We start from the raw sequence: 57409 nt of genomic DNA on the forward strand, positions 1-57409 counted from the left end.
GCGGGCTTTTTTATTAGCTAAAATAAAAGGAAACCATTATGAAATACATTGAAAAACAACTTGAAGACAATCGCACAGGTGCAAGCGTGAACTATCACGAAGTAACAGGATTACAAGTGGATTATTTGAATAACTCTACTTACATCACAATGGCATCTTATGTCTCCAAAGCGATGAAAGATGCTGGCAAAGAGTTACTATCAGTAAGCACCTTTACCATTCCAAGCGTGCCTGATTGGTCGCAAATCCCGTACGAATGGGCTTTGAAAGAACTCATCAAAGCTCAGCCAGAAGACTATGTGCCGGAAGAATATGAGGGCTATGTTAATCCTTATCTCTTTGCAGGTGGTAAGGTTAAAGACAATTAATAATCAAGATGGCCGCACAAAAGTGCGGTCATTTTTTTTGGAGAGTTTATGAGCAAGAAACATTACTGCACAGGGTGGAAATCTGCACCTACTGATGTCAATGATTGCTGTCATCAGCACGATCGGGATTATGGTATTAATGGCACGGTATCGCGAAAAGAAGCAGACAAGCGATTTTTGCAATGTATGCTCAAAAATAAACGCCCGATTTTAGGGCATATTTTATACGGATTAGTAAGAGTTTTTGGGGGAATTTGGTTTAAGAAGAAGTAAATTTAGTTATACGATTGGTTATACGAAATGACAATCTAGTATGAAGAGGTAATAAAATCAATACGCTAGACAACTATACTAATCCCCCTCTCACCGCCATTCTATACTTTAAAATTCCCTTTTCTTTTCAATTAAGTAAACGTATTTTTATCGTAAAAAAGGATTTATTCCTTAAAATAAATCCCTTAAGCCATTTGTCGTCAATAATGCTTAACCTTCAATTCCTTCAAACAACGCGGTGCTTAAATAACGCTCTGCGGCGGAAGGGAGAATGGCGACAATCAGTTTATCGGCAAATTCAGGTAATTTAGCAAGGCGATCGGCGGCGGCTACTGTTGCGCCTGATGAAATGCCGGCTAGAATCCCTTCTTCCGCCATTAAACGGCGCGCGGTGGCAATGGCGGTTTCGCTATCCACGCGTTCTACGCGATCAATTAAGGAAAGATCGAGATTTTTCGGGATAAATCCTGCGCCGATGCCTTGAATTTTATGCGGGCCGGGTTTCACTTCTTCGCCATTTAGGGTTTGCGTGATCACCGGGCTTTCTTCAGGCTCAACGGCAACAGAAAGAATTTGTTTGCCTTGATCAAGTTTGATCGCACGAGAAATCCCTGTGATGGTGCCGCCTGTGCCTATGCCTGCGACCAACACATCAATTTTGCCGTCCGTATCATTCCAAATTTCTACCCCAGTGGTTTGGCGGTGAATCTCTGGGTTGGCGGGATTTTCAAATTGTTTCAGCATTACATAACGGTTTGGATCGCTTGCCACAATTTCTTCCGCTTTTGCAATAGCACCTTTCATTCCTTTTGCGCCTTCGGTTAGCACAAGATTAACGCCCAAGCCTCTTAATAGGCGTTTGCGCTCAGAACTCATTGTTTCTGGCATTGTGAGCGTTAATTTATAACCGCGAGCGGCCGCCACATAGGCTAAGGCGATCCCTGTGTTACCGCTAGTGGCATCAACAATTTCTTTGTCTTTGGTGAGAATACCATCTTTTTCCGCTTGCCAGATCATATTCGCCCCAATACGGCATTTCACGCTAAAACTTGGGTTGCGCCCTTCGATTTTCACCACAAGATTGTCATTGTTGCCAAAATGTTTAAGGCGGACTAAAGGCGTGCGTCCGATGGAATAAGAATTATCGCTATAAATTGTCATTGTGTTCACCTATTTAATTTGAATTAAAAGTGCGGTCATTTGTAGCATAGTTTTTCAGCAATAAAAAATAGCCGTTTGCTATATTTTATAACTAACGGCTATTTAGGCTTTAATTTCAACTAGTTAATAAAGCGATCTGAGTGATTTTTTAACGCATCTCGCTGATTATTGACAATTTTCGCGCGACTATTTTGTGTTGATTTGTGATGTGGTTTAAATTCAAATAAGGCATTATCGCGATATTTTTCCACCCACATTGCCGTTGCTCCGCATACTGCCACTGGGATAATCACCAAATTGATGATTGGCACAAAGGTACAAAAAGTAATTAAGCTGCCAAAGGTTAAACTTAGCGTGCGTGTTTCGCCCAATTCATTACGCATAATATGGAAAGGAATTTTGTGGTTATCAAAAGGGTAATCGCAATATTGAATTGCCATCATCCACGCGGTAAATAAAAAGGTTAGCACAGGGACGATAGATTGCCCTAATACAGGGATAAAACTTAGTAAAAACAAGGCAATAAGTTTTGGTAAGCTATACCATAATTTTTGCCATTCACGGCCTAGCATTCGTGGAATATCTTTGATGAAATCCATTGTACTCATTTCAATGAGATTTTCGCCCGTGAGCATTTGCTCCACTTTTTCTGCAAGCAAGCCGTTGAAAGGGGCGGCAATAAAGCCTGAAAGAGTGGTAAAAGCAAAATAAAATAGGGTTAAAAGCATAAAAATGGATAACGCAAGCAAAATGCCACTTAACCACGCCAACCAATCGGGAACATAGCTAATCAGGCTATCAATTAGCCCACCAATGTTACTCATAAACAGCCAAAACAGCCCCGAAAGCAATAAAATATTGAGCAAAATTGGCATAATCACAAAACGTCTTAAGCCTTTTTGTGTAATCAAATGCCAGCCCATCACAAAATAGTGAAAACCTTGTGTAAGTTCCTTTGCTTGCAACATCACTTTTCCTAATAAATCTCTCTGATCAAATAAAAATGCGGTTTAGCATACAAAGTGCGGTGAAAAAAATCAATTTTTGCATATCACCGAATTTGCAAAATATGGTAAGCTATCAACCAATTTGTGCCGCCCTTTGGTTTAAAGTTGGGAGAAAACAAGTAATGGATTTGAATACTATTTTGATTATTTTAGGCGTCATCGCCTTGATCGCTTTAGTGGTTCACGGAATATGGTCGAACCGCCGTGAAAAATCGCAAATTTTTGAAAATGGCAAAACATTTAGCAAAGATTATCGCGTTCGCCAACCTCAAGAAAATCTTGATCAGCAGGTTCAAAATGAAAATGCCACACAAGCTGTGCCAGAAAGCCTTCAGCCAGCTCAACAGCATTTAGATTTTGGTACGGAACAACATACATTTTCTACACCTTCTACGACTCAAAGAGAAGAACCCCAAAATGTGGAGCAGGCGGTTAATCAAATTAAAATTAGTTTGCCAAATGAGCCAGAACCTATTCAAGCCAATGTTGAACCCGTTGCGAATTATCAAACACCACAAAATTTGGCAACGGCAACTATCTCTGAAATTGAAGCGACAATTAACGCAGATGAAGGCATTCACGCAGAACACAAATTATCTGAAGTGCTAGCCAGTGCGCCAGAAACGCAGATTCAAATTGAACGTGAACGCCCAACCGTAGAATTTGAGGAAGTGGCAGAAAACACACCAGCTCAACAGGCAGAAGAACAGCAAACGAGCCAAGCTCAAGATTTCTTGATGCTTTATGTAGTATCACCAGAAAATCGTGATTTTAACGGCGCTGATTTAGCCAGAGTGCTTGATGATCTTGGTTTTATTTTTGGTCATCAACAAATTTACCACCGCCACTTGGATCTCAGTGTAGCAAGTCCTGTGTTATTCAGTGCAGCGAATATTCAACAGCCCGGCACCTTCGATCCAAACAATATGGTCGATTTCTACACCGTGGGCATCGCATTATTTATGCAACTGCCGTCCCACGGTAACGATCTCGTCAATTTACGAATGATGATCCGTGCCGCTAAAACCCTTGCCGAAGAACTGGGTGGCTTTGTGCTAACGGATCAACAAGAAATTTTTGATGACAATGCGGAAAAAGCCTATTTGGCTAAAGTGAGTGCTTAAAAAGACAGAAAAAAGCACCGCACTTTCTTTTATCGCAACTGGCGGGCCACTGTGTCCGCCTTAATTATTTGTACAAGCGCCAATTTTTAACGAAAAAGTGCGGTGATTTTTTAGAAGGAATTTAATAATGACAGAACAAACCCTTGCCCAGCAAATTGAACAATTACGCCAAACCTTGCGCTATCACGAATATCAGTATCACGTTTTAGATGATCCTAAAATTCCTGACGCGGAATATGATCGCCTATTTCATCAATTAAAAGCCTTAGAGCAAGCCCACCCCGAGTTTGCCGATCCTCATTCACCGACACAACGGGTCGGGGCAAAACCCCTTGCAGGCTTTGCGCAGGTAACCCACGAAATTCCAATGCTTTCATTGGATAATGCCTTTTCTGATGAAGAATTTAATGCTTTCGTGAAACGTATCCAAGATCGCTTAGGCGTGTTGCCTGAGCCATTAACTTTCTGTTGTGAACCGAAATTAGACGGTTTAGCGGTGAGTATTTTGTATGAAAATGGCGTGCTAACCCAAGCGGCAACCCGTGGTGATGGCACAACAGGCGAGGACATCACTGCCAATATTCGCACCATTCGCAATATTCCGTTACAGCTTTTAACCGACAATCCGCCAGCACGTTTAGAGGTGCGCGGAGAAGTGTTTATGCCACAAGCTGGCTTTGAAAAGCTCAATGAAATGGCGCTCGCCAAAGGGGAAAAAACCTTTGCCAACCCACGCAATGCAGCGGCAGGATCGTTGCGTCAGCTTGATCCGAAAATTACCCGCCAACGCCCATTAATGCTTAATGCCTATGGTATTGGTGTGGCAGAGGGCGTCCAGTTACCCGATACCCATTTTGCCCGCTTGCAATGGCTGAAATCCATCGGTATTCCGGTTAATAAAGAAATTGAGCTATGTAATGGCGTGGAAAATGTGCTGAAATTCTACCGCACTATGGCAGAAAAACGTCCGCATTTAGGTTACGACATTGACGGCACGGTGCTGAAAATTAACGACATTGCCTTACAGGAACAACTGGGTTTTATTTCCAAAGCACCACGCTGGGCGATTGCCTATAAATTCCCTGCGCAAGAAGAACTCACCGTGCTAAATGATGTGGAATTTCAGGTGGGCAGGACAGGCGCAATTACTCCTGTGGCAAAACTTGAGCCTGTGTTTGTGGCAGGCGTAACCGTAAGTAACGCCACCTTGCATAACGGCGATGAAATCGAACGTTTGAATATCGCCATTGGTGATACGGTAATCATTCGTCGTGCTGGGGACGTTATCCCACAAATTATTGGCGTAGTGGCAGATCGCCGTCCAGCCAATGCAAAACCGATTATTTTCCCAACTCATTGTCCTGTGTGTGGCTCGGTGATTGTGCGTATTGAGGGCGAAGCCGTTGCGCGTTGTACCGGTGGCTTGTTCTGCGAAGCGCAACGCAAAGAAGCGCTTAAACATTTTGTTTCCCGCAAGGCAATGGATATTGATGGCGTGGGGGCAAAACTTATTGAGCAACTGGTAGATCGCGAACTCATTCACACCCCTGCGGATCTGTTTAAATTAGACGAAGTAACCCTTATGCGTTTAGAGCGAATGGGGCCAAAATCTGCCGAAAATGCGTTAAACAGCTTAGAAAAAGCAAAGAAAACCACCCTTGCACGTTTTATCTTTGCGCTTGGCATTCGCGATGTGGGCGAAGCCACGGCGCTCAATTTAGCCAATCATTTTAAAAATTTAGATACTGTGAAAAATGCGACTATTGAGCAGCTGCAAGAAGTGCCTGATGTGGGTGAAGTGGTGGCAAATCGCATTTTCGTATTTTGGCGTGAACCGCATAATGTGGACGTGGTAAACGATCTGATCAGCCAAGGTGTACATTGGGACGATGTGCAAGTGCAGGAAGTAGGTGAAAATCCACTAAAAGGTAAAACCGTGGTACTCACCGGCACGCTGACCCAAATGGCACGCAACGATGCCAAAGCCTTATTGCAACAGCTCGGCAGTAAAGTTACCGGCAGCGTTTCCGCCAAAACCGATTATTTAATCGCGGGCGATAACGCAGGCTCGAAACTCAACAAAGCCCTTGAATTAGGCGTGAAAATTTTAACCGAAGAAGAATTTCTGGCAATCGCCAATTCTATGTAATTATGTTGCAAATAAAAGAGCGGTGAAAAATCTTGAAATTTTCCACCGCTCTTTTTATTTATAACATCAATGTCTTACAGAATAAAACGACTTAAATCTTCGTTTTCTACCACTTCGCCGAGGGCATCTGCAACGTAAGCGCCATCAATGGTAACTTGTTCGCCGTTCATATCGCTGGCGTTGAAGGAAATTTTATCCATTAAACGCTCCATTACCGTATGCAAACGGCGCGCGCCGATGTTTTCAGTTTTCTCATTGACACGGAAAGCGGCTTCAGCAATTTTCTTAATTGCATCTTGGGTGAAAGTAATATTCACGCCTTCTGTTGCCATTAAGGCTTTGTACTGCTCGGTTAAAGAGGCGTTTGGCTCAGTAAGGATTCTCTCAAAATCTTCCGCGGTGAGAGCGGAAAGTTCAACGCGAATTGGCAAACGCCCTTGTAATTCAGGAATTAAATCAGAAGGACGCGCCACTTGGAATGCACCTGAGGCAATAAACAAGATATGATCGGTTTTCACCATTCCGTGTTTAGTACTAACGGTTGAACCTTCCACTAATGGCAATAAATCACGTTGCACGCCCTCGCGTGAAACATCAGCACCACTGTATTCGCCTTTTTTACAGATTTTGTCAATCTCATCAATAAAGACAATGCCGTTTTGCTCTACTGCATCAATAGCTTTTTGTTTAAGTTCTTCAGGATTAATTAATTTCGCTGCTTCATCATCAACAAGGGCTTTGAACGCGTCCTTAATTTTCATTTTGCGGGTTTTGGTTTTGCCACTCGAAAGATTTTGGAACATTGACTGCAACTGGCTCGTCATTTCTTCCATTCCTGGTGGTGCCATAATTTCCACGCCCATTGATGGTGCAGCAACATCAATATCAATTTCACGATCATCAAGCTGTCCTTCACGCAATTTTTTGCGGAACACTTGACGAGTGCTGCTATTGGTATCGTGATTTTCCACTTCACCCCATTGATTTTTAGCTGGTGGCAATAAGGCATCTAAAATGCGATCTTCCGCGGCTTCCTCCGCACGGAAACGATTTTTTTCGATTTCTGTTTGACGCACGAGTTTCATTGCGCTGTCGGTGAGATCGCGAATAATGGAATCCACCTCTTTACCCACATAACCCACTTCGGTAAATTTGGTGGCTTCCACTTTAATGAAAGGTGCATTGGCTAATTTCGCTAAACGGCGTGCAATTTCTGTTTTACCCACCCCAGTCGGCCCAATCATTAAGATATTTTTTGGCGTAACTTCGTGGCGCAACGGCTCTTGTAATTGCATTCTACGCCAGCGGTTACGCAGGGCGATAGCCACTGCTCTTTTTGCATCGGCTTGACCGATAATATGTTGATCTAATTCAGAAACAATTTCACGAGGTGTCATTTCAGACATAATGTAATCCTTTTTTCTAAACCATTTATACAAAACAAATGGAATTAATGTGATGTTAATTTTAACACGATAACACCACCTACAATCATCATTGCCCCTAATGCTCGCCAAAATGTGAGTGCATCATCATAAAACAGCACACCAACAATAAAAGCACCAGCAGCCCCAATTCCTGTCCATACGGCATAGGCTGTACCCATTGGTATGGTTCGCTGTGCAAGGTAAAGCAATGCGCCACTGCCGATCATAAAAATAATCGCAAGCAGTGATCCCAATAGTGCTTTGTTAGGCTGAGTGGCAATCTTCAAACCAATTGGCCAGCCAATTTCAAGCAAACCTGCACAAACTAAATAAATCCACGCCATTTTAAATCTACGCGTTAAGGCAATTCTTCAATGGTGAAATTTGTGTTGGTATAAACGCAAATATCCCCTGCAATCTTGAGTGATTTTTCTACAATTTCACGGGCTGAAAGATCGGTATTTTGCACTAATGCGCGTGCTGCAGACATTGCATAGTTGCCGCCCGAACCAATGGCCAAAATTTGATCTTCTTCTGGCTGTACCACATCACCAATTCCGCTAATGATCAGGCTTTCTTTCTCGTCTGCCACGATCAACATCGCTTCAAGTTTACGCAATGCGCGGTCGGTACGCCAATCTTTAGCTAATTCCACCGCACTTTTAAGTAAATGCCCTTGGTGCATTTCCAGCTTACGTTCAAATAATTCAAACAGGGTGAATGCATCTGCGGTGCCGCCAGCAAAACCTGCCAACACTTTATTGTTATATAAGCGGCGCACCTTGCGCGCGTTACCTTTCATTACTGTGTTGCCAAGGGAAACCTGACCGTCTCCGCCCACAACCACCTTGCCATTACGGCGTACACTTACGATCGTTGTCATAGAAGTTCCTTTTATTTTGGATAAAAATTTATCAGAGATATGGGGATAAAAAAGACAATTTCAAGTAGAAATAAGCAGATTATTTTTTGATAACCAAATTGTGCCGATCATTTAGAGTAAAAACAGCGGAAAAAATTGCATTTTATGGCTTGATTTTACTCCAAATTAGGCAAAAAAGATGCCTGCAAGAAAAGCGATAAACACGCCCATTCCCACATAATTATTATTTAAAAAGGCTTTGAAACAGTCCTCACGGCGGCGATGGCGAGTGAGTTTACATTGATAAACAAAAAGCAATGCCGTGAGCGCAAGTAAAATAAAATAACTATAATGCAAATGGGATTGGTAGCCGATGAGAACGAGCAATCCTAAGGCAATAAATTGCAACAAGGCGATGATTTTATTGTCATATTGCGCAAACAAAATAGCGGTGGATTTCACCCCAATGCGCAAATCATCATCACGATCCACCATCGCATATTGCGTGTCATAAGCCACCGTCCAGGCTAAATTCGCCATAAACAGTAGCCAACATTCTAAGGGCAGTTGTGCGATTAACGCTCCATAGGCCATAGGAATAGACCAACCAAAAGCCGCCCCTAAGAAAAATTGCGGAAGGTGGGTATAGCGTTTCATAAAGGGATAAATAAAGGCTAACAGCACCGCAATAAAAGACAAGCCAATGGCGTAATAATTCAGAAATAGCACCAAAATAAAGGCGCAGAATATCAGCCCTGCAAAAAGTAATTTAGCTTCTTTTTCGCTGATTTTTCCCGTTGCTAAAGGACGCTGTGAAGTGCGTTTTACTTTGCCGTCAATATGACGATCCGCATAATCATTAATCACGCAACCTGCGGCGCGCATAATGATTACGCCAAGTACAAACACCATTAGCACCGAAACGGGCGGAAAATTTTTCTCTGCCAAAAACAATGCCCAAAGCGTTGGCCACAATAACAATAATGTGCCAATGGGTTTGTCAAAACGCATTAATTGTGCGTAAGCAGTGAGTTTTTCCGAAATTTGAGGCATAGTCCTAAATCAGCTAAATCAAAAGTGCGGTTATTTTACTTGAAAAAATCGCAAAGGTCTTGAACAAATTGATCTATATCAATAAGATAGCGCATTATTTCACGCATAAATAAAAATAAGGAAAAAAATGACCGCACTTAAAGAAATCACGCCACAGCAGGCTTGGCAAATGATGAACGAAGAAAATGCCACGCTGGTGGACATTCGCGATTTCCCCCGTTTTACTCATAGCCACCCAAAGGGTGCGTTTCACCTAACCAACCAAAGCTATGGCGAATTTCAGCAAAAAGTGGATTATGATGATCCCATTATCGTGAGCTGTTATCACGGTATCAGCAGCCGCAACGTAGGCGCATTTCTTATCGAGCAAGGCTACGATAATGTGTATAGTATGCAAGGCGGTTTTATGGGCTGGGAGCAAGCAGACTTACCGCTCGAAGGTGACGCAGTGAAAGAGAGCTAGACAAAAAGTGCGGGTGAAAATTCACCCGCTTTTTTATGGCTAAAAATACGGAAAAAAAACACCGCACTTTAAAATAAAAAAGGATTGAACATTAGGCTCAATCCTTTTCTTTGGGATAAATTATTTTACTTTGCTTTCTTGAATAATCGACAAAATACCTTGTCGCTTACGCCAGTGCAGTAAATAGCCTGCCACCAAGCCCACCAAGGCGAAAGGCAGCCATTCGATGGAATAAGGCTTAAGCGGAAGCTGTTCGAGAAAATCCATTTTGCCTGAACCCAGCACGGATAAAATCGACACCAAGGTTACCAAACCAATGGCTAAACGGTGAGCCAAGATCGGCATTGGCAAAAATAAATTAATTAATAGCAACAGAATGACCGTAATGGTAATGGGATATAAAATCATCAACACTGGCAAAGAAAGCCCAATCACTTCTTTTAGCCCTAAATTGGCGATCACAAAGCTAATCAAACAAAATAGGATCGCATAAGTGCGGTAAGAAAATCGCGGAAATTGCTGATGAAAATAGCTGCTAATCGAAGCACACAGCCCCACCGCCGTGGTTAAACAAGCCAGCGACACAATGATATTCAGCACCAATCGCCCTAGCTCACCAAAGGCCATTGCGGTAACGTGGTTTAAAATATAAGTGCCAAGATCCTGTTTATTTTGATGTAACTGCGCCAGCACATCAGGGGAAATGATCAAATGATTGCCCACCCAACCAAGGGAAATATAAATAAATGCCAAGGCAACCCCTGCGATCATTGCGGCAAAAATGGTTTGTTTTTGTAATGAAACCGCTTTTACTGCGCTGGATTTGATCGCTCCTAGCACCATTGTGGAAAAGGCGATGGAAGCCAATGCGTCCATCGTTAAATAGCCATTAATCGCCCCATTGAAAAAATAAGTATGGCTTGCCGCAGGCATTGGTAAAGGTGTTTTTCCCACCAACATTAGCCCGGCTTTGACCACCAACGCAATAATCGCCAGCAATAACACAGGGGTGAGAATAGAGCCTATGCGTTCCACCATTTTAGAGGGATTTAGGCTCAGCCATAAAGTGAGTGCGAAATAAGCCAGCGTGAACAACAGTTGGGAAAGGCTATCTGCTTCTTTAAGAAAAGGGATCATCACCATTTCATAAGACATCGCGCCTGTTCTTGGGCCAGCAAAAAAAGGCCCGACCGCAAGGGAAATAGACACCAAAAATAGCACAGAAAACCACGGGTGAATTTGGCGTAACGCGGCCATATAACCACCGCGGTAAAACGCGCCAACAATAATGCCAAGCAGTGGCAAGCCCACGCCAGTTAGCACAAAGCCTGAGATAGACGGCAAAAATTCCGTGCCTGTTTCAAAGCCTAATTTGGGCGGAAAAATCAAATTTCCCGCACCAAAAAAAATAGCAAACAGCATAAAGCCAATAATAAAGGTATTTTTTGTCATTCAATTTTCCCTTTATTTTTTCCAATTCTTCAACGCATCAGCAAAGGCATTGCCCATTGCGCTGTTATTTTGTGGCTTACGCGCTGCTTGTGCGTTACGCTGATTTTTCGCCGTCAAAGTGACGTGATTTTTTTCGCCATTTTGTGATTTATCCACAGGCTGTTCGTCTAAACGCATTGTCAGCGCGATACGCTTACGCGCCACGTCCACTTCCAACACTTTGACTTTCACAATATCCCCTGTTTTCACCACATCGTGCGGATCTTCCACAAATTTATTGGAAAGGGAAGAAATATGTACCAGCCCGTCCTGATGAACGCCAATATCCACAAACGCACCAAAGTTGGTTACGTTGGTTACCGTTCCCTCAAGGATCATTCCTGCTTTCAAATCACTGATTTCTTCCACACCGTCCATAAAGGTGGCAGTTTTAAATTCTCCACGCGGATCACGCCCCGGTTTTTCTAGCTCTTTGAAAATATCCTGCACCGTTGGCAAACCAAATTGTTCATCAATAAATTGTTTTGGATCGAGCTGACGAATGGCACTGGCGTTGCCCATTAAATCTTGGATAGATTGCTGCGTGGCTTGCAATATTTTTTCCACCACAGGATAGGTTTCAGGGTGAACGCCTGACGCATCAAGAGGATTTTGTCCCGCAGAAATACGCATAAAGCCCGCACATTGTTCAAAGGCTTTTGGCCCTAAACGGGACACTTTTTTCAGCTCTTCACGATTTTCAAAACGGCCATTTTCATCGCGGAATTGTACGATATTTTGCGCGAGCGTTTTGGTCATTCCTGCCACGCGAGCAAGTAACGGTACAGAAGCAGTATTAAGATCCACGCCCACCGCATTCACACAATCCTCCACCACCGCATCTAATTTGCGCGCTAATTGAGTTTGGTTCACATCGTGCTGATATTGCCCCACTCCAATGGCTTTTGGCTCAATTTTTACTAATTCCGCGAGCGGATCTTGCAAACGGCGCGCAATGGACACCGCACCACGCAAAGATACATCAAGCTGTGGAAATTCTTGTGCGGCTAATTCGGAAGCAGAATAAACAGACGCGCCCGCTTCGCTCACCACCACGGTTTGTGGTTTTTGTCCTGAGATTTGCTTCAATACCTCTTTGGCAAAGCGTTCTGTTTCTCTTGATGCCGTGCCATTTCCAATAGCGATCAGTTCCACATTATGGCGTTCGATTAATTGATAAAGGCTCGCCATCGCCGCTGCTGCTTGTCCTGTATGTGGATAAATCGTATCCGTAGCCAATAATTTTCCTGTATTATCCACAACGGCAACTTTCACGCCTGTACGCAACCCCGGATCTAACCCCATTGTGGTTTTAGCGCCAGCTGGGGCAGCCATTAAAAGTGCGGTAAGATTTCGCGCAAAAACATTGATGGCTTCTTCTTCCGCTTTTTCACGCAGCTGGCTCATTAATTCTGTTTCTAAATGCAATGAAACCTTAATCCGCCACGTCCAGCTGATTACCTGTTCACGCCATTTGTCCGCTGGCTGTTGGTTGAAATGCACGCCCAAATGTTGGCGAATAATTTCTTCACAATAACTCTGACGCGCCCCTTCTTCCTGTTCTGGATCAGCATTTAAGCTCAACTGCAAAATGCCCTCATTACGTCCACGGAACATTGCTAAAGCACGGTGCGAAGGCACATTATGCCAAAGCTCTTGGTGATCAAAATAATCTTGGAATTTTTCCCCTTCCTGTTCTTTACCTTCTAAAACTTTAGAAATTAACACCGCACTTTGTTGTAGATACTGACGCACTTTCGCCAATAATTGTGCATCTTCCGCAAAGCGTTCCATTAAAATATAACGCGCGCCGTCTAACACGGCCTTGCTATCGGCAAAACCTTTCTCTGCGTCAATATAAGCGTTTGCGGCAGCTTCAGGATCTTGGCTTGGATCATTCCAAAGGCTTTCCGCCAACGGCTCAAGCCCTGCTTCAATGGCGATTTGCCCTTTGGTACGGCGTTTCGGTTTGTACGGCAAATACAAATCTTCCAGCTCAGTTTTGCTTTGGGTTTGTTGGATTTGGTTGCGTAATTCCTCCGTCAATTTGCCCTGTTCTTCAATGGATTTCAAAATGGTTTGACGGCGATCTTCTAACTCGCGCAAATAAATCAAGCGGGTTTCAAAATGACGTAATTGGGTGTCATCTAAGCCACCCGTTACTTCTTTACGATAACGCGCAATAAAAGGAATGGTGTTGCCTTCGTCCAATAATTGAATGGCAGCTAAAATCTGCTGCGGACGCACCGCAAGCTCTGCGGCAATAATTTGGGAAATTTGTTGATTTAGCATTGGCTCTTATTTTGATTAGTAAAAATTGCCATAGGATACTGGTTTTACGGGCTTTGCTCAAATGTTTATTTGCCACAAATTTAACCTACAATTTTTTCTTGTTATTTTTTTCTTTTGCACTACATTGTAGAAACATCACTACAAGGAGCTCAAAATGACGATTATGACCAGCCGAGAATTTAATCAACATCTCAATCAGGCACAAAAAGCGGCACAAATCGCACCGGTTATTGTAACTAATCGAGGTGAACCAACTTATGTGTTAATGAGCTATACCGATTATCAGAAAACGTTACGCTCTCTTTCACCTCGTAATGCGTTAGAGGCATTAATGCCACAAGATGAAGCTGATATTGAATTAGAAATTCAACCTCGTTCAACAAAGCAACGTGCCCCCATTGAACTTGATGATTAGAGGACAAAATGTATTTTATTGATACTAATGTATTAAGTGAAATTCGTAAAATTAAAAGTGGGAAAGCAAACCAAGGAGTTATTCGTTGGTTATCTGAAATTAATGAACAGCAAATTTATACGAATATTGTCGTAATGATGGAATTAGAACGTGGCATTTTAGCTAAAGAACGTAAAGATCCTTGGCAAGGAAAAATACTCCGTCAATGGTTTGAAAACACCATAAAAATAGGCTTTGCAAATCGTATTCTTCATCTTGATGCTAAAACAGCACAGATCTGTGCAACATTACATATTCCCGATCACTGTCCCGAAAATGATGCTTGGATTGCTGCTAGTGCTATTCAATATGGTCTTACTCTTGTTACAAGAAACACCGCTGATTTCTCACGTATGGGGATAAAATTATTCAATCCGTTTGATGAATAGTTTTTATAAATTCAAAAGTAAAGGTATAGCACAATGTCAAAATCAAATTACATTACGCGTAGTGGCTGGAATGCGCTGGATCAAGAATTGAAATTTTTGTGGAAGGAAGAGCGTCCTAAGGTTACGCAAGCGGTGTCTGATGCGGCGGCATTAGGGGATCGCAGTGAAAATGCCGAATATATTTATGGTAAGCGCCGTTTGCGTGAAATTGATCGCCGTGTCCGCTTTTTGACAAAACGTTTAGAAGTGTTGCAGATTGTGGATTATCACCCTAGACAGGAAGGGAAGATCTTTTTTGGTGCTTGGGTAAGCCTTGAAAATGAAAATGGCGAGGAAAATCAATACCGTATCGTGGGCTGTGATGAGTTTGATCCCACTAAAAATTGGATCTCCATTGACAGCCCTGTGGCGCGCGCCTTAATTGGGAAAGAAGTAGATGATGAAGTGAAAGTCCATACACCATCTGGCTTAGTGACGTTATTTGTGAATAAAATTTGGTACGAGAAATAGTCTCAAATACCATCATCTTCTGCGCGTGCCGTTCTTTTTGCTGTTTGTTGTGCTGAAAGTGTGGTGATGCCTTGATTTGCGCTAGCTAGGGCTTGTGTAACTAACTCAAAAAACTCAAGCTCATCTTTCGCCATTATGGTTTCAATCAGCATTTGTAAATTCGTGCCAACAATTACCTCTGCGCACTCAAACTGTTGTGCAATCATCGCACATTGGCGAAATGGCGTGCCACCTAAAATATCGCAGCAAAAAAGCACCGCACTTTCCTGTTCCGCCTTGAGATATTGTTCGATATTTTGGCGTAATTGTTCTGGCGTGGTTTGCTTGTCATCAAAATCAAAAAAGGCCACCTTTGGATATTGCCCAATAATTTGCTCCAGCGCACTTTGTAGCCCTGTGGCGAAATGTCCGTGTCCGCTCACGATCAAGGTTGTCATCTTTTTCTCCTTATTGATCTAAAATAGATAAAAAATGCCGAGCAAACACTCGGCACTCATCACAATAATATTTATAGGATACCCGCAAAACGTCCGCCGATACCAATCACTACGGTGAGAATGATTAAGCGTAATGGCGACCAGTTGCGTTTCACTAAATAGTACATCAATAAGGTGTACACCAATGGTAAAAAGGCTGGCATTAGCTTGTCTAACACATCAGCTTGCACTTTCACCACGGCATCACCAGCGGTGATTTCTGCGGTGGTTTGGAAACGAATGTAAGTGGCAACTAATGCGCCAATCACGGTCATACCGATCATTGATGCGGCGTGTGACACTTTTTTCGTGTTAGCCTTAATGGTTGGAATAGCTGCTACCCCCATTTTGTAGGCATAATGGGCTAGACCAAAACGTAAACCAAAATGCACGATATTGAATACTACAAAGAAGAAAATCGCCCCAAGGATCGATCCTTGTAACGCCAAACTTGCGCCAATACCACCACAAATTGGCAATAAGGTGAACCAGAATAAGGCATCACCAATGCCCCCTAATGGCGCACCCACGGCGATTTTTGTACTTTGAATGGCGTTCACTTCTTGTTTGGAACGTTCCATTGCCAGCACAATACCCATTACGAATGTAACAAGGAATGGGTGGGTGTTGAAAAAGCCCAAATGTCCTTTCATTGCCTTGCTTAAATCCGCTTTGTTGGTGTGAATTTTTTTCAATGCGGGGCTAATTCCATATAACCAACCGGCCGCTTGCATACGCTCATAGTTAAAAGAAGCTTGTAGTAATAAAGAACGCCACGCCATCGTATTAATATCAGATTTAGTGAGTTCTGTACCCATTGTTTGATCTTCGTACACATTGTCATTTTGTACGCTTTGACGTGCTTTAGATTCCATCTTGAAACTCCTCTTTTTGCGTTGCTTTTGTTTCAGTATTGCCTTTACGCATATAATCAATCAATGCCATTGCCACTGCCGCGGCAGCAATTGCTAACACTGGCAGATTAAGCCAAGCAGCACCCACAAAACCTAGGATAAAATAAGGGATATAGGCATTTTTCATCATAATTTTCATTAATACCGCAAACCCGATAGCTGGCATAATGCCCCCTGCCACGCCTAAACCATCAATCACTTCTTTTGGCAACATTGCAATGATTTTACCTGCATATTCCGCGCCAAAGTAAGTTGGCAAGAACGCACAGAAGAAATAGAACGTACCCAGCACTAATAAACCAAGATAGTTCACATAATCAATGCCTTTGAGATTGGCTTCTTCCGCCATTTGATCACAACGGGACATAACCGCTGACATTACGGAGAATAAGAAAGTGATCCCCATTTGCACTGCAATGGCAAACGGCACAGCAACCCCAACGGCGACTTTTGGATCGGTTTTGGTGGTGATGGCAAATGCCGTTCCCACGATCGTACCGATAATCACATTCGGAGGCTGTGCGCCTGCTAATGGTGCAAGCCCCATCCAGACTAATTCAAGGGTACCGCCAACTAAAATCCCTGTTTGTAAATCCCCTAAAATCGCTCCCACAATAGGCCCTAATACAACTGGTCTATGAAAATGCGTTAAACCATTATAGAGGTCAAGACCTGCAAAGAATGCAAGTACACCCAATAAGAGTGCCTGTAAAAGTCCAATTTCCATAGTTTCCTCGCTTCTTTCTTACAATAATTTAAACAAATCTATTGCATCTTCGGTTGGCACACCTTGAATAAAGCACTGCACGCCAAGCTGGCGTAGCTGTTCAAATGCCGCTCTGTCTTTATCATTTACGGATACGGTTTTATGGATCTGTGTTTTGCCCTCCTCATAATGCATATTGCCTACGTTAATTTTTTCAATTGGCACGCCACCTTGCACTAAGGTTAAAAAATCACTCGGTGTTTTGCACACAAGCAAGATTTTTTGTCGATCCGCCGCACGATGGATATTGTCAATCACCTTTTGCAAAGGCCAAAAACGCACATCAATGCCCTCAGCAAGCACCATTTCCATCAAATTTTGTTGCATTGGATCTTCTGCCACTTCATCATTGGCCACTAATACCAAATTCGCGCCAGCAAAGCCAACCCACTGCACGCCCACTTGACCGTGGATCAAACGCTCATCAATGCGGTTTAAAACAATATTTGGCATAACACTCTCCTTTCTAACCTGTTTTATGTATCTTCTTTTTACGCCTAAAAAATAAGGAAAGCAAAGAGTAAAATAAAGAAGTGTGACAGAGATCTAAAAATATTTTTTGGAGTGTAATTTACAAATTACGGAGAAAAGTCATATAGCACAATTTGCTAGAAAATTAGGCGATAAAAAAGCCACTTAAAGAAAGTGGCTTGATGAGGTAATTACTGAACCGCTTTAATCCGTAACTCTTTCGGTACTTCAAACACGGTGTTTTCTTCGCAGCCTTGTAGCTCTTCCACTTGGGTTACGCCTAATTCTCTTAAGCGATTAACCACCGATTGCACTAATACTTCAGGGGCGGAAGCGCCTGCGGTAATACCGATGGTGGAAACCTCTTTGAGCCACGCGATGTCAATATCATTGGCATCATCAATCAGTTTCGCAGTTACGCCCATTCTGGTGGCAAGCTCTGCTAAGCGGTTGGAATTGGAAGAGTTTTTTGAACCAACAACAATCACCAAATCAGCAATTTTGGCTAATTCTCTCACCGCTTGTTGGCGGTTGGTGGTGGCATAGCAAATATCGTTTTTGCGTGGGCCTTGAATGGCGGGATATTTTTCTTTTAACGCAGCAATCACTTCACTAGTATCATCAATGGAAAGGGTGGTTTGCGTCATAAAGGTAATATCATCTTCTTTCGTCAGCGCAAGTTTGGCGATGTCTTCTACATCTTCCACTAAATAAATACCGCCTTGTGCATTATCATATTGCCCCATTGTGCCTTCTACTTCAGGGTGGCCTTCGTGTCCAATCAACACCGCTTTTGTGCCTTTTCGGCTAGCACGTGCCACTTGCATATGCACTTTGGTTACTAACGGACAGGTGGCATCAAACACTTTCAGCTCGCGTCTTTTGGCTTCTTGACGCACCGCTTGGGAAACACCGTGAGCGGAAAAAATCACGATCGCGCCATCTGGCACTTCATCTAATTCTTCCACAAACACCGCACCACGTTCACGCAATCCATTCACCACAAAACGGTTATGCACCACTTCGTGGCGGACATAAATCGGTGCGCCGTGAATTTCTAAAGCTAATTCGACAATGCTAATGGCACGATCTACCCCTGCACAAAAGCCACGCGGGTTGGCTAAGATAATTTTCACTGGGCTTTCTCCGTTTTTTTCTCGTTATTTTTGATGGCATCAATAGCAAGCAACGCGGCACCAATACAAATGGCAATGTCCGCCACGTTAAAGACTGGATAATGCCATTGTTGCCAGTAGAAATCGAAAAAATCCACCACAAAACCGTGATACGCACGATCCGCCATATTCGCCAGCGCTCCGCCAATAATTAGCGCATAAGCGGTGTTTTTTAACCTCTGGCTCGCTTTATTTTTGGCTAAGAAAATTACGAGCATTACGGAAATTCCAATGGCAAGTAGGATAAAAAAGCTTTTCTGCCAGCCTGAGTGATCCGCTAGAAAACTAAATGCTGCACCATAATTTCGCACATAGGTGAGATTAAAAATAGGCAAGACTTGGACACTTTCGTACAGCTCAAAATGGTTTACCACTAAATATTTGGTAAACAAATCTAAGCAAAATACCACCGCACTTAGCCAGAGAAATGATAAACCTGATTTAGATTTTGACATCTATTTGTTCCAAAATGTAGGTTGTTTCCAAATGTAAGGACAGGCAGCCCTACAAATTCAATTACACCAAACAAAAAATTCGTGAAAAAAGCACCGCACTTTGTGATTTCGCTAAATCAAAGTGCGGTGGAATTTTTTCATATTTTATGCAAAGCGTCTTACTTCACCTTCGCCGTCCACATTTTCAACACAGCGTGAACACAGGGTTGGGTGTGCTGGATTTGTGCCGATGGTATCAGAATAATGCCAGCAACGCGGACATTTTTCATTGGCGGAACGAACTACTTTCACTTTAAAGCCTTCTATTTCACCTGCTTCCACATCCGCTTCGGCTAATGGTTTCACTTGCGCTTTTGACGTGATCAGCACAAAGCGTAATTCATTTTCCAGCTGCGATAAAATCTTCGCGTATTCATCGTTCGCATAAAGGGTAACCTCTGCTTCCAATGCGGCGCCAATGGTTTTATCTGCACGGGCTTGCTCTAACACACGGTTTACTTCATCACGCAGTTTCAACACTTGTTGCCAGTAAGCATCATTCATTGTTTCTTTTGCGCTTAATGGGAATAAGCCGTCATAAAACTCTTCGGTAAATACAAATTCCGCGCGTTCACCGGGGATATATTGCCAAATTTCATCAGCAGTGAAAGATAAAATCGGCGCAATCCAACGCACCAAGGCTTCGGCAATATGCCATAAGGCTGTTTGGCAGCTACGGCGCGCAAGGCTATCCGCTTTGGTGGTGTATTGGCGGTCTTTGATAATATCTAAATAGAATGATCCCATTTCGATTGAACAGAATTTCATTAAACGCTGAACAACGGCGTGGAACTGATAATTATCATAAGCTTCTTGGATCTCTTTTTGTGCATTCAAGGCACAATCCACCGCCCAGCGATCGAGTACGATCATTTCTTCTGGTTTAACTAAATCGCGTTTTGGATCAAAACCATTTAGGTTCGCCAAAAGGAAACGCGCCGTGTTACGAATGCGGCGATAGCTATCGGCTGCACGTTTTAAGATTTCATCTGAAACAGACATCTCACCGGTGTAATCCGTTGAAGCTACCCATAAACGTAAAATATCGCCACCGAATTTGTCCATCACTTCTTGCGGGGTCACAATATTTCCGATGGATTTTGACATTTTGCGCCCTTTGCCATCTACGGTGAAACCGTGAGTTAGCACTTGCTTATAAGGCGCTTGGTTATCCGTTGCGGTGGAAAGCATTAGCGATGACATAAACCAACCACGGTGCTGATCCGAACCTTCAAGATACATATCCGCACTTAAGCCGTTAAACTCTGGACGCGCTTTCACCACAGAGAAATAAGTCGATCCTGAATCGAACCATACATCAAGGGTATCTGGCACTTTTCGATAATTTTCTGCATCATCACCAAGCAGATCTTTTGGATCAAGATCCCACCAAGCTTGAATACCCGATTGTTCCACCAGTTGCGCCACTTGCTCGATAAGTTCAAGGGTGCGTGGGTGTAATTCTTCGGTGGTTTTGTGGATAAATAACGCCATTGGCACGCCCCAAGTACGCTGACGGGAGATACACCAATCTGGACGATTTTCCACCATTGCTTCAATGCGCGCTTGGCCCCAATCAGGAATCCAACGCACTTTTTTGATTTCGCTTAAGGCTTGCGGACGTAAGCCATTTGTTTCCATTCCAATGAACCATTGCGGTGTGGCACGGAAAATAATTGGCGTTTTGTGTCGCCAGCAATGTGGGTAACTATGGCGAATTTTTTCTAATTTCAATAAGTTACCTGTTTCTTTCAGTTTTTCGATGACTAAATCATTGCTTTCAAACACGCCTTTGCCGGCAAAAAATGGCGTTTCTGCTTTAAATACACCAGCATCATTAATTAATGCTGCCATTTCTAAGCCATATTTTAAGCCTACCAAATAGTCGTCTTGACCGTGATCTGGCGCGGTGTGAACCAAACCTGTACCCCCATCAGTGGTAACGTGATCACCTAAAATCACTGGCACGCTGTAATCATAGAATGGGTGGTTAAAGCGAAGAAGTTCTAAATCCGCCCCTTTTGCTTCACCTAGCACTTTCACGTTCTCTTCGCCTAGTGCTTTTTGTACGCTTTCCACCAAATCTTTCGCTAAGATCAAACGCTTGTCGCCAAATTGTAATAATTGGTAAACAAGATCGGCATTCACTGCGATCGCGCGGTTTGACGGCAATGTCCAAGGGGTGGTTGTCCAGATCACCGCAGCTACTTCACCGCTGCCTGCTTCGCTTAAATTAAATTTATTTAGTACCGCACTTTCATCGGTGGCGGGGAATTTCACATAGATAGACGGGGAAGTTTTATCTTCGTATTCCACCTCGGCTTCTGCTAAAGAAGATGCACAATCCAAACACCAATGCACTGGTTTATAACCTTTGTAAAGATGACCGTTTTCGACCACTTTAGCCAAAGTGCGAATAATGTTCGCCTCGGTGTCGTAATTCATTGTTAAATAAGGATTATCCCAATCCCCTAACACTCCTAGGCGGATAAAATCTTTCTTTTGCCCTTCCACTTGCTCGCGTGCATAGTTACGACATTCTTCGCGGAATTGTGCCGCAGAAATTTTGTCCCCTGGTTTTCCCACCAAGCCTTCTACTTTCAATTCAATCGGCAAACCGTGGCAATCCCACCCCGGGATATAAGGGCTGTCAAAACCTGCCGCGGTTTTGGATTTCACAATAATGTCTTTCAGAATTTTATTTACAGCGTGTCCGATATGAATTGAACCGTTGGCATAAGGAGGGCCATCGTGCAGAATAAAGGATTTTTTCCCTTGTGCAGATTGTCTGATTTTTTCGTAAAGTTTTTTCTCATACCAATTTTTAAGCATGACTGGCTCGCGTTTCGCCAGATCGCCACGCATTGGAAACCCTGTCGCAGGCAGGTTAAGCGTGTTTTTGTAATCTACATTTTCATTCGACATTTGTTTTTTCCACGTTGTATAAAAATAAAATCTTGCATTGAATGCACAATAACCTTGGCATTATACGCATAAATAGCCCAATGTTAAAGAATGGGGGCATGGGAATTGTTATTCAATCCGGAATTATCAACAGCCCCTAAAGTGCGGTGATTTTTTCGCAAATTTTTTACCGCACTTTAAGCCATTTATCTGGTTCTTTTTGCGTGGCTAAAATAATCCTTCGCCACGTCCACATCTTTTGCAATTTGTGCTTTAAGATCGTCAAAAGACGGAAATTTGACTTCATCACGAATTTTATGACAGAGCGTCACCTGAAGAGCTTGCCCGTAAATATCGCCTTTAAAATCAAAGAGATGAACCTCTAACAGCTGTTTTACACCATTGATAGTCGGGCGGCGACCAATATTTGCTACACCTTTATATTCCGTGCCATCAGGCAATTTGGCTCGCACGGCATACACGCCTTTCACAGGGTTCACTTGGCGTTGCAGACGAATATTTGCCGTTGGAAAACCGATGGTTCGCCCTAATTTATTGCCTTGCACCACGCGCCCATAAATGCAATAAGGCTTGCCTAAAAGCTGCTCGGCAAGGGCTAAATTATCATCAGCTAAGGCTTGACGAATCGCTGTGCTGCTAATGCGTTGTTCATTTAAACGAAAACTGCAATTATCTTCCACCGCAAAACCGTATTTCTCCCCCGCTTGCTGTAACAGCGCAAAATCCCCTGTACGCCCTGCGCCAAAGCGGAAATCATCGCCAATGCTTAAAAATTTCACGTTGAGTTTCTGCACCAAGCATTGTTCAATAAATTGTTGTGCGGAAAGCTGAGCAAAAGTGCGGTCAAATTTGATGCGAATAACATAATCCACGCCCAAATCTGCCAGTGCACTTAATTTATCGCGCAGCCGCATTAAGCGCGGCGGTGCGTTGTCGCCCATAAAATATTCGCTCGGCTGGGGTTCAAAAAGCATCACAACCATGGGCAAAGAAAGCGCACTTGCTTTTTCACGCAAATGACGCAACACCGCTTGATGCCCTAAATGCACGCCATCAAAATTCCCAATGGTTAAGGCACAGCCTTGTTGCTGAAAAATAGCGGGCAGTTGTTTTAACCCTTGAATTAATTGCATTAATCTATTCCGTTACGACCTTTTTTAATCATCACACCATACACACCGTATGGCGTTTGTTTATCTCAGCCACGCGGTGGCTAGTAAGAATAAATGCGAGCTTGTCGCGTTAATGTTTATTTTGCAATGTCAATCTCATCATAAAAAATCAATAAAATGACACCGCACTTTTATTTTCTACTGATTTATTTCCCAATACAAAACGAACTAAAAATATTGCCGAGCAGATCATCAGAGGTAAATTGTCCAGTAATTTCGCTCAGGTGATTTTGCACCATTCGCAATTCTTCGGCGAGCAGTTCACCTGCGTAAAATTCTGTGAGCTGAATGAGTCCTGCTTGTAAGTGGATATCTGCTTGTTCTAAGGCTTCCAGATGGCGACGGCGTGCAAGAAATCCCCCTTCGGCACTGGTGTTATAACCCATTGCTTGCTTCAAATGTTCACGCAGTAAGTCCACGCCCACTTGGGTTTTCGCTGAAAGACTGATGGAGGTTTGTCCATTTTGTTCGCTGATGGTTTCCGCTTCACCACTTAAATCAGCTTTATTACGCACAATGGTTAAAGGGATATTGTTCGGCAATTTTGCCAAAAATTCTGACCGCACTTGTGCGAGATTTTCTTCGCTATCGGTGCTGTCTAACATCAGAATAATGCGATCTGCTTGCTCAATTTCGTCCCACGCACGGCGAATCCCAATGCGTTCTACTTCATCGGTGGCATCACGCAAACCTGCGGTATCAATAATATGCAACGGCATTCCGTCAATGTGGATATGCTCACGCAGCACATCTCGGGTTGTGCCTGCAATGTCGGTAACAATCGCCGCTTCGCGTCCTGCGAGAGCATTGAGTAGGCTAGATTTTCCTGCATTTGGTCGCCCTGCAATCACAACTTTCATTCCTTCACGCAAAATCGCCCCTTGCTTGGCTTCCGCTCGCACGGCAGCAAGTTGAGCAATAATCTCACGCAATTTGGCTTCAATTTTACCGTCCGCCAAGAAATCAATTTCTTCATCGGGAAAATCAATCGCTGCTTCCACATAGGTGCGTAGATAAATCACATCATCAACAAGCTGATTGATTTTATTAGAAAATTCCCCCTGTAAGGATTTCAATGCAGAGCGTGCTGCTTGTTCAGAGGTCGCGTCAATGAGATCGGCAATAGCTTCCGCTTGAGCGAGATCCAGTTTATCATTCAAAAACGCCTGTTCAGAAAATTCACCTGGGCGAGCCAAACGCACGCCTTTGACTTGCAAAATGCGTTTGAGTAAGAGATCTAAAATAATCTGTCCGCCGTGGCCTTGTAGCTCTAATACATCTTCACCGGTAAAAGAATTCGGGGCTTTGAAAAATAGCGCGATCCCTTGGTCTAACACCGTGCCATCGATATCTTTAAACGGTAAATAATTCGCTACACGCGGCTTAAGGTTTTTGCCTAGCACCGCTTCTGCTACTTGTTGGGCAAGCGGCCCTGATACCCGTAAAATACCGACACCGCCACGTCCAATCGGGGTAGCTTGGGCGACTATGGTTTCTTTTGACATTGCTATTTTTGAACCTTTACTTAATTTTGAATGCTGATTTGAATTCATAAAATAAAAGGTATCCTGAGATACCTTTTATTGCTTTATCCCATTTTATTTTTTACGGGAATGTAATCCTTTTTTCTCTAACCCACGGTAAATCCATTGTTGTTGAGCAATGGTGATAAGGTTGGAAACTAGCCAGTAAAGTACCAAACCTGCTGGGAAGAATAGGAAGAATACCATAAAGATCAACGGCATAAATGTCATAATTTTTTGTTGCATTGGATCAGCAACAGGTGTTGGCGACATTTTTTGTAATAAGAACATTGATCCGCCCATTAAAATTGGCAAGATGAAATACGGATCTTGTGCCGATAAATCTTGAATCCAACCGAAGAATGGCGCGTGGCGTAGTTCAACGGCTTCCATAAATGTCCAATATAAGGCGATGAAAATTGGCATTTGTAAGAGAATTGGTAAACAGCCACCTAGTGGATTCACTTTTTCTTCTTTATACAATTTCATCATTTCTTGGCTCATACGCTGACGATCTTCACCATAACGCTCACGCATTTCTTGGATTTTCGGTTGCAGCATACGCATTTTCGCCATTGAGGTATATTGTGCTTTTGTTAGTGGGTAAAGCAAGCCTTTCACCACAAGGGTTACACCAATAATCGCAAGACCCCAGTTTTTCACTAAATCGTGAATGTGGGTAAGTAGCCAGAATAACGGTTTCGCAATAAACCACGCCCAACCGTAATCCACGGTTAAATCTAAGTGGTTTGCCACTTCTGCCATTTGATTTTGTAATTTCGGCCCTGTCCATAATTTGCTGGTGATGGTTTCTGTTGCGCCTGCTGGAATATCCACTACTGGCCCACGATAACCAATTGCCCCTAAATTACGCGCTTTGTCCGTAGAAGTATATAAAAGATGCGTGCTGTCTTGATTTGGAATCCACGCAGACACGAAATAATGTTGCAATACCGCTACCCAACCTGCTTTAGTTTGGATAGAAAGATCTTTTTCTTCCATATCTTGGAAGCTATATTTTTTATAATTCGTTTCAGAAGAAGAATATGCGCCACCAGTATAAGTTGGCATCGCCATACTGCCTGAGCTTTCTACCAAAGTATGGGTTAATTTTGCATAAGGCTCAACTTCAATAGCTTGACCACTTTGGTTGGCAATTTCAAAGTTCACTGCCACATCATATTCGCCGCGTTTTAAGACGAAAATTTTGCGGTACGTTACGCCATCTTTTTCAAATACTAATGGCACAACAAGCTCATTTTGTCCATCAGCCAGTTTGAAAGTATCCCCTTCTACTTGGTAATTTGCACGGCCTGCTTTGGTGTCAATCCCGTTTTTGCCAACTAAACCACTTTGCGCAATATAAATATGCTCTGGTGTATCGTTCAATAAAACAAATGGTGTATGGGAATCTAATTCTGCATCATATTTTAATAATTCAGAACGCACTACGTCCCCACCTAATGTATTCACTTTTAAACGGAATACATCATTTTCTAAGGTAATGACTTTACCTTGAGCAAGGTTAGCAAGGTCTGAATTTGCGGTTAATTCGCCTTGAGAATTAGAAGTTTGCGCTTGTTCAGTGGCAACAGGCTTTGGTGAATGGTAATCCACTTGCCATTGCTGATAAACAAGAAAAGAAATAAAGAGTAGTGCTAGCACTAACAGGCTACGTCTTGAATCCATTATTTGTTCTCTTTGTTGTTATTGATCTTCGGCGGAACAGGATCGTATCCACCAGCGTGTAAAGGATGACATTTTAATATACGTTTTAACGTAAGCCAACCACCTTTTAACGCACCGTGCGTTTTTAATGCTTCAATGCCGTAGCAAGAACAAGTTGGCGTGAATCGGCAACGTGGGCCAATTAAAGGACTAATAACGAGCTGATAAAAGCGAATAAGCGCAATTAAGACTTTCGAGCCAAGCGAATGTGGCGCTGCCATAATTTATCCAATGAATTGAATATTTGCTGATTGTCTAAACGCCCAATCCCTTGTTTTACCACAATAACAAAATCATAATGCGGCAATTGATGTTGCAACAAACGGAAACGTTCACGACACAAACGCTTAATACGATTACGATCGTGGGCGCGTTTTAAATGCTTTTTTGCTACCGCTAAACCTAAACGTGGAACAGATTCCTGATTAGGACGGGCTAGAATGGTAATTTCGGGGGAACTCGCGCGTTGCGGATCTTGGAAAACGTATTTGAATTGAGCGGGAGTTAGCAGACGTAACTCCCTAGAAAAGTTTAGCTTAATCACAGCGAAGGGCTGGATTATGCAGATAAACTTTTACGACCTTTAGCACGACGACGAGCTAAAACTTGACGGCCGTTTTTAGTTGCCATACGAGCACGGAAACCGTGAGTACGGCTACGTTTTAATACAGATGGTTGAAATGTACGTTTCATAACTATAATCTACCTAAATCAACATTGTTTAACCATTGCCTTTGACATTTAGATAGCCAAAAACGAATTGAAACAAGGGTTACTAAAATAAGGAACGGAATTGTAATCACAAATGAGCCGTTCGTCAAATAAGAATAAGAAAAATCGCAACATAATCTGCATTTTTCTTATTTGAAAGCATAAAAGCGGGGTGAATTATACTTTTTTTGGCAGAAATCTCAAGCAGCCTTTTTCGATTTTTTTGATCCTTTTATAAAGATCTTTTCTTAACTTTATTGTAAAATTAGCCGAATTCTCACCGCACTTTTCTGCGGACGATTCAAACGTTTAACTAATAAACTAGACATAATAACAATGAAAACCACGCTCGCATCACTTTGGCAGGATTGCCTTTCACAACTGCAAGATCAAGTTTCACCAACGGATTTCAGCACTTGGTTACGCCCATTGCAAGCTGATATTGTGGGTGAAAACAATATGGTGTTATATGCCTCCAACGTTTTTGTTAAAAACTGGGTGGAAACCCATTATCTTGAATTAATCAGCCGTTTAGCCCAACAATTTTCTGGCAATGCGGATTTTAGTGTGAAAGTGCAAGAAGGTTCAAAACCTGCGATGCGTAAAACCACACCGCCACCTGCTGCCGTTCAACATAATGCACCGGCGCAGCCAAGCGAGCAAAAAACCAGCTATCGTTCTAACTTAAATACCAAGCACATTTTTGAAAACTTTGTAGAGGGGAAATCCAACCAACTGGCCCGAGCCGTGGCGCAAAAAGTGGCGATTAACCCTGGGGAGCAAAGCGCCAATCCGCTATTTCTTTACGGTGGCACAGGGCTTGGTAAAACCCACTTATTACACGCTGTGGGCAATGGGATTTTAACCACCAAGCCTGAAGCGCGCGTGATCTATATTCACGCCGAACGCTTTATGCAAGAGTATGTCCGTGCCTTGCAAGAAGACAAAATGGAAAACTTCAAAAAATTCTACCGCACTTTAGATGCTTTGCTGATTGATGATATTCAATTCTTCGCCGGCAAAGATGGTACGCAAGAAGAATTTTTCCATATTTTCAATTCCTTATTTGAAAGCAGTCGGCAAATTATCTTAACCTCAGACCGCTATCCAAAAGAGATCGAAAAGATCGAAGATCGCTTAAAATCCCGCTTTGGCTGGGGGTTAAGTGTTGCCATTGAGCCGCCAGAGCTTGAAACTCGTGTCGCCATTTTATTGAAGAAAGCGGAAGAAAAAAATATGCGCTTACCAGAAGAAGTGGCGCTGTTTATCGGTGAGAAATTACGCACCAACGTGCGTGAATTAGAAGGTGCGCTCAACCGCGTACACGCGAATGCAGAATTTACCGGCAAGCCGATTACTATTGACTTTGTGCGCGAAACCCTCAAAGATATGCTGGCATTGCAAGAAAAATTAGTAACGGTGGAAAATATTCAAAAAGTAGTGGCGGAATATTATCGCATCAAAGTAGCGGATCTTAAATCAAAAAGCCGCGCCAGATCGGTGGCTCGCCCACGCCAAATTGCAATGGCGCTGTCGCGTGAACTCACCAACCGCAGCTTCCCTGAAATTGGCAGCAGCTTTGGTGATCGCGATCATACTACCGTGTTGCACGCTTGTCGCAGTGTGGATAAACTCAAACAACAAGACCCAAGCATTCAAGAAGATTGGTCTAATTTAATCCGAACCTTATCAGTTTAAGGACGAAAACATGCAATTTACTGTATCAAGAGAAAATCTGTTAAAACCCTTACAACAAGTGTGTGGCGTGTTGAGCAGTCGCCCTAATATTCCAGTGTTAAACAATGTGTTACTACACATTGAAGGACAATCTTTAACCATTACAGGAACTGATTTAGAAGTAGAACTTTCCACTCAAGCACAACTAAACAGCGCAGAGCAAAATGGTAATTTCACAATCCCTGCCAAAAAATTTCTTGATATTTGTCGCAGTTTTCCTGATGGTTCGGATATTACCGTGAGTTTTGAAGAAGATCGTGCTTTGGTGCTTTGTGGACGCAGTAAATTTAACCTTGCCACCTTGCCTGCGGACGAATATCCAAACTTGGCGGATTGGCAAGCAGAAGTCGATTTCATTACCATACAAGCCACCTTACGCCGCTTAATTGATGCCACGCAATTTTCTATGGCAAATCAAGATGCACGTTATTTCTTAAATGGAATGAAATTTGAAACAGAAGGCAATTTGCTGCGTACTGTAGCAACGGACGGACATCGTCTTGCCGTTTGCACCATTCCGTTAGAGCAAGATCTACAGCTTCATTCTGTCATTGTGCCACGCAAAGGCGTTTTAGAACTCGCTCGCTTATTAGAAAGCAATGTTCAACCTGCTCGCGTGCAAATTGGCACAAATAATTTGCGTATTGATTTAGGACACATTATTTTCACCTCGAAACTCATTGATGGACGCTTCCCTGATTATCGCCGAGTGTTACCACGCAACGCCCAACGTATTATGACAGGTGAATGGGAAAGCCTAAAACAAGCCTTTGCCCGTGCGGCTATTTTGTCCAACGACAAAGTTCGCACCGTGCGTTTACAGCTTGCTGAAAACCAGCTCACGATCACCGCCACCAATACTGAGCAAGAGCAAGCGGAAGAAATCATTGACATCAATTACAGTGGTGAAGAAATGGAAGTCGGCTTTAACGTGAGCTATTTGCTCGATGTCCTCAATGCACTCAAATGTAAGCAAGTGCGTATGCGTTTAACAGACGCCTCATCAAGCTGTTTAATTGAAGATGTGGACGATAACAGCGCAGAATATGTGATTATGCCAATGCGTTTATAATTTATGGCAATTTCACGCTTAACTGTTGAAAACTTTCGCAATTTAACCGCCGTGGATCTGGAATTTGACCACGGCTTTAACTTTTTAGTGGGCAATAATGGCAGTGGCAAAACCAGCTTGCTTGAAGCCATTTTCTATCTTGCTCACGGTCGCTCTTTTAAAAGTGCGGTGGCAAATCGCATCATTTCTTATGAACAGCCCCACTTCACCCTGTATGGTAAAATTCAAGAGCAACAGCATCAATGGTCAGTGGGTTTGCAAAAACATCGTCAAGGTAATACACAGGTTAAAATTAACGGTGAAGAAGCGAAAAAAATCGCTGATCTTGCCCATTTATTGCCGATGCAAATGATTACCCCAGAAGGACTCACCTTGCTCAACGGCGGCCCTAGCTATCGCCGTGCTTTTTTAGATTGGGGATTGTTTCATCATCATAGCCAATTTCACCCTGTATGGAGTCAGCTCAACCGCCTGTTAAAGCAACGCAACGCCGCTTTGCAACAAGCCTTTCGCTACGAACATATTCATATTTGGGATAAAGAACTGGTCAATCTTGCCAACCAAGTGAGCCAATGGCGCGCCGATTATGCCGAAGCCTTACGCCCTGAAATTGAACGCACTTGCCAACTGTTTCTGCCTGAATTAGAAATCAGCGTGAGCTTCCACCAAGGTTGGGAGAAAAATAGCGATTACGCCGAATTGTTACGGCAAAATTTTGAGCGTGATCGTGCTATTGGCTACACCGTATCTGGCCCGCAAAAAGCCGATTTTCGCTTTAAAGCCAACGGGTTACCTGTAGAAGATGTGCTTTCTCGCGGACAATTAAAACTGCTAATGTGCGCCTTACGCTTGGCTCAGGGGGAACACCTAACCCAACAAAAAGATCGCCATTGCATTTTCTTAATTGACGATTTTGCTTCTGAATTAGATAAAACCAAACGCGCTCTACTTGCCGAACGCTTACAACAAAGCGGCTCGCAAGTATTTGTGAGCGCAATCACCCACAATCAGCTTAAAGAAATGCAACCGGAAAAACACCGCACTTTTAGCGTGAATAACGGCAAACTCAGTGAAAGCTAGTTTTGTTTTCACCCTTTCCTCTATCCAATAAAAAATTTATAAAAAACCACCGCACTTTATATTAGATAACTTTTTCTACTTATTTTCGTGAAATAAACAGATATATTCCTTGAAATATCAACAAAAATACGTATTATCTGCTTTCCTTTGTACAGCCCTTATACCAAGTAAGTGGCTGTTCGCAGATATATTAAATTTTTCCATTAATTTGGGTTCCCTCACCCCAATGTTTTCAACAAAAAGGTATAAAAGATGAAAGTAACTTCTCCGATCTTTAATCATCAACAAAAACGCAAGGCATTAATTCTTTTAAGTTTTTTCCACATTTTTATTATTGCCGCCAGTAACTATTTAGTCCAAATTCCCTTTGAAATCCGATTGCCACTTCATCTGTTTGGACTAGAAGATTTTTCATTCCACAGCACCTGGGGAACACTCACTTTCCCATTTATTTTTCTTACCACGGATTTAACCGTGCGAATTTTTGGTGCGAAAGAAGCAAGGTGGATTATCTTCGTTGTGATGTTCCCTGCGCTGATTATCAGTTATGTGATTTCCACACTTTTTTTAGATACGCAATATCAAGGCATTGAGGCCTTACTTGACTTCAACTTATTTGTCTTCCGTATTGCGATTGCCAGTTTTGTTGCCTATGTTTTTGGGCAACTGTTAGATGTATTAGTCTTTAACCGCTTACGCCAACTCAAAACTTGGTGGATTGCACCGAGTAGCTCAATGATTTTTGGCTCAATGGCCGATACCTTCTTATTCTTCTCCGTTGCATTTTACGCAAGCAGTGATCCTTTTATGGCAGAACATTGGTTTGAGCTTGGCTTTGTGGATTACCTTTTCAAACTTTTTGTTGGCATCGTGCTGTTCGTTCCAGCCTATGGCGTGGCGCTGAATGTCATTTTGCGTAAACTTCAGCAACTCACAAAGCAATAAAAGGATTTATTCATCAACACATAATAAGGAAACACAATGAATATACGACAGATCATCGACCAACAGCCAATGAGCCCTTACCAATGGGCGGTTGTCGTTATGGCAACCATAATGAACTTGTTAGACGGTTTTGATGTACTTGCACTCGCCTTTACTGCCACAGGTATCCGTAACGAATTTGGTTTAAGTGGCGCGGAGTTAGGCTCGTTGCTTAGTGCGGGATTATTCGGAATGACCGCCGGTTCACTCTTTCTTGCGCCCCTTGCGGACAAAATTGGGCGCCGTCCCTTATTATTAATCAGCGTATCGCTTTCTGCTGCGGGAATGTTGGGTTCATTTTTCGCCGCAGACTCCTATTCTCTCGGCATTTGGCGTGTTGTAACTGGTTTAGGCGTTGGCGGTATTTTGGTCGGTACAAATGTGCTAACCAGTGAATATTCCTCAAAAAAATGGCGTAGCCTTGCTATCAGTATTTATGCCGCAGGATTTGGTATTGGCGCGATTTTAGGGGGGCTTTTTGCTGTTGCCTTACAAGCGGAGTATGGCTGGCGCTCCGTTTTCCTTGCAGGCGCAATTTTAACGGGATTATGCTTAATTTGCTTAGTATTATGGCTACCTGAATCCATTGATTATTTAATCAATAAACAACCAAAGAATGCTCAAGCTCGATTAAACAAAATTCTGCAAAAAATCGGCATTTCCTCATTTTCTTTGCCAGAAATCAAGCAACACAAAGCGAAAGCCGCCCCGATTACCCAACTATTTAATCAACAATATCGTCGCTCGACTTTAGCCATTTGGTTAGCCTTCTTTGCGATAATGTTTAGTTTCTATTTCATTAGCTCTTGGACGCCAGCCTTATTAAAAGAAGCTGGAATGACCACAGAACAAAGTGTCACCATTGGTATGATGATTTCTTTAGGTGGCACTTGTGGGGCATTATTCTATGGCTTATTAGCAAGCTATTGGTCTGCGCGTAACGTCTTAATTTTATTTACGATCATTGCAGCAATTTCCGTCATTGCTTTTATTCTTTCTTCGACTGTTTTATGGCTTGCAATGGTACTAGGTGTCATTGTAGGCGCATTAATTAACGGCTGTATCAGCGGACTTTACACCCTAAACCCAAGCATCTACGCTAGTGATATACGAGGCACAGGAGTTGGCTGGTCAATCGGCATTGGACGCATCGGCGCAATCCTCGCCCCAATGATCGCAGGCGTCTTATTAGACAATGGATGGGAAAAACAGAACCTTTATATCGGCGCTGCATTTGTGCTATTAATCGCTACTTTTGCTTTAATATTGTTGAAGAGAAATAGTACGATAAGGGAGTTATAGTAAAAATAAAAGCTGATAGCCATAAACTATCAGCTTTTTTATAAACGAAAGTGCGGTGGTTTTTAGCAATGTTTTTCTTTACGGATATGGTCTAATAACGCATCGCAACATTGATCCAATAATTCATAGGTTTGTGTGAAGTTTTTGGTGTACCAAGGATCGGGGATATGATCGATGCCAAGGTTTGGACAAAGGTGGGTGATTTGGAACAATTTTTCGGGGTGATGGCCAAATAATTTTTCCAGATCTACAAGGTTTTGATCGTCCATTGCGATGAGGTAATCAAAATCCTGCCAATCTTTTGACCGCACTTTTCGGCTAGTAAAGCCTTTATTATCAATATGATGTAATTCAAGGGTTTCTGCTGTGCCACAGTGCATATCTTCGCCATCGTGCCAGCCTGATGTCCCCGCACTGTCGCAGAGGATTTTATCGGCTAGCCCTGCTTGTTTCACTTTTTCGCGGAAAAGATATTCTGCCATTGGGGAACGGCAGATGTTCCCCAAGCAGACAAAAAGCACCTTCACTGTCATTAGCACGTTCCCCATAAATCATATTCATCGGCTTGCGTAATGGTAACGTTAATCACCTGCCCCACGCTAACCGCTTGGTTTGACAGGTTATCCACATACACCACGCCATCAATTTCTGGCGCATCCGCCATTGAGCGGCCGATAATGCCATCTTCATCAATTTCGTCCACAATCACAGGTAGCGTTTTGCCGATTTTTTGTTGTAAACGCTGTGCTGAAATGGCTTGTTGCACTTGCATAAAGCGATGGAAACGTTCTTCTTTTACCTCTTCAGGCACTTGATCTGGCATATCCGTGGCTACTGCGCCTTCTACGGGGCTAAATTTAAAGCAGCCAACACGATCTAATTGTGCTTCTTGCAAGAAATCCAATAATTGTTGGAAATCTTCTTCCGTTTCTCCTGGGAAGCCCACAATAAAGGTAGAACGCAAGGTTAATTCAGGGCAAATTTCGCGCCATTTTTTAATCCGCTCAAGGGTGCGATCGATTGAACCGGGGCGTTTCATTGCTTTCAAAATTTTCGGGCTAGCGTGCTGTAATGGAATATCTAAATAAGGTAAGATTTTGCCCTCCGCCATGAGTGGAATTAAATTATCCACGTGCGGATAAGGATACACATAATGCAAACGCACCCAAATACCTAAGGTCGCCAACTGCTCGCACAAGCTGATGAGATTGTTTTTAATCGGCTTACCGTTCCAGAAAACCGTTTTGTTTTGATTTTCTTTGCTTTGATCTAAAGAATAAGCAGAGGTATCTTGCGACACGATAAGCAACTCTTTCACGCCTGCATCGGCAAGGCGTTTGGCTTCATCTAACACTTGTGTAATCGGGCGGCTATCTAAATCCCCACGCATTGAAGGGATAATGCAGAACGTACAACGATGATCGCAACCTTCAGAAATTTTCAAATAAGCATAATGTTTTGGCGTGAGCTTCACCCCTTGCGCTGGCACAAGGCTGATATAAGGATTATGGGCAGGCTTTGGCACATATTTATGCACCTGTTCCATCACCGCTTCATAGCTATGAGGGCCTGTCACTTCCAACACTTTTGGGTGAACTTCACGAATGCGATCTTCTTTCGCTCCCAAACAGCCCGTTACAATCACCTTGCCATTTTCTTCCAATGCTTCGCCAATCGCTTCTAGCGACTCTTGCACCGCGCTGTCAATAAATCCGCAGGTATTAACGATCACTAAATCGGCATTTTCATAACTCGGAATAATGTTATATCCGTCAGAACGCAACTCCGTTAAAATACGCTCTGAATCCACTAAATTCTTAGGACAACCTAAGCTAATAAAACCAATATTTGGCACTGAACTCATACAATAATCTCAATAATCACTCAAAACGGTGCATTGTACAAAATTCGTATGCAAAAGGCGATAAGTGCGGGGAAATTTAGTGGAAAAAAGCACCGCACTTTTATTTGTTATGCCTTTTGAGTTAAAGCATAAATAATGCCAAGAATAACACCGCAAGCACCATTCCTAAGCCGGTACGTTTGACAATTTCTACTGGGCTAACCATTGCTAGGCCCGCGCATACAATGGTTACGCCAGCAATAGGGGAAGCGGTGCGTCCGATAGCCCCTGCGATAGCCGCTGCCATACCAAGATTTAAGTGGGTATAGCCTAATTCTACCGCGTGTGGTGTTACCGCCGTGTTGAAAGCAATGGCTGCCGCATCGCCAGAACCGGTGAGCAAGCCCATTAAGAATGGCCCGATGGTTGCGCCCCAGCGTACGAACTCGTTGGAATGTTTAAGGAATTCAATCGCACTGTCAATGGCGCCAGTGGATTTTAATCCTGCCACAAAAACACTGGCGGAAATAATGATACCTAGCACGTTTGCATAAGCGCTGCCCATTCCGTTAAAGAATTCTTCGGTAATTTTTGCTGGAGAAACACGGGTTACAATGATGGCGTAAATTGCACCAATTAACATTGCTTGTGGCACGCCCATTTTTGTCCACGCCAGCGCAGGGATTTCTTGTAAAGACGTACCGCCGATCACCAAAATCACCAACGGTAATAAAGGCGCAATGGCAAAAAGGAGGTTCGATTTTTGGAAAGATTGTTCCGCTTCTTTCGCTTCAGCTAAATAGGCTTGACGGTGTTCTTCACCGTAATCTTTCAACATTAATGCAACCAAGGTCAGCGAAACTGCCGCAATCGCTCCTGCGATCATTGTGTAAGGCGCGTGAGATAAGTTCACTTGCGTGATGGTTAAGTTGGACATTTCCGCGATCATTGCAGAATGAGAAGAACCCGGACTCATCATTGAACCGAATGTTCCTGCCAAAATCGCTGCCCCCGCAGTGACAGGGCGTACGCCAGCACTTTTTAGCACGGGGATTAAGGTTGCGCCAACTGCTGCAGCACAACCTGCCGCAGAAGGAATGGCAATATTAATAAAGAAGGTGATCACCGTGGCAAAAGGGATTAAGAAAAATCTGAGTCCTGAAAGCGGTTTCGTCATTAAATGCACCAGATGGGTGTCGCATTTTGTGTATTTCATTACATAAGCAAAACCCATACTAGAACAGATCGCCATAATCAAGCCGCCGCTGGTCATTGATTTCGCAAAAGCGTCCAACGCACCCATTGGATTTAGGGTAAGCAAGGACATCATCAACCCCAAGCCAATTAATACGGTGCGCGTTTCATATTTTTTTACCAGTAAATAAACCGCAGCGATAACGCCTAGAACCGCTACAAAAGATTTAAGTTCAAGCATTTTTCTTCTCCTTAGTAATCAAAGGTAACACCGCTTGCATAGCGTTCGCATTGGCCATTTTTGCTGAATTTTAGCACCGCACTCTGCTGTGCTTCGCTAATATCCAGCACTTTGGCCTGATTGCCTTGAATCTGTAATGCCGTACCTTCAGGCAAGGCATAAACGTGGGATTTAGGATTGACAATCAAAAATTCCGCTAAGCGTTCTTCACGGCTTTCACCGTTATGCCCTGCAATTTTGCCAGAAATAAAGTGTGGATTAAGTTGATGTGGGAAAAGATTTAAGGCGTCAAAGGAAGGCGGATAAAGAATTGGCATATCATTTGTGGTCATAATGGCTTTGCCTGCCACATTTGCCCCTGCGCTCCAGCCGAAATAAGGCGTGCCTTGTTGCACTTTTTGGCGAATAGCGTCTAATAAATGGTGTTCATACAACCCATTAAGCAGGCAGAACGTGTTGCCACCGCCAATGGCGATCACATCAGCTTGCTCAATAATATCTAAATGGCGCTTGCCACGATGGACAGACACCACGTCCATTTCTAGCTCTGCCAAGGCTTGTTGCACCAGCGTTTCATACTCATCATAACTACGGCTCACACCGGCATAAGGCACAAATCCAATAGTTTTTCCTTTGTATGTAGAAAGAAAGCTTTTCAGCCACGGCATACAATGCACGAGATAACCCGTATTTTGGTATTTGGAACCGCTCATTAAAAGCATATTTTTCATTCTTGCCTCCTTGTGAATGCGAAAAAATAACCTGTTAGGGGTAAGTGATTACAAGGAACATTATGCGTAGGAATGATAAAAAAGCACGAGATTTACAATAAAAAGGTGAATTTCTTGATGTGTATCACAAAAAATCCACACCCATTTAATCTTCGACTAAATGTGGTGTGGATTGAAGTGCGGTCGTTTTTTGACGAGAATTTAATTAGTGTTTACAACCACCGTTTCCGCAGCAGCCTTCGCCATCGTGATGGTGGTGATCGTGGTCGTGATGATGGTGATGATGACCGCCACAACCACAGCCGTGCCCTTCTTCATCGCTATCACCGTGTCCGCCACAGCAACCGCCCTCTTGGTGGATATGACCGTGTGCGATTTCCTCTAAAGTTGCTTCGCGGGTTGCCACCACTTCCACATCGAAAAGTAATTCTTGACCTGCAAGCATATGGTTGCCGTCCACTACCACATCATTTTCACCCACTTCCGTGATCACCACAGGTAATGGGCCAACATCTGTATCTGCGATAAAACGCATTCCAGCTACCAGCTCATCAACGCCAACAAACACGTCTTTTGGCACACGTTGCACTAAATTTTCATTGTATTCGCCATAACCTTCTTCTGGTTTTACACGAACTTCAAATTTATCGCCAACGGATTTTCCCTCTAAGGCTTTTTCTAAGCCAATCACTAAATTATTATGCCCTTGTAAATATTCTAAAGGCTGATTTACTGGGGCTTCATCAACTAATACACCGTCTTCGGTGCGAACTTGGTAAGCAATGCTCACCACAACATTTTTTGCAACTTTCATTTATAACCTCGTTGGCTTGTTAAAATTGCCCCATTGTATAGGAAATGGGGCAGGCTGTCATTATTCCTGAACAAGCTGAATTTTCGCCTCAATACTTGCTCTTACGTTAGCTTTGCCATTGCCTAATTGCACCTCATCGTTCGACATTGAACTTGCCATTTTAGCCATTGCATAAGGACGAGCCACAAAGCGTCCGCTTTCCATTGGCGTGCGGATATTCAATTCCACAATTTTATAGCCTTTCGCCCCAAGCGATTGTTGAATTAATGTGGCTTTGCGGTTTAATTGTGTCAGCGCTTGTTGCATCATTTCATCTTCAATGCGATTAATTGCGTCAGAAGACACTTGAGAGTTCACATATTCAATCGCTAAAAGACCATTCAGCTCACTGATGGCTTTTGATAACGCCTCATTATTTTTACTTTGCAGCATTAACTGCCCACGAGCGATCCAACCATTTTGTTTTCCCTCGCCATTATAACGCACGTGTGTGCTGCGGGAATTATCTCGCAATTCCACGTCAGGATAGGCTTTTAAAATCTCAAAAGCACGATTTATTTTGCCGTTAATTTCCTTATTAGCTAACGCAAGATCTTTATTTTCTGCTTGGATAAATAATGTTGCTTGCAATAGATCGTGGGCAATTTCTTTTTCAACTTCCACATCAAAATTAATCACATTATTGTTGCTCACAGGGGTAGCCAAGGCAGAAAGTGGTAATGCCATTAAGGCAAAAATCAGTTGTTTTAAGCGCATAAAAATCCTTATAAATTAATTGATTTGTTGCTATATCGACAGGTAAAAAGGCGAATAGTTCCGAAATAAAAAATCCATAAAAAAGCACCGCACTGATATTTTGGTAAAAATAAAGTGCGGTGGGATTTTTACAAATTTTGCTGAGTTTTATTCTTCGTCATCAAAAAACTCGCCGTCTTCTCCATATTCATCTTCTTGAGCATTAGGATCTTCAAAATAGGTTCCCCAGCCGTCATAAATGCCGTTAAATTTGGCAATCAATGGGAATAATTCTTTCTGTTGAGCATCAATTAATTCCGCCTTTAATTCAATTTCGCTAATGGCATCAAAAGAAAATAAGGTTTTGCCATCTTCATCTTGCCATTCTTCTGCATCAGACACTTCATAACCTGCCTTAAACACATCAACGGCAATTTTTTCTAATTTATCAAAATCATAATGCGAAATATGATGCTCAATAATATAAAGGGCAGCGGGATCACTGCCGTCATTAAGCAGGTCGCGAATAATTTCACGCGTTGTGGCTTGAGATTCTTCTACTGTTGGAATAGCGTCCATTGTTGTTCTCCTTTTAGAAATAAATGAATATTGGGCATCATTTTACTACGTTATCCACATTTAGGATAAAAAAAATCTTCCTACTTATGAGGAAGATTTTTTCTAATCAGCGAATTATTTTTTTAATAAATCACGGATTTCAGTTAATAATTTTTCTTCATTTGAAGGCTCAGCAGGTGCTGCTTCTGGTTCTTCTGCTGGTTTCTTCATTTTGTTCATACCTTTAACGACTAAGAAAATTGCGAACGCAATGATCACGAAGTCAACGATATTTTGTACGAATACACCGTAGTTTAAAGTCACTGCTGGCACATCACCTACCGCTTCTTTCAATACAACGTGTAAATCTTTGAAATCTACGCCGCCTGTGAGTAAACCTAAAACAGGCATAATCACATCAGCAACAAATGAACTTACGATTTTACCAAATGCACCGCCGATAACCACACCGACAGCCATATCCACAACATTACCGCGCATTGCAAATTCGCGGAACTCTTTCATAAAACTCATAAAATACTCCTAAATAAAAGGCTGAAAGGATTAATCAGCGGCGGCTATTATATGTACTAAAAAGGATAAGTACAGCATTTTTTTCATTTTTAGATAAAAAACGCACTTGGTTGGAATAATTTTTCCACTTCAGGAATATGTTTTTTATCACTCACATATACCACAATGCGATCATCTTCTTCAATTACCAAGCTTTTTCTTGCCACCATCACCTCTTCACCACGCAGCACTGCACCGAGAATCACACCCGGCGGAAGTCTAATTTCAGACACTTGTCGCCCAATCACATTAGAAGATTCCGCCTCACCGTGTACCACAATTTCTAAGGCTTCGGCGATACCATGACGTAAAGACACCACACTGCCCACATCGCCTTTACGAATATGCCCAAGCAAGGCAGAAATGGTCGCCTGCTGTGGCGAAACCACAATATCCAGCGTTCCCCCTTGCAATAAATTGATATATGCCATTCGTTGGATCAGCACCATCGCCTTTTTCGCCCCTAAGCGTTTTGCCAGCAAGGCGGACATAATGTTTGCTTCATCATCACTGGTGAGCGAAAGAAAAACATCAATATTTTCAATATGTTCTTCAAATAACAAGGATTGATCAGAAGCATCACCGCAAAAAACCAACGTCTTTGACAAACGTTCTGCCAAGGCGGTAGCACGTTCAGGATTACGCTCAATCAATTTTACTGAACATTGCTCTTCCAAACGTTTCGCCACTCCGCTACCAATATTTCCGCCACCAATAATCATTATGCGTTTATAAGGTTTTTCCAAGCGCTGTAATTCGCTCATAATAGCTTTAATATGAATCGTATCGCAAATGAATGTGACTTCATCGCCTGCTTCAATAATGGTTGAACCTTGCGGACGAATCACCTTATCCTGACGCAAAATTGACACCACACGGCAATCAATATGCGGCAGATGCTCTTTAAGCGCCGATAACGCATAGCCCACCAAAGGGCCACCATAATAAGCTTTCACCACCACAATACTAATTCGCCCATTGGCAAAATGCGAAACCTGCAACGCCCCAGGGTAATCAATCAAGCGTACAATTTCATCGGTAACCAATTTTTCTGGCGAAATAATATGATCAATGGGGATCACATCAGGCTGAAAAAGTTTATTTTTCTCACGCAAATAATCCGCACTACGAATACGCGCGATTTTAGTTGGCGTGTTAAATAAGGTATAAGCCACTTGGCAGGCGATCATATTGGTTTCGTCTGAATTGGTTACCGCCACCACTAAATCCGCATCTGCCGCCCCCGCCTCACGCAACACTTTCGGTGAAGATGCCACGCCATTCACCACGCGCAAATCGTGCTTATCTTGCAAAGCGAGCAAGCGATCTGCTTGGTTATCCACAAGGGTGATGTCGTTATCCTCACTGACTAAATTTTCCGCAAGGGTCGTACCAACTTGGCCAGCGCCTAGAATGATGATTTTCATTGTTGTGATCTCTTTGGTTTTTTATTGTTTGGCTGATTGCGTTTTTCTTTGGGGCTATAACGGGTTTCGCACGTTGTGCGACTTACTTTCTTTTGTTTCCGCAAAAGAAAGTAAGCAAAGAAAAGCGTCCCCGATCAAATTGCTTTTCCTCATTTCGACAGAATTTTCTTAACGAAAAGTAAGCCCATACTCGCTATGCTGCGTTCAGGCGTTACTTTTCTAAAAATTATCTCTTCACTCGGGCAATTTGGACGGGAAAATTTATCCTATTGCCCTTTTGTAGGCATTTTAACAGCATAAAGTGCGATGTTTATTTGAAAATTTTTATTTCCATTCGGGCAATTTACAAGGGGATTTACGCATTTTTATCTTGTCAGTAATGAAAAACCTTGTAGATGGCTCAATCATTTTTAATGTTACTTATTGATAATAAAAGTAAAAATAGCGTACAACAGTACGCTATTTGGGCTAAGATTGTTTTATATTCATTTCTCGCAAATTCTGTTCTGTGACTTTTAGGCTTGATAAAATCACCTTTGCTGCCTCAAATTTTTTCTTAAAAATTGGGGCTGTTGGTAACTTGTCTAGCTTTTTATTTGTTTTCACTTTCAATAATTTCTTCATAATATTACCTCTACTCTTTGCTTTACTAAGAATGCCTCAAATTTTTTCTTGGTATTAGGTAAAAAAAGATGAATGCTTCCCTCACTAATTCCTGAAATTATAAATCTTTCTGAGATCTCAGAATAGTATTTATTCAACATCATACGATAAAGCCTTGTCCTGGCTTTCGAACTTCCTTCAAATAAAATCAATGCGGAAGGATATTCAAGGAAAAATAGTTCCGCAGCGTAGGCTACCGTTCTTAAAATTACTTCCATATCACCATTATTAGTGACCACCTTATCATCGATCTCTACGCCATCTATCGTATCACCAAACCCCAAGTTAAATAAGGGAGTATCTTCAGGAAATACGGCATTATCCAATCGGCAAAACTCAATAATTTTTGTTTGCTGCTCTCCATTTTTCCCTTGGCTAACAAATTGATAGCGTAATCTAGCACTATCTGAACTTAAAACATAAGGTTTAATTTGCATAAAATATTATCAAATAATAGTTACTATTTTTAGTATTAATGTGACATTTATCTATCTACTAGTTTAAATTGACACAGGTTCAAGTGCCTTTTTTCCGCAATTTTACGTAATAAAATCCATCGCCGCGATTTTCTTGTGGGAAGAATTGATGGCCGACCTGCTCTTGTTCGGGGAATGGCAGGGGCATTAATTCTGCCTCGGGGTATTGTTGTAAAAAGTCGCTGATTTGTTGGCTGTTTTCTTCTGGCAATAATGAGCAAGTGGCGTAAAGCAACACGCCGTTTGGTTTTAAGCGTTGCCATAAAGCGGTTAGAATGGCTTTTTGTAAGGCCACTAAAGGGGCGATGTCGCTTTCTTTGCGTAGCCATTTTATATCGGGGTGGCGGCGGATAACTCCAGTGGCGGAACAAGGGGCATCAAGCAAAATTCGGTCAAATTGCACCGCACTTTCGCCAAACTGCTGTTGAATTTGGGCAAACCATTGATCTGGCTGGCTGGCATCGCCACAAATCACAAGGGCGTTTTGTCCCATTCGTGCGAGATTTTCTTCCACCCGTTTCAATCGATGCGGTTCAACGTCTAATGCCGCCACCTTGGCTTGTGGTGCAAGTTCTAAAATATGCGTGGTTTTTCCACCGGGTGCAGCGCAGGCATCTAAAATCAATTCGCCATTTTGCGGCTCAAGCAATAAGCCAGACCATTGTGCGTGTAGATCTTGCACGGTGAGCCAACCTTCGGCGAAATGCGGTAATTGCGCGACATTTTTCGCCTGTTCCAAGCGGATCGCCTGTGGGTGATCCGCGCTTGCCGCTTCAATGTCAGCCTCTTGCAACAAGGTTAGATACTCATTCACGTTGCTATGTTGCGGGTTCACTCGTAACCACATTGGTGGCCGTTGGTTATTCGCTTCCACAATCTCACGCCAATTTGGATAGGCTTTTTTCAGCTTATGCACGAGCCATTCAGGGTGCAAGGTTTGCCAATGCTTATCCACTTTCGCCAAAATGCTCTCTTGCTCGCGCAAGAAACGGCGTAGCACGCCATTCACCAAGCCTTTGAAACTGTCCAATTTTAGGCTTCGTGCGGCTTTTACCATTTCATCTACCACCGCGTGATCGGGCGTGCGTAAATATAATAATTGATACAATCCCACCAACAATAAACAATGCACAAGACGCGTTTTGCCTTTCAACGGCTTATCCACCAAGTGCTGAATAATTTGCTCTAAACGTGGCAACACGCGGCACACGCCAAAGCAAATTTCTTGTAATAAAGGGAGATCCTGCTCTTTCAGTGCAGGATTTTTTTCCGCCAACAAGGTGGAAAGCGATTGCCCCTTATCCAACACTTGCAAAAGATATTGTGCCGCCACGGCGCGCGCAGAAAGGGATTTTGCAGCAAGTGCGGTGCTTTTTTTGCTGATTTTTTGTTTCATTATGCCAACACCTTACCCACGCTGAACCAATCTGCTCGTCCATTGAGTAAATCCTGTGCCGACATTGGCTTTTTACCCGCAGGCTGCAGCTGAGTGAGATTTAACACACCATCTGCGGTAGCAATTTGAATGCCATTTTTATCCGCTTGTAAAATCGTGCCTGCTGGCTGATTTTGATGTGGCAGCACCTTGGCTTGATACACTTTCAAGGTCTGCTCGTTGCCCTCTTTATCCGTGGTCACAAAATAGCTAATCGGCCAAGGATTAAACGCACGAATACAACGCTCAAGCTGTGTCGCTGAAAGCTGCCAATCCAATTTTGCTTCTTGTTTAGAAAGTTTATCGGCATAATTGGCAAGGGCATCATCTTGCGCTTCAGGTGGAAACTCTCCTGTTTCCAAGCCATTTAACACATCAAGCAACGCATTTGGCGCAATCTGTTCCAACTTATGATAAAGGCTTAGAGAGGTGTCTTCTGGGCTGATGTCGCAATACACTTTATGCAGCATATCGCCCGTATCCAAGCCTTCATTCATTTGCATAATAGTCACGCCAGTTTGCGCATCACCCGCCCAAATCGCGCGCTGAATCGGCGCTGCCCCACGCCAACGAGGCAAAATCGAGCCGTGTACATTCAAGCAGCCTAATCTTGGCGCGTCCAACACCGCTTTCGGCAAAATTAAGCCATAGGCCACCACTACCATCACATCGGCATTCAGTGCTGCCAGCTCCTGCTGCGCTTCCGCTTTGCGTAGGGATTTAGGCTGATAAACAGGGATCTGATGCCGCTCCGCCAATTGTTTCACCGCACTTGCTTGTAGTTTCTTACCCCGTCCAGCTGGCTTGTCTGGCTGCGTATAAACCGCAATCACATTATGTTCTGAATTCAACAGTGCCGCTAAATGCTGTGCGGCAAATTCTGGCGTCCCCGCAAAAATAATATTTAAAGGTTTTGTCATCGCATTTCTCTTGATTATGCAAGGTTGGAATTGGCGTTAAGTATAATGTATTTTTGACTTGGGGTGAAAAGAATGCTAAAAGAAAGGCGGATTAAAAATAAAGTGCGGTGGAAAATTTGCCAAAAAACGACCGCACTTAGTTAATCGCTAAAATGAAAAAGCGAGCCATTTGGCTCGCTGACAACATTTATCAAAACAAACTTAAGCGGTTAATTTTTACGATTTTTCCATAATCGGATCAATCGTCTATAACGCTCAGATACCGCTTGAATTAACTGCTCATCGGAAATCTCGCCGGCAAGCCATTGAGAAGAGGGTTGTCCGAAGATTGTGCGGCCAACAGCAAAACCTTTGACTAACGGCGCATTTGCAGAGGCTTTAAAGACTTGTTCAAAGGTTTCTTCTGGGGCATCTAACCCTAAAATAAGAATACCGCGGCAATAAGGATCACTTTGTTCGATGACGTGGCTAATCTCTTGCCAAGCCTGCGCAGAAACACCGGGTAATTTCCACCAATCTGGCTTAATGCCAATAGCATAGAAATGTTTAATCATTTCTGCATAATAAGCCTCGTTTTGTTCCATATCTGCAGGCAAAATAATTTCTAATAGCAATTCGTGTCCTGTTCGGCAACAAGTTTGGTAAACCTGTTTGAGCATTTCATCTTGTTCTGCACGCAAATCTGCATTATCGGCAGGGTGATAGAAAGCAAGACATTTAACAACCTGTTCGGCAGGCCAATTGATGAGTTGGCTACCAAGATCACCATGTTCTAAACGTAACGGACGAGAAGAAGGCAACTCAATTGGTCGCCCAATCCACCAGCCTTTACCGGTGATTTCATTGAGCGCTGCTTGTCCGAAGGTTGTATCAGCCAGAATACCAGCGTGTCCGTTGGCAATACCTTCTTGTTGTGCCGTTTGTTCAGCCGCTTGTACAAGAAGTTTTTTCAGAACAGGAATTCTATCTAAATTCGCACCGCACTTTTGCGCCATATCAACAAGTTGTTTACGATGATCAAAAGCAAAAATACAAAGATCGTCCCATTGGGTTTTACGCGTGGTAACACGATGTAAATGATTTAGTTGTAGATCAAGGTCAGGACGTGGCACGCTTTCTGCTCGAGCCAAATAATCATCTAGCTCAGCCTTGGTTGGCATTGCTGGCGCACAGCCGTGACGAGAAACCACTAGCGCACCGCAAGCATTGGCATAGCGGCAACATTGCTCCCAGCTTTCACCATTGATATAACCGCGCAATAAGCCTGACATAAAGGCATCACCTGCACCTAAAACATTCAATACTTCAACCCGTACACCATAGACATTAATACCGCCGTCTAAATCATCAGGAATATCTCCCTCAAACACAGAGCAACCTAATGCTCCACGTTTACATACGAGTGTAGCATTGCTCACTTTGCGTACATTTTTTAGTGCCGTCAATGTATCTGTCGAGCCACCTGCAATATGGAACTCTTCTTCTGTGCCAACTAACACATCAAAATGATGCAACACTTCTTGTAGTGATTTGGTTACCGCTTCGGAATCAATAAAACGTGTTTCACCATCACCAAGAGACGTTAAGCCCCACAAAACAGGACGATAATCAATATCAAGCAAACGTTTTGTGCCATTACGTCCTGCATATTCTAAGGCAGTTAATACTGCGTGGCGTGTTTTAGGATGAGATAAATGCGTTCCTGTAATCGCAAGTGCTTTGGCTGAGGCGATATAAGCCTCATCAAAATCTTCTGCGCTAATCGCCATATCGGCACAATTCTCGCGGTAAAAAATAAGGGGGAAAGTATCTTGATCTTTAATGCCTAAAATCACTAACCCAGTAAGCCGTTCTTTGTCTGTAATTAAATGGCTGGTATCCACCCCAACACGTTGCAATTCCTCTCGTAGAAAACGCCCCATATGCTCATCTCCAACACGAGCAAGCATGGATGACTTCACGCCTTGCACTGCTGTGCCATAAGCCACATTTCCAGAGGATCCGCCTAAATATTTTGCAAAAGAGGTGACATCTTCCAAGCGGCAACCAATTTGTTGAGCATACAAGTCCACTGCCACACGTCCAAGACAGATAAGATCTAAGGTTTTTTCAGTCATTTTCATTGTGCTTTTCCTTAGTGATGATGAAATCACAAAATGCTTAATTCATAAAATCATAGTTAAATTAAAACATATATTTCAAAAATGTCATTTTATGGAATTAATATTTGAGAAGTAGATCACAAAGATTTTCACCTATCCCGAGAAAACTACGCCTTAATCTTAAAATTTAGCAAAGAACATTTTCTGTTCAGATGAAATTTTTGCTATTATGAACCAAGTTATAAAATATTTATTTCGTTAGGAAGGTAGAATGCAAAATAACTCTCAGTTAGTCCAATTACAAAATGAAATCCGTGCGCGTTACGACAGTTTAAGTAAACGTTTAAAGCAAGTGGCACAGTATGTGCTAGATAACAGTAATAGTGTGGTGTTTGATACTGTTGCTACCATTTCTGAACGAGCCGATGTGCCGCCTTCCACCTTAATTCGTTTCGCTAATGCTTTTGGCTTCAGTGGATTTAATGAAATGAAGCAGATCTTCCGTGAAAACCTAATGGAAGAAACGGCAAATTATACTGAACGTTTACAACTTTTTCGTCAGCTTGAACCCGAACAAGCCAATCAAGAAAGTGCGGTGGATATTTTGAATATTTTTGCTCAAGCGAATTATCAAGCGTTACAGCAATTAGCTAGCCAAACCTCTGAGCAGGAAATACAGCAAGCAGTGGAAATTTTAAACAATGCAAACAATATTTTCATTATTGGCTTAAAACGTTCCTTTAGCATTGCGAGCTATTTAGACTATGCCCTGCACCACTTAGACTGCCGTTCATTTTTAATCAATGGATTAGGGGGAATGTTTGATGAACAACTTAATTTAGTTAAAGAGGGTGATGTCGTCATTGCGATTAGCTTTTCACCTTATGCAAAAGAAACAGTAGATATTATGCATACTACGGCAAATAAAGGCGTAAAACAAATTGCGATCACGGATAGCCAAATTAGCCCTTTAATCGCCTTTAGCGATGTTTCTTTTGTCATTAAAGAAGCCCAAGTACGTGGTTTTCGCTCACAATGTGCAACAATGACTTTAGTGCAAACTTTGGCAATTGCCCTTGCATTAAAGAAAGAATTGCCTCCTTTAGAAAATAAATAATAGATAAACAAAAAGGCTTGAGATTACTCTCAAGCCCTTATAATTTTCACTTGGAAAATTAGTCACCAAGACGTTCTTTAATACGTGCAGATTTACCTGAACGCTCACGTAAGTAGTAAAGTTTCGCTTTACGAACCGCACCTTTACGTTTAACGGCGATGCTATCTACAACTGGTGAGTGAGTTTGGAATACACGCTCAACGCCCACACCGTTAGATACTTTGCGTAAAGTGAATGCACTGTGCAAGCCGCGGTTACGAATTGCAATAACCACGCCTTCGAATGCTTGCAGACGACGTTTACTTCCTTCAACAACCCATACTTTAACTTCTAAAGTATCACCTGGGCGGAAGCTAGGTACATTTTGTTTTAATTGTTCTTGTTCAATTTGTTTAATGATGTTACTCATTGTGTAATCCTTCTAAGATCCTAGTATTAACTGATGATTTTGCGAATGATTAAACTCGCAATCAACTAATCAACTTTATTTGCTTGCTGTTCAAGTTTGACTTGTGCCAGCAGTTTCCGTTGTTCGTCAGTCAGAGCTAGGCTTTCCAATAGCTCAGGGCGTCTTAACCAGGTTCGCAATAACGATTGTTTTAACCGCCATTTACGAATTTCTTCGTGGTTGCCCGACATCAACACCGCAGGTACAGACATTCCGTCTAGCACTTCTGGGCGAGTATAGTGAGGGCAGTCAAGCAAACCATCGGCAAAAGAATCTTCTTCTGCGGAGGCCTGTTTGCCTAGCACTCCGGGGATAAAGCGTGCAACGGCATCAATCAATGTCATTGCAGGTAATTCACCACCAGTGAGAACGTAATCACCGACCGACCATTCTTCGTCAATCTCAGTTTGGATCACTCGTTCGTCAATACCCTCGTAACGACCACAGACTAAAATCAATTTTTGATTTTGTGCCAACTCTGTTACGCCATTTTGATCGAGTTTACGTCCTTGTGGTGAAAGATAAATCACCTTCGCCCCTTCTCCTGCTGCCGTTTTAGCCGCTTGGATTGCATCACGCAATGGTTGCACCATCATCAACATTCCAGGCCCACCGCCATAAGGGCGGTCATCAACGGTTTTATGTTTATCCGTGGTGAAATCACGCGGATTCCAACACTGTACTTGCAAGAGATTTTGTTTTACGGCTCTGCCCGTTACCCCATACTCAGTAATCGCTTTAAACATTTCGGGGAACAATGAAACAAGACCAATCCACATTGTTATTTTCCTAATTTGTAGGCTCGAAATGCTACAACCTAAAGCTCACTGTATGCCTGAGTTTAGAAACCAGCGTCCCAATCCACTTCAATAGTCTTGGTGGTGAGATCTACTCTTTTAACTACTTGTTCATACAAAAACGGAATTAACCGTTCTTGTTTTCCAAAAGCATCTTTTTGACTTGCTCGCACAACTAATACATCATTTGAGCCAGTTTCCATCATTTCAGCCACCGTTCCCATATTGTAACCTTGTAGATTCACCACTTGGCAGCCAATTAAATCGTGCCAATAATAATCCCCCTCTTCAAGTTCAGGGAATACAGATAAATCTACGCCAATTTCAACATTAGTTAGGGTTTGTGCGATTTCACGATCATTAATGCCTTTTAATTTAACAATAAGTTCGTGATTATGATGTTTCCAACTTTCTAATTCTGTTGGCTGCCATTGGCCTTTAATTTTTAAAAACCAAGGCTGATAATCAAAAATGCTTTCGGCTTGTTCTGTTGATGAATAAATGCGTAACCAACCACGAATTCCGTATGTTGAACCTAATTTACCAACTACTTCAATTCTTTGTTGCGTCATTTCATTCACCTATAAACCTTAAAAACTGCAATTAAGCTGCAGCTTTTTGAGCTTCTTTTACCAAAGAGCTAACGCGATCTGATAAGCTTGCTCCTTTCTCAACCCAAGCATTTACACGCTCAAGATTGATACGAAGACGCTCAGCTTTACCTGCCGCTAAAGGGTTGAAAAAGCCAACACGCTCAATAAAACGACCATCGCGTGGGCAACGGCTGTCAGCTACTACAATTTGGTAAAATGGGCGTTTTTTAGAACCGCCACGAGATAAACGAATGGTTACCATAACCTTCCTCTAATTAATTAATACTATACTAAAAGAAAACCCACATCGAAGGAGTGGGAATGCTTACTTTTTTCTCTGTATATATAGACAAAAAGCCTGTGGATTATACGCTTTTCCGATAAAAAGGCAACAAATATTCGCTACGAAAAGGGTATAAATAGCTATGATTTCTCTGCTAAAAGATTATGATAAATTTCAGCATACTGTTTTGCCATATTTTGTGCTGAAAAATCATTATGTTGCATATACAGCTTGATATTTGCTTTTAATTCAACAAGTTGTTCTGGATTATTAAGGAGCTCTTTTAAAACTTCTTGATAGGAATCAGGCGTGTTATGTTTGATTAGATAGCCTGTTTTGTTATTTTCAATAATATCGGGTATTCCTCCTACTGCATTGGCTATTGCTGGAACACCATATTGGTAACCCTCTAAAATTACAGCTCCCAATCCTTCGGAATGGGAAGGAACAATTTGTAAATCAACATTTTTAAATACCGAACCAATATAAGAGGTAAAAGGAATAAAAATAACGTTTTTTAAGTCTTTAGCCTGTTCTTTCAAGGCTTGTTCTAACTCACCTGAACCAACAATATAAAATAATATTTCAGGAAAGTTTTTTGCAAGCTCAATAGTTAATTCAAAATTCTTAACCTTTTGTAAATTGCCAATATGAGCGATAGATAGCTTTTCATTTTTCTTTGAAAAAAATGTTTGTTCAAATTCATTATTCTCTAATAAAGGTTTTATGCAGCCATAAATTGTTTTTACATTACTATTCAGCTCTCTTAAGTTATGACTAACTTGCTCGCTGATTCCAACCAACATATCAGCATTTTTATAAGATTTTGTTGAGGATTTACGTTTAAATGGAAAGGCAACATGCCTTGTTATTACAACAGATTTTCCAGAAATCAATTTCAGAAACCCTGCGATATGTGCCCCTCTGCCATCTTGAGCATGGATAATCAACGGTTTTTTACTCAACACTAGTTTAATTAACTGAAAAAGATTTAAAACAGTAATATTTTTATACTGTCTTAATTTCTGAATAAACTTACCATTCCTTTTCCCAAAAAAGTAAATTTTATACTCAGGTAATGCTAGCATTAATTGCTCAGTTTGGAACTCACCGCCACCAAAGCCTTTTGCCATATTAATAAATAAAATTTCGGGTTTAATCTCGTTCATATTTTTACCTTAATAATTATTTAGAAACATCTTTTGACCATAGTTGAGCATATTTAGAAAATACTGAAAAGGATGAAAGCACCGCTAATAAAAATCCTTGTTTACCATCTAAAAAACCCGATTTTAACAAATACATTTTAATAAAAGCACTCATTGCGTGCGTAATCCCTTGAAACAGCGTGGCTTTTTTGCCTTGTCTATGGTGCTGTTCCGCCCAAGCTTGCGCATAGTTAGCCGATTTCACCAAGTAATGATGTAAATTTTTATAAGGATAATGCAGCAAGTTACCCGCCAATTTTTCCACTTTTGTATTGGCAGGATACACCACTTTTTCGTGAACTAAGGCATCGTTATAGCCTGCGTACTGGGTTTGATATAAACGCACCACATAATCAGGATACCAACCTGAATGACGAATTAAGCGCCCGAACACTTCACTAATGCGCGGAATATCGTACACCACATTCGGCAAATTTTTTGCCACCACTTGCTGAATATTTTCCCTTAGCTCATCGGTTACGCGCTCATCAGCGTCCAGCCATAGCACATAATCGGACGTAACATATTGCTGGGCAAGTTGGCGCTGTTTGCCGAAGCCTTGCCAATCGGTATTTTCATAGAATTTAGCGCCATATTGCAGGGCGATTTCTTTAGTATTATCGGTGCTGCCCGAGTCTAAAATCACAATCTCGTCCACCCAATCTTTCACGCTAGCTAAGCATTGTGCCAGATCTTGCTGTTCATTTTTTACAATCATTGCAACGCTAATGGTCGGCATAATTTATCCCTTTTTAAAATCACTTTTGCTCTAGTGTAACGGATCTTTGCTGAAAAGAAAAAAGAATGGAAAAATCACCGCACTTTATTTTTCAGGGGATAAGCAATTAACCATTATGCTTAATGTTGCTTGCACCACCCAGCCAATAAAAAAAGCAAACAATAATGTGCCAATGCCCACTGTGCCGCCGAGCATAAAGCCTAATACACAAACAGTAACTTCCATAATGGTTCTGACAATACCAACCTTGCAGTGAAAGCGGTGGCAAAGCCCAACCATTAGTCCATCTCTTGGTCCGCCGCCTTGATGACAGGTGAGGTAAAACGCGGAGGCGATCCCAAAGAGCAAAATCCCAATGATGGCATAGCCAATGCGTAATAAGATTCCACTTGGAGCGGGCAGGAAAGCAACGCTAATGCCTAAAGCCAAGGCAACCAAAAGCATATTTAAGATTGTCCCTAAGCCGACACGGAGTTTGAGTGGCAGCCACATTAGCATCACCAATGCGCTAATCAATAATGATGCCCAACCTACGCTAAATCCTGCCTGTAACGCAATGCCTTGTGAAAGCACTGTCCAAGGGGCTGATCCGAGGTTAGAAAGCAAAAGCAATCCTTCGCCAAGCCCTAAAATCAATAAAGAAAGGATAAGTACGCATAAGGGCTGAAGCTCCACAGACCAGAAGTTTTTTGCTGTCCAAGGCGTTTTGGGGAGAACTTTAAATTGATTTTTCATAGATAAATTTTTTGTAAATTTGCACCGCACTTTTAGTTGTGATGATAAAGGAAATTTGCCTAAATCCCAACTTCTTAATCTCTATAACATATAGCTAAAACGTTTAAGAAATTGTTGCTTTTTACAGCAAAGCAATCGCTTGCCTTCACATTTTTGTACATTTTTGCAAGCATTTCATTACAAAAAACAGTAGAATTAGCTCGCTTTTTTATATCAATTTTACATTTAAGGAAATTCTAATATGAGTAGCTTAATAAGTGTGCTAGGCATTGTTGTACTTCTTGCTATTGCCGTTCTATTATCCAGCAATCGCCGTGCGATTAGTTTGCGTACTGTAGGGGGCGCGTTATTAATTCAAATTCTGATCGGCGCATTTATTCTTTATGTGCCTGTTGGTCGTGATATTTTGCTGTCCTTATCCAATGGCGTAAGTAAAGTGATTAATTACGGTAACGAAGGGGTTCAATTTGTCTTTGGTGGTTTAGCCACTGACGCCTCTTTCAAAGCCTTTGGTAATGATGGTTTTATTTTTGCCATTCGCGTGTTACCGATTATCGTGTTCTTCTCTGCGTTAATTTCCTTACTTTATTACATTGGTGTAATGCAATGGATCATTAAAATCATTGGTGGTGGTTTACAAAAAGCATTAGGCACATCTAAAGCGGAATCAATGTCTGCAGCGGCAAACATTTTCGTCGGACAAACAGAAGCGCCATTGGTGGTGAAACCTTATATCAGCAAAATGACTGAATCAGAATTGTTTGCTGTGATGTGTGGGGGCTTGGCTTCTATTGCAGGTTCTGTATTGGCAGGTTATGCAGGTTTAGGCGTGCCATTGCCATACTTAATCGCTGCGTCTTTTATGGCAGCACCAGCAGGCTTATTATTCGCGAAATTGATCGTGCCACAAACCGAAAAATTCAATGATGACATTGAAAAAGTGGATTTAGAACAACCTTCTAATATTTTAGATGCGGCGGCGGCGGGTGCATCATCTGGTATGCAGTTGGCAATGAATGTGGGTGCGATGTTGATTGCTTTCGTGGCGTTAATCGCACTGGTTAATGGTTTATTAGGTGGCATTGGCGATTGGTTTGGTATGCCTGAGCTTTCTCTTGGTATGATCTTAGGCTGGATTTTCCGTCCGTTAGCTTGGGTGATTGGTGTGCCTTGGGACGAAGCTGCGGTTGCAGGTCAAATGATCGGGATTAAATTAGCGGTGAACGAATTTGTTGGCTACTTAGAATTTGCCCCTTACCTTGCTGCGGACGCTGCGGTACAATTAAGCGATAAAACCAAAGCGATTATTACTTTCGCCCTTTGTGGTTTCGCCAACTTCAGCTCTATCGCCATCTTAATCGGTGGATTAGGTGGAATTGCACCAAGCCGCCGTGGTGATATTGCACGTCTTGGTATCAAAGCGGTGATCGCAGGATCATTAGCGAACCTGATGAGTGCAACCATTGCAGGTTTATTTATCGGTTTAAGTGGTGCTGCACTATAAAATGTAAGAAAAGTGCGGTAAAATTTCACCGAATTTTTTCGATAACACCACGACATTGTTCGTGGTGTTGTCATATTAAGGCAAAGAAAACGTTTGCTATTGTAATAACGGTAATCACGCACAAGGTAAGAGATTTCCTTGAGCGATCATTTTTCAACATAACGCAAACATTCTGTTGCCTGAAAAGCAGAGTTCAATAATTAAGGAGCTTAAAATGAAACGCGTATTTATAATGATGTTAGACTCTTTCGGTATCGGTTCAAGTGAAGATGCAGAAAAATTTGGTGATAAAGGGGCGAACACCTTAGGCCATATTGCACAACGTTGTGCGGAAGGGCTAGAAGACAAAAATGGCCGCAAAGGCCCACTTCACCTGCCTAACTTTGAAAAACTCGGCTTAGGCTTAGCGGCGAAAGAATCTTGCGGTGAATTGCCAGCAGGGTTCAATCCAAACCCAGTGTTAATTGGTGGTTACGCTTATGCGAAAGAAATTTCCTCAGGCAAAGACACCCCATCAGGCCACTGGGAAATTGCTGGCGTGCCAGTATTATTCGATTGGGGCTATTTCCCTGATCACGAAAATAGCTTTCCGCAAGCACTTTTAGATCGCATTGTCGAACGCGCAGGTTTAGACGGTTACCTTGGCAACTGCCATTCATCAGGCACGGTGATCTTAGATCAACTGGGTGAAGAGCATATGAAAACGGGCAAACCGATTTTCTACACCTCAGCAGATTCTGTATTCCAAATTGCCTGCCACGAAGAGACCTATGGCTTAGATAAACTTTACGAATTATGCGAAATCGTGCGTGAAGAACTGGCTGATTACAACATTGGCCGTGTGATTGCGCGTCCATTTGTGGGCAACAAAGCAGGTGAATTTTCTCGCACAGGTAACCGTAAAGACTACGCCATTGAGCCACCAGCAAAAACCGTCTTACAAAAATTAGTGGAAGAAAAACAAGGCGATGTGATTTCAATCGGGAAAATTGCAGATATTTACGCGCACACAGGCATTACCGAAAAAGTGAAAGCCACGGGCTTGGAAGAATTATTCGACAAAACCCTTGTGGAAGTGAAAAGAGCGGGGGAAAATTCCATCGTTTTCACCAACTTTGTAAACTTTGACTCTGATTTCGGCCATCGCCGTGATGTAGCAGGTTATGCTGCTGCATTAGAATACTTCGACAGCCGTATTCCAGAATTATTGGCCTTAATGAATGAAGATGATTTACTGATTTTCACAGCTGATCACGGTTGCGATCCAACGTGGCACGGCACGGATCACACCCGTGAGCATATCCCTGTGCTATTATACGGTTCGCAAGTGCCAAAACAATTTTTAGGCAAACGCGACACTTTCGCTGACGTAGGGCAAACTGTCGCAGATTATTTTGATCTGCCGCAAATGGATTACGGCAAATCAATCATTGATTTTCACCATCAAGATTAACTTTAAGAGGATAGATTATGACTCCACATATTAACGCACCCGCTGGGGCTTTTGCTGACGTAGTATTAATGCCGGGCGATCCATTGCGCGCAAAATACATTGCGGAAACATTCTTAGACGATGCGAAAGAAGTGACCAACGTGCGTAATATGCTCGGCTACACTGGCACTTACAAAGGACGCAAAATTTCGGTAATGGGACACGGAATGGGGATCCCATCTTGTTCTATTTACGCCAAAGAATTAATCACGGATTATGGCGTGAAAAAAATTATCCGTGTTGGTTCGTGCGGTGCGGTACGTCCAGACGTGAAATTGCGTGATGTGATCATCGGCCTTGGCGCTTGTACTGATTCCAAAGTAAACCGCATTCGTTTTAAAGATAACGACTTTGCCGCCATCGCCGATTTTGAAATGACGCAAGCAGCCGTACAAGCAGCGAAAAACAAAGGCATCAACGTGCGCGTGGGTAACCTTTACTCTGCGGATCTTTTCTACACCCCCGATGTAGAAATGTTTGATGTAATGGAAAAATACGGCATTTTGGGCGTAGAAATGGAAGCCGCGGGCATTTATGGCGTTGCCGCGGAATTTGGTGCGAAAGCTTTAACCATCTGTACCGTATCAGACCACATTCGCACTCACGAACAAACCACCGCAGAAGAACGCCAACTCACGTTCAATGAGATGATTGAAATTGCGTTAGAAAGCGTATTACTTGGTGATCAGGCTTAATTTTTAACAAAATCTCACCGCACTTTACTTTATTTGCGAAATAAGTGCGGTGATTTTTTTGCCTATTTTTCATCTTCTTGATCCTTGCCATATCTCACGCACGAAAATATTGCTATAATTTTCCGCAATTTATTTTCATCTCAATCATCTAAAATGTTAAAGCGATTCACCCAAAAAATTCGTCATTTTATTCACCGAAAATTACGCCAAAGCTATCGTATTTCGCGTAAAACCATTGAGTTTTCCTGCTTATTGATCGGCGCGGCGTTGGTGTCCTTATTCTCACTAGGCTTTGCGAAATTTGCCGATCTTGCCTTACATTGGAATGCCCAATGGAGTGCAAAATATCCTTATGCCGTATGGCTGGTGCTGCCCTTAGGCTTGGCATTTTTAGCTTGGTTTACCGCAAAATATACCCCTTATGTTTCGGGTAGTGGGATTCCGCAAGTGATTGCCTCTATTGATATGCCGTACAGTGCTAATAAAAGTAAGCTCATTGCTTTTGGGCAAACCCTGTGGAAAATTCCACTCAC

60 protein-coding genes (1 of these 60 cut by a window edge) are annotated in these 57409 nt (G+C 42.4%); 18 read left to right on the forward strand and 42 right to left on the reverse strand.

The window, feature by feature from the left end:
* The first annotated feature begins 38 nt into the window (after nt 1–38).
* Together C3007_RS07275 and C3007_RS07280 are read left to right on the forward strand one after the other, a co-directional pair.
* Complete coding sequence (locus tag C3007_RS07275; RefSeq protein ID WP_103853823.1) at nt 39–368, forward strand: hypothetical protein; 330 nt, start codon at nt 39–41, stop codon at nt 366–368.
* 48 nt (nt 369–416) lie between these two features.
* Entirely contained in the window at nt 417–641 is a 225-nt protein-coding gene (locus C3007_RS07280) for a hypothetical protein (protein WP_103853824.1), read from the forward strand.
* A gap of 210 nt (nt 642–851) precedes the next feature.
* Here the strand turns inward: C3007_RS07280 and cysK are convergent, their stop codons facing one another.
* Together cysK and cysZ are read right to left on the reverse strand one after the other, a co-directional pair.
* On the reverse strand, nt 852–1802 hold the full coding sequence (gene cysK, locus C3007_RS07285) for a cysteine synthase A (RefSeq protein ID WP_103853825.1): 951 nt from the start codon (nt 1800–1802) through the stop codon (nt 852–854).
* A 119-nt stretch (nt 1803–1921) separates the two neighbouring features.
* On the reverse strand, nt 1922–2770 hold the full coding sequence (gene cysZ, locus C3007_RS07290; RefSeq protein ID WP_103853826.1) for a sulfate transporter CysZ: 849 nt from the start codon (nt 2768–2770) through the stop codon (nt 1922–1924).
* Between the two features lie 161 nt (nt 2771–2931).
* Here cysZ and zipA point away from each other — a divergent pair, with 161 nt between their 5' ends.
* Nucleotides 2932–3933, forward strand: coding sequence for a cell division protein ZipA (gene zipA / locus C3007_RS07295; RefSeq protein WP_103853957.1), 1002 nt, complete (start codon nt 2932–2934; stop codon nt 3931–3933).
* A 127-nt stretch (nt 3934–4060) separates the two neighbouring features.
* Entirely contained in the window at nt 4061–6082 is a 2022-nt protein-coding gene (gene ligA / locus C3007_RS07300; RefSeq protein WP_103853827.1) for an NAD-dependent DNA ligase LigA, read from the forward strand.
* A 74-nt stretch (nt 6083–6156) separates the two neighbouring features.
* Here ligA and hslU read toward each other — a convergent pair whose 3' ends face one another.
* The 4 genes from hslU to ubiA all read right to left on the reverse strand — a co-directional run bounded on the left by hslU (nt 6157) and on the right by ubiA (nt 9424).
* Nucleotides 6157–7488: an HslU--HslV peptidase ATPase subunit gene (gene hslU, locus C3007_RS07305; protein WP_103853828.1), complete on the reverse strand. Its 1332-nt coding sequence runs from the start codon at nt 7486–7488 to the stop codon at nt 6157–6159.
* A 44-nt stretch (nt 7489–7532) separates the two neighbouring features.
* The gene (locus C3007_RS07310; protein ID WP_103853829.1) at nt 7533–7853 is read right to left on the reverse strand and encodes a DMT family transporter; all 321 of its coding nucleotides are present in this window, start codon (nt 7851–7853) and stop codon (nt 7533–7535) included.
* 14 nt (nt 7854–7867) lie between these two features.
* Nucleotides 7868–8392, reverse strand: coding sequence for an ATP-dependent protease subunit HslV (hslV, locus tag C3007_RS07315; protein ID WP_103853830.1), 525 nt, complete (start codon nt 8390–8392; stop codon nt 7868–7870).
* Between the two features lie 165 nt (nt 8393–8557).
* Complete coding sequence (ubiA, locus tag C3007_RS07320; protein ID WP_103853831.1) at nt 8558–9424, reverse strand: 4-hydroxybenzoate octaprenyltransferase; 867 nt, start codon at nt 9422–9424, stop codon at nt 8558–8560.
* A gap of 127 nt (nt 9425–9551) precedes the next feature.
* Here ubiA and glpE point away from each other — a divergent pair, with 127 nt between their 5' ends.
* Entirely contained in the window at nt 9552–9887 is a 336-nt protein-coding gene (glpE, locus tag C3007_RS07325) for a thiosulfate sulfurtransferase GlpE (RefSeq protein WP_103853832.1), read from the forward strand.
* A gap of 120 nt (nt 9888–10007) precedes the next feature.
* On the opposite strand, the gene brnQ is transcribed toward glpE, so the two are convergent.
* Nucleotides 10008–11339 carry a branched-chain amino acid transport system II carrier protein gene (gene brnQ / locus C3007_RS07330; protein ID WP_103853833.1) on the reverse strand — a complete coding sequence of 444 codons (1332 nt, stop codon included), beginning with the start codon at nt 11337–11339 and terminating at the stop codon, nt 10008–10010.
* Nucleotides 11340–11351: 12 nt separating this feature from the next.
* Nucleotides 11352–13670, reverse strand: coding sequence for a Tex family protein (locus C3007_RS07335; RefSeq protein WP_103853834.1), 2319 nt, complete (start codon nt 13668–13670; stop codon nt 11352–11354).
* Between the two features lie 154 nt (nt 13671–13824).
* Here C3007_RS07335 and C3007_RS07340 point away from each other — a divergent pair, with 154 nt between their 5' ends.
* The 3 genes from C3007_RS07340 to greB are packed head-to-tail and all read left to right on the forward strand — an operon-like array spanning nt 13825 to nt 15023.
* On the forward strand, nt 13825–14085 hold the full coding sequence (locus C3007_RS07340; protein WP_103853835.1) for a type II toxin-antitoxin system Phd/YefM family antitoxin: 261 nt from the start codon (nt 13825–13827) through the stop codon (nt 14083–14085).
* Between the two features lie 8 nt (nt 14086–14093).
* Entirely contained in the window at nt 14094–14513 is a 420-nt protein-coding gene (locus tag C3007_RS07345) for a type II toxin-antitoxin system VapC family toxin (protein WP_103853836.1), read from the forward strand.
* Between the two features lie 33 nt (nt 14514–14546).
* A complete protein-coding gene (gene greB, locus C3007_RS07350; protein ID WP_103853837.1) occupies nt 14547–15023 on the forward strand; it encodes a transcription elongation factor GreB in 477 nt (158 codons plus the stop codon).
* Nucleotides 15024–15025: 2 nt separating this feature from the next.
* Here greB and agaF read toward each other — a convergent pair whose 3' ends face one another.
* From agaF to rpmH, 13 genes are all read right to left on the reverse strand, one after another.
* Complete coding sequence (agaF, locus tag C3007_RS07355; protein ID WP_103853838.1) at nt 15026–15460, reverse strand: PTS galactosamine/N-acetylgalactosamine transporter subunit IIA; 435 nt, start codon at nt 15458–15460, stop codon at nt 15026–15028.
* 71 nt (nt 15461–15531) lie between these two features.
* Nucleotides 15532–16374, reverse strand: coding sequence for a PTS N-acetylgalactosamine transporter subunit IID (gene agaE / locus C3007_RS07360; protein ID WP_103853839.1), 843 nt, complete (start codon nt 16372–16374; stop codon nt 15532–15534).
* Nucleotides 16364–17140, reverse strand: a complete 777-nt coding sequence (agaW, locus tag C3007_RS07365) for a PTS N-acetylgalactosamine transporter subunit IIC (RefSeq protein ID WP_103853840.1) — start codon at nt 17138–17140, stop codon at nt 16364–16366. Before agaW ends, agaE begins: the two co-directional genes overlap by 11 nt.
* Nucleotides 17141–17158: 18 nt before the next feature.
* Nucleotides 17159–17632, reverse strand: a complete 474-nt coding sequence (gene agaV, locus C3007_RS07370; protein ID WP_103853841.1) for a PTS N-acetylgalactosamine transporter subunit IIB — start codon at nt 17630–17632, stop codon at nt 17159–17161.
* 209 nt (nt 17633–17841) lie between these two features.
* Entirely contained in the window at nt 17842–18786 is a 945-nt protein-coding gene (gene ispH / locus C3007_RS07375) for a 4-hydroxy-3-methylbut-2-enyl diphosphate reductase (protein WP_103853842.1), read from the reverse strand.
* Nucleotides 18783–19280 (reverse strand): signal peptidase II, encoded by a 498-nt coding sequence (lspA, locus tag C3007_RS07380; protein ID WP_103853843.1) that lies wholly within the window; start codon nt 19278–19280, stop codon nt 18783–18785. The genes ispH and lspA overlap by 4 nt, the downstream gene beginning before the upstream one ends.
* A gap of 144 nt (nt 19281–19424) precedes the next feature.
* Nucleotides 19425–22244, reverse strand: coding sequence for an isoleucine--tRNA ligase (ileS, locus tag C3007_RS07385; RefSeq protein WP_103853844.1), 2820 nt, complete (start codon nt 22242–22244; stop codon nt 19425–19427).
* Between the two features lie 185 nt (nt 22245–22429).
* Nucleotides 22430–23377, reverse strand: a complete 948-nt coding sequence (gene ribF, locus C3007_RS07390) for a bifunctional riboflavin kinase/FAD synthetase (RefSeq protein ID WP_103853845.1) — start codon at nt 23375–23377, stop codon at nt 22430–22432.
* A 185-nt stretch (nt 23378–23562) separates the two neighbouring features.
* The gene (gene mnmE / locus C3007_RS07395) at nt 23563–24921 is read right to left on the reverse strand and encodes a tRNA uridine-5-carboxymethylaminomethyl(34) synthesis GTPase MnmE (RefSeq protein ID WP_103853958.1); all 1359 of its coding nucleotides are present in this window, start codon (nt 24919–24921) and stop codon (nt 23563–23565) included.
* Nucleotides 24922–25014: 93 nt separating this feature from the next.
* Nucleotides 25015–26628, reverse strand: coding sequence for a membrane protein insertase YidC (gene yidC, locus C3007_RS07400; RefSeq protein WP_103853846.1), 1614 nt, complete (start codon nt 26626–26628; stop codon nt 25015–25017).
* Nucleotides 26628–26888 carry a membrane protein insertion efficiency factor YidD gene (gene yidD, locus C3007_RS07405; protein WP_103853847.1) on the reverse strand — a complete coding sequence of 87 codons (261 nt, stop codon included), beginning with the start codon at nt 26886–26888 and terminating at the stop codon, nt 26628–26630. Before yidD ends, yidC begins: the two co-directional genes overlap by 1 nt.
* Nucleotides 26852–27211 (reverse strand): ribonuclease P protein component, encoded by a 360-nt coding sequence (gene rnpA, locus C3007_RS07410; protein WP_103853848.1) that lies wholly within the window; start codon nt 27209–27211, stop codon nt 26852–26854. Before rnpA ends, yidD begins: the two co-directional genes overlap by 37 nt.
* Before the next feature lie 14 nt (nt 27212–27225).
* On the reverse strand, nt 27226–27360 hold the full coding sequence (gene rpmH, locus C3007_RS07415; RefSeq protein WP_005539760.1) for a 50S ribosomal protein L34: 135 nt from the start codon (nt 27358–27360) through the stop codon (nt 27226–27228).
* Between the two features lie 354 nt (nt 27361–27714).
* Between rpmH and dnaA the strand changes: the two genes are divergently transcribed.
* The 5 genes from dnaA (at nt 27715) to C3007_RS07440 (ending at nt 33553) form a co-directional block, all read left to right on the forward strand.
* A complete protein-coding gene (gene dnaA / locus C3007_RS07420; protein ID WP_103853849.1) occupies nt 27715–29076 on the forward strand; it encodes a chromosomal replication initiator protein DnaA in 1362 nt (453 codons plus the stop codon).
* Nucleotides 29077–29086: 10 nt separating this feature from the next.
* A complete protein-coding gene (gene dnaN / locus C3007_RS07425; protein ID WP_103853850.1) occupies nt 29087–30187 on the forward strand; it encodes a DNA polymerase III subunit beta in 1101 nt (366 codons plus the stop codon).
* Nucleotides 30188–30190: 3 nt separating this feature from the next.
* Nucleotides 30191–31267 carry a DNA replication/repair protein RecF gene (gene recF / locus C3007_RS07430; protein WP_103853851.1) on the forward strand — a complete coding sequence of 359 codons (1077 nt, stop codon included), beginning with the start codon at nt 30191–30193 and terminating at the stop codon, nt 31265–31267.
* A gap of 252 nt (nt 31268–31519) precedes the next feature.
* Nucleotides 31520–32212 (forward strand): 7-cyano-7-deazaguanine/7-aminomethyl-7-deazaguanine transporter, encoded by a 693-nt coding sequence (locus C3007_RS07435; RefSeq protein WP_103853852.1) that lies wholly within the window; start codon nt 31520–31522, stop codon nt 32210–32212.
* Nucleotides 32213–32248: 36 nt separating this feature from the next.
* Nucleotides 32249–33553: an MFS transporter gene (locus C3007_RS07440; RefSeq protein WP_103853853.1), complete on the forward strand. Its 1305-nt coding sequence runs from the start codon at nt 32249–32251 to the stop codon at nt 33551–33553.
* 62 nt (nt 33554–33615) lie between these two features.
* On the opposite strand, the gene C3007_RS07445 is transcribed toward C3007_RS07440, so the two are convergent.
* The 14 genes from C3007_RS07445 to C3007_RS07510 form a co-directional block, all read right to left on the reverse strand.
* A complete protein-coding gene (locus C3007_RS07445; protein ID WP_103853854.1) occupies nt 33616–34086 on the reverse strand; it encodes a low molecular weight protein-tyrosine-phosphatase in 471 nt (156 codons plus the stop codon).
* Entirely contained in the window at nt 34086–35417 is a 1332-nt protein-coding gene (gene rimO / locus C3007_RS07450; protein WP_103853855.1) for a 30S ribosomal protein S12 methylthiotransferase RimO, read from the reverse strand. The genes C3007_RS07445 and rimO overlap by 1 nt, the downstream gene beginning before the upstream one ends.
* A 121-nt stretch (nt 35418–35538) precedes the next feature.
* Nucleotides 35539–36831: a C4-dicarboxylate transporter DcuC gene (gene dcuC / locus C3007_RS07455; protein WP_103853856.1), complete on the reverse strand. Its 1293-nt coding sequence runs from the start codon at nt 36829–36831 to the stop codon at nt 35539–35541.
* 11 nt (nt 36832–36842) lie between these two features.
* Nucleotides 36843–37562 carry a dipeptidase PepE gene (gene pepE / locus C3007_RS07460; RefSeq protein ID WP_103853857.1) on the reverse strand — a complete coding sequence of 240 codons (720 nt, stop codon included), beginning with the start codon at nt 37560–37562 and terminating at the stop codon, nt 36843–36845.
* A gap of 205 nt (nt 37563–37767) precedes the next feature.
* Nucleotides 37768–38376, reverse strand: coding sequence for a peptidylprolyl isomerase (gene slyD / locus C3007_RS07465; protein ID WP_103853858.1), 609 nt, complete (start codon nt 38374–38376; stop codon nt 37768–37770).
* Nucleotides 38377–38436: 60 nt separating this feature from the next.
* Nucleotides 38437–39132: an SIMPL domain-containing protein gene (locus C3007_RS07470; RefSeq protein WP_103853859.1), complete on the reverse strand. Its 696-nt coding sequence runs from the start codon at nt 39130–39132 to the stop codon at nt 38437–38439.
* A gap of 147 nt (nt 39133–39279) precedes the next feature.
* Nucleotides 39280–39690, reverse strand: a complete 411-nt coding sequence (gene rraB, locus C3007_RS07475; protein WP_103853860.1) for a ribonuclease E inhibitor RraB — start codon at nt 39688–39690, stop codon at nt 39280–39282.
* A gap of 114 nt (nt 39691–39804) precedes the next feature.
* Complete coding sequence (mscL, locus tag C3007_RS07480) at nt 39805–40203, reverse strand: large-conductance mechanosensitive channel protein MscL (protein WP_103853861.1); 399 nt, start codon at nt 40201–40203, stop codon at nt 39805–39807.
* An 89-nt stretch (nt 40204–40292) separates the two neighbouring features.
* Nucleotides 40293–41669 carry a Trk system potassium transporter TrkA gene (gene trkA, locus C3007_RS07485; RefSeq protein WP_103853862.1) on the reverse strand — a complete coding sequence of 459 codons (1377 nt, stop codon included), beginning with the start codon at nt 41667–41669 and terminating at the stop codon, nt 40293–40295.
* Nucleotides 41670–42137: 468 nt separating this feature from the next.
* On the reverse strand, nt 42138–42293 hold the full coding sequence (locus C3007_RS11555) for a hypothetical protein (RefSeq protein WP_164550708.1): 156 nt from the start codon (nt 42291–42293) through the stop codon (nt 42138–42140).
* A complete protein-coding gene (locus C3007_RS07495; protein WP_103853864.1) occupies nt 42290–42769 on the reverse strand; it encodes a DUF6934 family protein in 480 nt (159 codons plus the stop codon). Before C3007_RS07495 ends, C3007_RS11555 begins: the two co-directional genes overlap by 4 nt.
* A 79-nt stretch (nt 42770–42848) precedes the next feature.
* Complete coding sequence (gene rsmB, locus C3007_RS07500) at nt 42849–44204, reverse strand: 16S rRNA (cytosine(967)-C(5))-methyltransferase RsmB (RefSeq protein WP_103853865.1); 1356 nt, start codon at nt 44202–44204, stop codon at nt 42849–42851.
* On the reverse strand, nt 44204–45163 hold the full coding sequence (gene fmt / locus C3007_RS07505; protein ID WP_103853866.1) for a methionyl-tRNA formyltransferase: 960 nt from the start codon (nt 45161–45163) through the stop codon (nt 44204–44206). The genes rsmB and fmt overlap by 1 nt, the downstream gene beginning before the upstream one ends.
* A 209-nt stretch (nt 45164–45372) precedes the next feature.
* Entirely contained in the window at nt 45373–47286 is a 1914-nt protein-coding gene (locus C3007_RS07510; RefSeq protein ID WP_103853867.1) for a bifunctional 5-dehydro-2-deoxygluconokinase/5-dehydro-2-deoxyphosphogluconate aldolase, read from the reverse strand.
* Between the two features lie 250 nt (nt 47287–47536).
* On the opposite strand from C3007_RS07510, the gene C3007_RS07515 reads away from it, so the two are divergent.
* Nucleotides 47537–48382, forward strand: coding sequence for a MurR/RpiR family transcriptional regulator (locus C3007_RS07515; RefSeq protein WP_103853868.1), 846 nt, complete (start codon nt 47537–47539; stop codon nt 48380–48382).
* 58 nt (nt 48383–48440) lie between these two features.
* On the opposite strand, the gene rplS is transcribed toward C3007_RS07515, so the two are convergent.
* From rplS to yczE, 7 genes are all read right to left on the reverse strand, one after another.
* A complete protein-coding gene (rplS, locus tag C3007_RS07520) occupies nt 48441–48791 on the reverse strand; it encodes a 50S ribosomal protein L19 (RefSeq protein ID WP_103853869.1) in 351 nt (116 codons plus the stop codon).
* A 65-nt stretch (nt 48792–48856) separates the two neighbouring features.
* On the reverse strand, nt 48857–49609 hold the full coding sequence (gene trmD / locus C3007_RS07525) for a tRNA (guanosine(37)-N1)-methyltransferase TrmD (RefSeq protein ID WP_103853870.1): 753 nt from the start codon (nt 49607–49609) through the stop codon (nt 48857–48859).
* 62 nt (nt 49610–49671) lie between these two features.
* On the reverse strand, nt 49672–50199 hold the full coding sequence (rimM, locus tag C3007_RS07530) for a ribosome maturation factor RimM (protein WP_103853871.1): 528 nt from the start codon (nt 50197–50199) through the stop codon (nt 49672–49674).
* Between the two features lie 31 nt (nt 50200–50230).
* Nucleotides 50231–50482, reverse strand: coding sequence for a 30S ribosomal protein S16 (gene rpsP / locus C3007_RS07535; protein WP_103853872.1), 252 nt, complete (start codon nt 50480–50482; stop codon nt 50231–50233).
* A 161-nt stretch (nt 50483–50643) separates the two neighbouring features.
* The gene (locus C3007_RS07540) at nt 50644–51672 is read right to left on the reverse strand and encodes a glycosyltransferase family 4 protein (RefSeq protein WP_103853873.1); all 1029 of its coding nucleotides are present in this window, start codon (nt 51670–51672) and stop codon (nt 50644–50646) included.
* Nucleotides 51673–51688: 16 nt separating this feature from the next.
* Nucleotides 51689–52450 (reverse strand): glycosyltransferase family 2 protein, encoded by a 762-nt coding sequence (locus C3007_RS07545; RefSeq protein WP_103853874.1) that lies wholly within the window; start codon nt 52448–52450, stop codon nt 51689–51691.
* A gap of 84 nt (nt 52451–52534) precedes the next feature.
* Nucleotides 52535–53185 (reverse strand): membrane protein YczE, encoded by a 651-nt coding sequence (gene yczE, locus C3007_RS07550; RefSeq protein ID WP_103853875.1) that lies wholly within the window; start codon nt 53183–53185, stop codon nt 52535–52537.
* 241 nt (nt 53186–53426) lie between these two features.
* Here yczE and C3007_RS07555 point away from each other — a divergent pair, with 241 nt between their 5' ends.
* The 4 genes from C3007_RS07555 to C3007_RS07570 all read left to right on the forward strand — a co-directional run.
* Nucleotides 53427–54689, forward strand: coding sequence for a NupC/NupG family nucleoside CNT transporter (locus C3007_RS07555; RefSeq protein WP_103853876.1), 1263 nt, complete (start codon nt 53427–53429; stop codon nt 54687–54689).
* Between the two features lie 214 nt (nt 54690–54903).
* Nucleotides 54904–56142 carry a phosphopentomutase gene (gene deoB, locus C3007_RS07560; RefSeq protein WP_103853877.1) on the forward strand — a complete coding sequence of 413 codons (1239 nt, stop codon included), beginning with the start codon at nt 54904–54906 and terminating at the stop codon, nt 56140–56142.
* A gap of 17 nt (nt 56143–56159) precedes the next feature.
* Nucleotides 56160–56876, forward strand: coding sequence for a purine-nucleoside phosphorylase (gene deoD / locus C3007_RS07565; RefSeq protein ID WP_103853878.1), 717 nt, complete (start codon nt 56160–56162; stop codon nt 56874–56876).
* Nucleotides 56877–57029: 153 nt separating this feature from the next.
* Nucleotides 57030–57409: the start of a chloride channel protein gene (locus tag C3007_RS07570; protein WP_103853879.1), read on the forward strand. It continues 1027 nt past the right edge of the window; only the first 380 of its 1407 coding nucleotides appear in the window; the start codon lies at nt 57030–57032; the stop codon falls past the right edge of the window.

The sequence above is a fragment of the Avibacterium gallinarum genome (genome assembly GCF_002921135.1).
Lineage (GTDB): Bacteria > Pseudomonadota > Gammaproteobacteria > Enterobacterales > Pasteurellaceae > Avibacterium > Avibacterium gallinarum.

What these genes read in the sequence shown, in the direction of transcription:
- C3007_RS07335 (WP_103853834.1), bottom strand. Translation starts at nt 13,670, where the DNA reads ATGCTAAATCAACAAATTTCCCAAATTATTGCCGCAGAGCTTGCGGTG.
- cysK (WP_103853825.1), bottom strand. Translation starts at nt 1,802, where the DNA reads ATGACAATTTATAGCGATAATTCTTATTCCATCGGACGCACGCCTTTA.
- rpsP (WP_103853872.1), bottom strand. Translation starts at nt 50,482, where the DNA reads ATGGTAACCATTCGTTTATCTCGTGGCGGTTCTAAAAAACGCCCATTT.
- C3007_RS07445 (WP_103853854.1), bottom strand. Translation starts at nt 34,086, where the DNA reads ATGACAGTGAAGGTGCTTTTTGTCTGCTTGGGGAACATCTGCCGTTCC.
- zipA (WP_103853957.1), top strand. Translation starts at nt 2,932, where the DNA reads ATGGATTTGAATACTATTTTGATTATTTTAGGCGTCATCGCCTTGATC.
- C3007_RS07515 (WP_103853868.1), top strand. Translation starts at nt 47,537, where the DNA reads ATGCAAAATAACTCTCAGTTAGTCCAATTACAAAATGAAATCCGTGCG.
- lspA (WP_103853843.1), bottom strand. Translation starts at nt 19,280, where the DNA reads ATGTCAAAATCTAAATCAGGTTTATCATTTCTCTGGCTAAGTGCGGTG.
- hslV (WP_103853830.1), bottom strand. Translation starts at nt 8,392, where the DNA reads ATGACAACGATCGTAAGTGTACGCCGTAATGGCAAGGTGGTTGTGGGC.
- ribF (WP_103853845.1), bottom strand. Translation starts at nt 23,377, where the DNA reads ATGCAATTAATTCAAGGGTTAAAACAACTGCCCGCTATTTTTCAGCAA.
- glpE (WP_103853832.1), top strand. Translation starts at nt 9,552, where the DNA reads ATGACCGCACTTAAAGAAATCACGCCACAGCAGGCTTGGCAAATGATG.
- rsmB (WP_103853865.1), bottom strand. Translation starts at nt 44,204, where the DNA reads ATGAAACAAAAAATCAGCAAAAAAAGCACCGCACTTGCTGCAAAATCC.
- C3007_RS07435 (WP_103853852.1), top strand. Translation starts at nt 31,520, where the DNA reads ATGAAAGTAACTTCTCCGATCTTTAATCATCAACAAAAACGCAAGGCA.
- rimM (WP_103853871.1), bottom strand. Translation starts at nt 50,199, where the DNA reads ATGACGCAACAAAGAATTGAAGTAGTTGGTAAATTAGGTTCAACATAC.
- trmD (WP_103853870.1), bottom strand. Translation starts at nt 49,609, where the DNA reads ATGTGGATTGGTCTTGTTTCATTGTTCCCCGAAATGTTTAAAGCGATT.
- rpmH (WP_005539760.1), bottom strand. Translation starts at nt 27,360, where the DNA reads ATGAAACGTACATTTCAACCATCTGTATTAAAACGTAGCCGTACTCAC.
- C3007_RS07545 (WP_103853874.1), bottom strand. Translation starts at nt 52,450, where the DNA reads ATGCCGACCATTAGCGTTGCAATGATTGTAAAAAATGAACAGCAAGAT.
- brnQ (WP_103853833.1), bottom strand. Translation starts at nt 11,339, where the DNA reads ATGACAAAAAATACCTTTATTATTGGCTTTATGCTGTTTGCTATTTTT.
- C3007_RS07310 (WP_103853829.1), bottom strand. Translation starts at nt 7,853, where the DNA reads ATGGCGTGGATTTATTTAGTTTGTGCAGGTTTGCTTGAAATTGGCTGG.
- ubiA (WP_103853831.1), bottom strand. Translation starts at nt 9,424, where the DNA reads ATGCCTCAAATTTCGGAAAAACTCACTGCTTACGCACAATTAATGCGT.
- ligA (WP_103853827.1), top strand. Translation starts at nt 4,061, where the DNA reads ATGACAGAACAAACCCTTGCCCAGCAAATTGAACAATTACGCCAAACC.
- rraB (WP_103853860.1), bottom strand. Translation starts at nt 39,690, where the DNA reads ATGGACGCTATTCCAACAGTAGAAGAATCTCAAGCCACAACGCGTGAA.
- cysZ (WP_103853826.1), bottom strand. Translation starts at nt 2,770, where the DNA reads ATGTTGCAAGCAAAGGAACTTACACAAGGTTTTCACTATTTTGTGATG.
- agaF (WP_103853838.1), bottom strand. Translation starts at nt 15,460, where the DNA reads ATGACAACCTTGATCGTGAGCGGACACGGACATTTCGCCACAGGGCTA.
- C3007_RS07540 (WP_103853873.1), bottom strand. Translation starts at nt 51,672, where the DNA reads ATGAACGAGATTAAACCCGAAATTTTATTTATTAATATGGCAAAAGGC.
- hslU (WP_103853828.1), bottom strand. Translation starts at nt 7,488, where the DNA reads ATGTCTGAAATGACACCTCGTGAAATTGTTTCTGAATTAGATCAACAT.
- C3007_RS07440 (WP_103853853.1), top strand. Translation starts at nt 32,249, where the DNA reads ATGAATATACGACAGATCATCGACCAACAGCCAATGAGCCCTTACCAA.
- mscL (WP_103853861.1), bottom strand. Translation starts at nt 40,203, where the DNA reads ATGAGTTTTATGAAAGAGTTCCGCGAATTTGCAATGCGCGGTAATGTT.
- deoD (WP_103853878.1), top strand. Translation starts at nt 56,160, where the DNA reads ATGACTCCACATATTAACGCACCCGCTGGGGCTTTTGCTGACGTAGTA.
- agaE (WP_103853839.1), bottom strand. Translation starts at nt 16,374, where the DNA reads ATGGAATCTAAAGCACGTCAAAGCGTACAAAATGACAATGTGTACGAA.
- dnaA (WP_103853849.1), top strand. Translation starts at nt 27,715, where the DNA reads ATGAAAACCACGCTCGCATCACTTTGGCAGGATTGCCTTTCACAACTG.
- C3007_RS07280 (WP_103853824.1), top strand. Translation starts at nt 417, where the DNA reads ATGAGCAAGAAACATTACTGCACAGGGTGGAAATCTGCACCTACTGAT.
- agaW (WP_103853840.1), bottom strand. Translation starts at nt 17,140, where the DNA reads ATGGAAATTGGACTTTTACAGGCACTCTTATTGGGTGTACTTGCATTC.
- C3007_RS07275 (WP_103853823.1), top strand. Translation starts at nt 39, where the DNA reads ATGAAATACATTGAAAAACAACTTGAAGACAATCGCACAGGTGCAAGC.
- agaV (WP_103853841.1), bottom strand. Translation starts at nt 17,632, where the DNA reads ATGCCAAATATTGTTTTAAACCGCATTGATGAGCGTTTGATCCACGGT.
- yidC (WP_103853846.1), bottom strand. Translation starts at nt 26,628, where the DNA reads ATGGATTCAAGACGTAGCCTGTTAGTGCTAGCACTACTCTTTATTTCT.
- C3007_RS07510 (WP_103853867.1), bottom strand. Translation starts at nt 47,286, where the DNA reads ATGAAAATGACTGAAAAAACCTTAGATCTTATCTGTCTTGGACGTGTG.
- dcuC (WP_103853856.1), bottom strand. Translation starts at nt 36,831, where the DNA reads ATGCTTGAACTTAAATCTTTTGTAGCGGTTCTAGGCGTTATCGCTGCG.
- greB (WP_103853837.1), top strand. Translation starts at nt 14,547, where the DNA reads ATGTCAAAATCAAATTACATTACGCGTAGTGGCTGGAATGCGCTGGAT.
- C3007_RS11555 (WP_164550708.1), bottom strand. Translation starts at nt 42,293, where the DNA reads ATGAAGAAATTATTGAAAGTGAAAACAAATAAAAAGCTAGACAAGTTA.
- C3007_RS07345 (WP_103853836.1), top strand. Translation starts at nt 14,094, where the DNA reads ATGTATTTTATTGATACTAATGTATTAAGTGAAATTCGTAAAATTAAA.
- C3007_RS07470 (WP_103853859.1), bottom strand. Translation starts at nt 39,132, where the DNA reads ATGCGCTTAAAACAACTGATTTTTGCCTTAATGGCATTACCACTTTCT.
- dnaN (WP_103853850.1), top strand. Translation starts at nt 29,087, where the DNA reads ATGCAATTTACTGTATCAAGAGAAAATCTGTTAAAACCCTTACAACAA.
- slyD (WP_103853858.1), bottom strand. Translation starts at nt 38,376, where the DNA reads ATGAAAGTTGCAAAAAATGTTGTGGTGAGCATTGCTTACCAAGTTCGC.
- C3007_RS07340 (WP_103853835.1), top strand. Translation starts at nt 13,825, where the DNA reads ATGACGATTATGACCAGCCGAGAATTTAATCAACATCTCAATCAGGCA.
- mnmE (WP_103853958.1), bottom strand. Translation starts at nt 24,921, where the DNA reads ATGTCAAAAGAAACCATAGTCGCCCAAGCTACCCCGATTGGACGTGGC.
- yidD (WP_103853847.1), bottom strand. Translation starts at nt 26,888, where the DNA reads ATGGCAGCGCCACATTCGCTTGGCTCGAAAGTCTTAATTGCGCTTATT.
- pepE (WP_103853857.1), bottom strand. Translation starts at nt 37,562, where the DNA reads ATGAAAAATATGCTTTTAATGAGCGGTTCCAAATACCAAAATACGGGT.
- deoB (WP_103853877.1), top strand. Translation starts at nt 54,904, where the DNA reads ATGAAACGCGTATTTATAATGATGTTAGACTCTTTCGGTATCGGTTCA.
- rimO (WP_103853855.1), bottom strand. Translation starts at nt 35,417, where the DNA reads ATGAGTTCAGTGCCAAATATTGGTTTTATTAGCTTAGGTTGTCCTAAG.
- trkA (WP_103853862.1), bottom strand. Translation starts at nt 41,669, where the DNA reads ATGAAAATCATCATTCTAGGCGCTGGCCAAGTTGGTACGACCCTTGCG.
- fmt (WP_103853866.1), bottom strand. Translation starts at nt 45,163, where the DNA reads ATGACAAAACCTTTAAATATTATTTTTGCGGGGACGCCAGAATTTGCC.
- yczE (WP_103853875.1), bottom strand. Translation starts at nt 53,185, where the DNA reads ATGAAAAATCAATTTAAAGTTCTCCCCAAAACGCCTTGGACAGCAAAA.
- recF (WP_103853851.1), top strand. Translation starts at nt 30,191, where the DNA reads ATGGCAATTTCACGCTTAACTGTTGAAAACTTTCGCAATTTAACCGCC.
- ileS (WP_103853844.1), bottom strand. Translation starts at nt 22,244, where the DNA reads ATGTCGAATGAAAATGTAGATTACAAAAACACGCTTAACCTGCCTGCG.
- rplS (WP_103853869.1), bottom strand. Translation starts at nt 48,791, where the DNA reads ATGAGTAACATCATTAAACAAATTGAACAAGAACAATTAAAACAAAAT.
- C3007_RS07555 (WP_103853876.1), top strand. Translation starts at nt 53,427, where the DNA reads ATGAGTAGCTTAATAAGTGTGCTAGGCATTGTTGTACTTCTTGCTATT.
- C3007_RS07495 (WP_103853864.1), bottom strand. Translation starts at nt 42,769, where the DNA reads ATGCAAATTAAACCTTATGTTTTAAGTTCAGATAGTGCTAGATTACGC.